Below are 54739 nucleotides of genomic sequence, written 5' to 3' on the forward strand. Positions count from 1 at the left end.
GGGCGTAAGAGCGCTGCGGGGCGGGGGGGTTTGCGCGGGGGGGTGTTGGGGGGGGTTGGGCGGGCTTCTCCTGTTTTCTCGGGGTATGGGGGGGGGGGGGGGGCGGCCCCGGCGTAGTGCCGGGGCCGCCCGGGCGGTCTTACGGGGTGCGGCGGGCTGGAGCGGGGCGCGAGGGGGAGCCGGCCGGTGCCGGATGATGCGCGGCGGGGCGGGCACCACGGGTGCGGACGTCGTGCACGGCCTGCCGGTAGGCGGCTTCGTCGAAGACTTCGGGCGTGCAGTTGACCTCGTACCCGGCCAGGAGCAGGGCAGGGATGGCGCGGGTCGCCAGACGCTTCTGCTCGTCGGCATCGAGGTATTCGGGCACGATGTGCCAGATGTACAGCGGCGCGCCCGTGGGGTATTCGTGGCGTTCCAGGCCGAGCTGCTCCAGCAGGCCGTGGAGTTTGGCGGGGGCGCCAGTGGGGGTGTCGGCGTGGATGGTGGTCGTCAGGGCCTTGATATAGATCTCGACGTCCGTGCCGTATTCGTCGGCCAGGTTGGCCATATGTGTCTCTCCGGGTTCAGCGGCGGCGGGAGGCCGGGGCTGGGCGTTGCTCGGCGGCGGTGTGGGGGCCGCCGGTTGCGGAGCGCGGGCGGCGTGGTTGCGGGCGCGGAGGATCACGTGCGCGGCCTGGCTCAGGGAGCTGGCGGTGTCCCCGAGCCGTGCGAGGGGTTCGGGTTCCTCGCCGGGGGCAGCCCGCTGGAGGTCACTGGCGGCGATCCAGCCCCGGACGACCACTTCCCTGGTGAGGGGCAGCAGCCCGTTGACCGGGGCGGCGATCTCGGTCAGCACCTCGGCCACCGCACTGCTGGTCCTGGCGGCCGAGGCCCGCTCGGCGAGCTGGGCGAGGTAGCGCAGGGCCGCGTCATGTTCGCTGTCCGGCGTGGCCAGCGCGTTCAGAGCGGGGTCGAGGTGGACGCTGTGACCGGCGGCGAGCAGGGCATGCGAGGCAGTGGTCGCCTTCAGCCGCTGCTGCTCGACGGGCAGGCCGTGCGGAAGTCGGTGGTAGTCCCCGCGGGGTCCGGGGACGGAGAGGAAGCCGCCGGTTCGCTGGAGGATGTCCGCCGCCTTCTCGGTGCCGCCGATGGCGACGACCAGGCCGGTACGCGGGTCCTTAGTGATGGTGACGTACTCCAGCACCCAGAACTCGGGCTCCGTCTGCTTCATCGAGCCCTGGCGGTCGGCGTACGGTCGCTTGCCGGGGAGGGCGGCATGGAGGCTGGGGCGGAGGTGGGCGCGGTCCGGCCTGCGGGGTGCTGGAGGGCGGTGCCGATGCCGAGGGCGTCGAGCTGAGGGCCGATCTCGCGCAGGGCGCGTGCCTGCGCCCCGGTGTCGCAGCCGCTGAGGCGGTAGATGCCGCTCTGCGGGTCCTGGACAAAGCCGTTGGCGACGAGGATCGCGCCGGCACGGTCGTCGACGGGGGCGGTGGCGACGCTGCCGTCCGGCTGCCAGGTCAGGACGACCCGGTCCGGCTGGGAGGGCTGGATGCCGCCCAGGGCGTTGTGCCGGACCTGGGCGAGCGCGCTGTCATAGCGGGCGAGCAAGTCGCCAGCGACCTGCTCGGCGCCCAGGAACGGGTCGTCCACCAGGGCGATGCCGTTGGGCTCGGGGACGGCGCGGTACGCCTCGTCGGGCAGGGCGCGCGGGGCGACGGCGGCGATGAGGAAGCCGTCGCGTTCGTCGTGCTGGTCCACAAGGACGAGCTGGGCGCCGTCGGGGCGGCTCAGGACGGCTGCCTGCCGGAGCGGGTGCTCGGCGAGGGAGGCGGCGACCAGGTCCAGGTCCCAGATGCGGTCGGTCAGTTCGGTGAGGTCGTCCTTGGCGTCCGGCGGAAGGTGAGTGCTGGTCCAGGTGTCGGGGAGTTCGCCGGCGAGGACGTCGGCGTACGAGGCGAGGCGCTCGGAGGTGTCGTAGTCGTGCATGGTGTCCTTGGGCGAGGTGGGGGTCAGCGGCGCAGTCCGGCGGCCACCGGTGGCGGCGGGGCCGGGAGCGTGCGAGGCGGGGGCGGGCAGGCGCACACGGCGGAGCGTTCGCGTTCGGTGGCGGGGACCTCTTGGGTGCAGGCGCTGCGGCCGGGGTGCGGTGCGTGCCGGTCGGCGAGGGTGTTGCGGGTGTCGGCGAGGTCGGTGCGGATGATGTGGAGGTGCTCGTCGGCGAGATAGCGCAGCCGCCGGGCGATGTAGGGGTCGGCCGCCTGGCCGAGCCCGTCGTGGAACTCGGCGGCGGCGGTGAGGACTTCCTCCAGCGCGGCGAGGATGCCGTCGTGGACGGCGGTCAGCTCGGTCAGGGCGTCGGCCGCCTCTTCCGTGGTGGTGGCTTCGCGTATGCGCTCGGCGATGTGGGCTACGGAGGAGCCCAGCGGCAGGTAACTGGCCGGACGGGAGTCGGTGTCGAAGCCCTCGTCGCAGTCGACGTGGTACCCGGCGGCCCGGAGGCGGGCGACGGCGTCGGTGGCGAGTGCGGACTCGTCGTCCTCGGTGAGGCCGGTGGGGGCGCGGTGGTAGGTCTCGTGGACGCGGACAACGCCGATGAAACCCGCGCGCTGCAGGACGCTGTGCGCCTCGGAGTCCCCGCCGCGGGCGAGGAGTTCGTCGGAGTGCGGATCACGGCGGATGTCCAGGAAGCGGTCGGCGAGGGGCAAAGAGACGTTTCTCCTACGGTGATCGGTGGGCGGTGTGCCGGGCGATGGGCGGTATGGCGGCGACCCGCAGCTGGACCAGCTGCGCGGCGGTGCTGTCCAGGTCCTGCTGGATGGCGTGGAGGCGGCGGGCGATCAGCTCCAGACGGTGCGCCGCGTCGATGCCGGCGGCGCCGGGCTGGCGGGCGATCCGGTGCGCGGTGTGCTCGACGAGTCCGCGGACCGTGGCCAGTGGGCCGGCCTGCTCGTCGGCGAGCTGCGTGAGGACGCTCGCGAGCTGGGCCGATGCCGTGGGCGCCGGCCGGACGGCGGGCCGCGTCGTGGGCCTGCGGAGGGGGATCAGGTGGAGGTCCTGCTCGATGCGGCGCGCCTCGTCCGAGAGCCGCCACAGGATGTCTGCGGGCGGGGCGTGCCACGCGCCGTCGAGGTGGATCAGGCTGGCGATCACATCGAGGCGTCCGGGCTGCGCCTGAACGGCAATCCACCGGCAGCCGTGCTCCTTGCCGGGAATCTCGATACCGGCGGCCCGCGCGAGCCGGTGGGCTGTTTCGGCCCACTCGGGGCCGGTCAGCTCCCGGTCGTCCGGGTGAAGCTGGATGTCGAGGTGGAGGATCGCCCGCCGGTCGTCGCCCGGGCTGGCTGCGAACGGGTGCTCCAGATAGGGGTCTTCGAGGTGCTCGGCCCACTGGACGGATGTCCAGGTCTTCTGCTCGTCGTCCAGGGTGAAGTAATCCAGGCCCGGCCAGTGGGCGACGACCGTGTACTTGGTCAGGCCCTCGTTCGGCGAGACCGGCCGCCCCAGCGCCTCGGCGAGCGGGTCGTGCGGCGTGTGGGTCCGCTCATGGAGGCGGGGAATCACCGGCCGCCCCGGATGTCGGCGATGTGCACCAACTGGTTGAGGGCGGTGGTGGTGTACCAGCCGCAGTCGATCAGCTCGTTGCGGCCGGCGTACCGGGGCAGGAGCGCGTCCTCCATGGCTCGCAGGTGGATCAGGCAGTCCGGGCAGCGGCGCGAGAGGTGCACGAGGTAGCGGGGGTGGCTGGTGACGTAGGACTGGGCTCCGCCGGTTGCGTCACGCAGCCGCCACCCGTCCTCGTCGGTCGGGGTGTGCCAGGACGGGGCGACGACGCGCATCGCGTCGCCCCACAGTTCCCCGCCGGCGACCCCCTTGAGGACGACGACGGTGTCGCCGGCCTGGAAGTGCTGGTGCGTGATGTCCCGGTCGGGGGTGAGCGGGTCAGGCGTCGGCGCGAAGGCCGAAGTGGGCGGGGGCTGGGACATGCGGTTCCTTCCACGCAATCGGTGGCGGGGTGGGAGGAACAATGGTCCGGAGGAACGCCGGTTTGGCTAACCGGCGTTTCCCGGCTATGTTCCCCCGCCGTCAGCGGAACGGGTTCTCCGTACCGCGGTCGTTCTCGCCTGCAGCGTCAAGGAGTTCGAGCAGGTCGGTGCCTTCGGCGTCGCGCTGGTCGATCCACCATCCGGCGCGGGTGACGGCGCGGGCCTTCTCCTCCAGCTCCGCCCAGTCCGCCCGGTCCCAGGTCCCCTCTACGACGAGCGCGGTGTGCGCGGCCGTCATCAGTTGGTGGCGGGAGCGCTCGCCCCAGTCCAGGGCCTTGGCCGGGCCTTCCAACTGCGGCATGTCGAACTGCTTCGCCCACGCGACGGCAGCCTCCTGCTCAGCGGTGCGCTTGGCCGCGAGCCACTCCTCCTTGGACTTGGTGTCGGCGTCGCGCGCCGCCTTCCAGCAGTCGGCAGTCCTTGGCTGCGAGCCAGCGGGCGAACCCTGCCCGCTTGTCGGCAGGACGGCCGGACAGGTCATGAACCACCTGGTGGGAGCACGCGTGCTCCACTGTCCAATGCGTATGTACAGCCATCGGTCAAACTCCTTAAACATGTTGATGGGAAGGGAAGTTGGAGCCGGGTGCTCGGACACGGACGTGCCTGCGGCGGGGGTCACAGGCGTCGTGCGGGGGACGCGGTGCGTGCCGGCGGGGCGGGGGGTGTGGTGTCCAGGGCGGGTCGCGACCGGATCCGCGGCGGCTTGGGGGTGCGGTGTGGGGGAAGGACGGCGACGGTGGCTCCGAGGTCCTCGGCCGCGTCGTGGACCTCGCGGGCCAGGAAGGCGACCTGCCGGCCGAGTGCTTCGAGGCGGGCACCGATCTGCCGGCCCTGCACGGTGTTCAGGGCGTGGGAGAACTCGGCGGCTGTGTCGAGGAGTTGTGCCAGTCGGACCACAGGACCGGCCGCGTAGCCCATCTGCGTGGCGCTGAGCAGGGCCTCGGAGACCTCGCTGGCGCCCCGCGCCTCGATGACGTCCCGCAGGAGATCTTGGAGGGGTTGTTCGGGTGCGGGTTCCGGTCGGTTGAACCGGGAGGCGGCGTCCGCGCGCAGGACGCCGGGCGGCACGGGCCTCGGCAGCGCCAGTGAGGCCGTGTACTCGTTGTCGAAGTGCCCGATCACCTCCCAGCCCGGCGCGTCCGGGTCGCTGGCGAGGGCGATCACGGTGTCGGTGTCGTCGTCGATGAGGTAGGCGAGGGTGATGAGGCGGCCGTCGGCCGCGTACCACGACTCGATCAGGTCCAACTCCCGCCGTTGCTGGGCGGCTTGTGCCATCTCGGTCCACATCTGCCGTTCCTCCGCGGTGAGCCCGGTGCCTGGCTGCTGGCGGAAGCGGGAGGCTTCGGCGAGATCGGCGGCGAGACTGCCGTGCTCTGCCCAGAAGACGAGATGGGGCCACACAGCGGCGTGCTGCTCCCGCTCGGCGGACGTCCCTTGAGTAGCGGGGCACTCCAGCGCGCCGGTGATCTCGGTGTGGGAGGTGACGAGGGCGTCGAGCAGGTCGCGCCAGGCGCTGGTGTGCCGGGCCTGGGGCAGCGTGTCGAGGGTGCTGCGGGCCGCGTCCAGCAACGGGTCGGCGTGCGGGACGAGCTGAGCGGCGTAGAGGGAGAGGGCCGTCTGATTGCGGCGGGCGCGGGCCGCTGCCTCGGCGCGGTGGTGGACGGTGCGGCCGTACCGGTCCCGGGTGGTGTCGAGCGCGGTCTGGATCTCGCGGTCGAGGACGGCCATGCGCAACCTAAAGCCGCGTGCCCGGGAGACGAGATCGGCCGTGTCCGGTGCGGGGGTGTCGGGGATGGGATGCTCCTGGCGGTCAGGGACGGCGGCGCGGTGGACGCTCGGGCGGAGCGGCAGCCGTCATGGCCGGCGGGCGTGCAAGGCCGGCGGGTGAGGCTGGTGTCGGGGCGCCTGCGCGCAGGTCAGGGTCGAGGTCGATGCGGTAGCGGGCGGCGGTGAGCATCTCGGCTGCCCAGGTGGCGCGGTCGTTCTCCCAGGCGCGGCCCATGTCGAACGGGAGACGGATCCATACGCGGCGCAGGGTGGGTTCGAAGAGGAAGCCGGCTTGGCGCAGCACGTCGGACGCGAACGCGTCGATTCGGCCGGTGACTTCGACCTCGCCACCCTGCTCGCGCACGATACGAATCGGCTGGGCGTTGGGTGTCATCGTGACCGTCCGTCACTGGGCAGGCGAACAGCGGGCGGGTGCGCGGGCGGGTTCGGCCGTACGGACGGCGCAGAGGCGGCGCGAGCCGGGCCGCTCTGAGGGGACGTACGGGCGGCTGCTTGGGCGAGACGGCTGCGCCGGTCGTCCATCCAATGCTCCCGGAGTGGCTGGGGCGGAGCCGGAGGATCGAGGGCGGCGTCGGCGTGTACGCGGTAGCCGAGACGGCGCAGGTCGTGGACGGCTTGGCGGGCGCGGCGCTGTCCGTCGCGTTCGGGCGCGGTGAGCCGGTACAGGCCCGAAGCACCGGGGATCGGATGGAACTGCTCGCGGGTGAGCAACCAGTCGGCCAGGTGGCCAGGGATCTGGGAGCCGACTTCGGCGACGTAGCCGTGCTCAGGGTGGGCAGCGAAGCGGAAAGGGGCGGACAGGAAAGGGGACCCTTCTTCTGGTCAGCGGTGCGTGGACGGGGAGGGAGGTGGCAGGGCGGGCCGGACGGCGGGGGCGGGCGCCACGGCGCCCGGGGACGGGGGATTGCCGGGGTGGGAGGCGTAGGCGATGCGCGCGAAGTCGTCGGCTTCGGCGAGCCAGACGCCGAGGGCTGGCAGCACGTGCCGCCCGAGCCGGGTGCGCAACTTCTCCGGCGGCTCCAGGGATGGGGGAGGCCGAAACCGCAGCTCCCGCAACCTGCGCCGCCACTCCTCCAAGGCCGGGGTGCAGGAGGCGAGGGCGTCGCTGAGGCGATGCACGACTTCGGCGGCGGCGGGATGGTGCGCGACCTGTGCGCTGCCGGTCTGCGGCGGCACCAGGCTCGCGGAGGTCGTCCCGATGCGGCGCCGCCAGGTGTTCAGGTGGTCGCGGACGAAGTCGTCGTCGGTGAGGCTCATCGCCGTTGCCCCCTGCGCGGTGCGGCGGGGGCGTGGGGCGGGTAGGCGCGCGGGCCGTCGGATGAGGGGATGGTGATGTGGAAGCCCTGGAGTCGTAGCCGGTGCACGCTGATGGTCAGCTGGCGCCGGGCCGCCTTGTCGGTGAGGGAGTCCGGGAGGTGGCATTCGCCGGTGGCCGGGTCGAGCAGGAATCCGCCTCGGGCGAGCAGTTCGATGACGGCGCCGAGGTAGCCGGTGCGGATCCGCGGACGGCGGCGCTCGTCGAGGGTGACGTGGACCTGGAGGTGTCCGGGACTGCTGCGCCGGATCGGGGTGGGCGAGGAGAGGCGGTAGTCGGTCAGCAGCCGCCGGTGCAGCAGGGCAGCGGCGCGGACGGGGTCGGCGGGGACGGCGATGCCGCGCGGGGCTTTGAGGCCCGTCACGTGCTGGTGGCTGGTGTTGGCGGGCAGCATCGGCAGCGCCAGGTACTCGCCGGGGCGGTGGGGGCGGGGCATGACGTACAGCTGCAGGCCCCAGTGGTGGGTGAGCACGCTGCGCTGGATGTTGTCCGTTTCGAACGCGGCGTACGGCAGGGGGCCGCTGTCCCAGATCCGGTCGCTGGCCGGGTCGGTGGCGATGGGCACCGTGGCCACGTCGGGCTGCCAGCCGGGCAGCCGGTCGGCGAGCGCTCGGGTGAACTCCGTTATGTGCAAGGGCGATTCCTCAACCGGTGAGGCGTCGGGGCGGTCGGTCACGGCGGGGCGCTCATGCATGGGCGTCGGTGCGCCGGCAGGTGGAGCCGATCAGTGTCGACTTGCCCGGCGTGGTCGGGACGGTGGCGGCGTCGGAGCAGGTGAACGTGTAGGTGAAGTAGGGGGAGTTGGTGGTGCCGAGCCAGGCACGGTCGTCTTTGCCGGGGATGATCTCCAGCCCCGGGGCGACCGCGTCGCGCTGGGTGTGCGTGTGGGAGAAGACGACGAGGGCCTGGCCGTCGGTAGTTTTCAGCGCGTAGCTGTCGGGGTACTCCGTGACGGCCAGGGAGAAGCGGGTGGTGCCGCGGGTGCCGAACTTGGTGCCGGTCTCGTCGTGGACCTTGATCTGGCGGGCGGACGCCTTGGAGGAGGCGAAGACCTTCTTGCCGCTGATGTCGCCGCCGGTGGCGAAGTTGTCGCCGACGGCGGTGCGCAGCACGTCGACGGGGGCGGCCACGTTCTTGGTAGAGCTGGCGTCCACGGCGGTGGCGTAGCCCTGGGCGTCCAGGGCGAAGTTCGGCAGCTTCTTGGGGTCGTTGAGGTCGACGGTGGCGACCATCTCCCACCGCTTCGTCTTCGCCTGCTCGGCCATGACCAGCACGCGGGTGAACTGCTTCTTCTTGCCGCTGCGGCTGACGGCGGCGAACCACTTCTGCTGGCCGGCGGTGACACCGGGGATGTAGACGTCGGTGGCGTCCAGGTCGTACGACCACGGCTTGTACGTCTTGCGGTCGGCCTTGGGCAGGCCCTCGTTCTCCTTGTAGTCCGCGACCGACTGCGCGTACAGCGGGCCGTCCTCGACGGTGTCGAGGATGCTGCGGCTGGAGTGCGCGTTGGCCTCGTTGTTGATCTTGGAGTAGCGGGCGATCTGGGCGAGGGCCTCGGTCTTCGTCAGCGCCGGGACAGCGGTCGGCGCGGGAGAGGCGGTGCGCGTGGCCTTGGCCGTGGCGTGGCCGGCGTCGGCGCTGCCGGAGGACGTGCAGGCGGTCGCGGTGAGCGTGACAGCGACGGCGGCGGTGAGCCATAGGGCGTTGCGGCGGGCGGACGTGTGCAGGGGAATGAGGTGCTCCGGAAAGGAAGAGGGGAGTGGGTGGGTCAGCGGGTGCGGGAGGCGTCAACGGAAGCCGCGGGCCGGGGCGGTGTGGTGGTCGCGGCCGGTGTCGACCGGGTGTCGGCGGCGGCACGCAGTTGCTTCGCGGCCCGGGCGAGATGCGTACGGACCTCGCCCATGGAGTCCACGAGCCCCTGGTGCGCGGTGGCGGTCGCCCGGGCGCGGGCGGGACTGGGGGGCTGGTGGGTGAGGTCGGCGAGGTGGCCGAGGTGGTGGACGGCCGAGCCGAGGGCGGCGAGCGCGGCACCGGCTGGCTCGGCGGCGGAGGCGAGCGCGAGGGATGTGCGGCGGCCAGTGGCCGTGACCTGGGTGGGATAGCGGGTGGCGGCCCGGTGGCGGAGGGCGTGTTCTCCGGCCAGGTAGCCCAGCAGGCGGGCCAGGTGACGGGTCTCGTCGTCGAGGATCTCGCTCAGCCCGGGATCCGGGCCGATCTGGTCGGGCAGCGGGAGATGGTCGGCCACGGTGTTGAGCCGGTCGGCGACGGTGTGCAGCAGCATCCGCTGGTCAATGTCGGACAGCGACAACTCCAGGATGGCAGAAGCGGCAGGGCTAGCGCCGTATGGGGGACGACGGGTTCGCGGGGGCTGGCGGCAGGCCGGGCCCGAGCGGGAGGGAGAGGGCCGGCGGGGTGGGTACGGCTGGTGCGGCGTGGCGGAAGTTGACGCCGATGCCCTGGGCGGTGAGCAGCCGGACGGCGGTCTGGATCAGCAGGGCACGCCGGACGTCGGTGTGGGAGGCGGGCAGCACGAACGCGTACTGATCAATGCTGTAGGAGAAGTGGCAGGTGAACAGCACCATGCGGGCGTCCTTGGGCACCGAGTCGTACGGGGCGCCCACCACGCCGTCGGGGTACCAGACCAGGGTGACGCTCTGGTCGACCTCCGGCGCGGCGAGCCGGTGCGGAGGCTCGGGCCGGGTGCAGGCGTCGTGGCGTACGGCGTCCAGGGCGTGGAGATAGCGGGGCAGCAAGCGGCGCGCGATGGCGGAGGCGGCGCGGGCCGGATCATCGGTGACGCTGATGCCCATCGGGTCTGCCACCACGCTGAAGTTGTGCTGCTTGACGCCTTGGGGCTTGAGCGCAGCCACCAGGAACCGGCGCGGGTTGCGCGGCCGGGCGGTGATGGAAAGCTGCGCGTCGTCGGGGCCGGTCAGCACCGCACCGCGTTCGAGGTCGTAGTCCAGCAGCGCCGAGCGGGCGGGGCCGCAGTCCCAGAGCCGGTCGGCGGCCGGGTACTGGTCCTCGAAGGTGGGATAGGTCTGGTCGTCGCTGCGCCAGGTGCCGGGCAGGTGCTGGGCGACGGCGGAGGCGAAGGCGGACAGGTCGGTACGCTGGGGCATTTTCTCCTGATGTGCTGTCAGCGGGTGCGGCCAGGGACCGTCCGGCGGACGGGGGCGCCGGCGTCGGACGGCCGGGCGTGCGGCGGGCGGTGGCATGGTGGCCCGACAGGGCTTCCTGCCAGCTTTGACGCCGGGGGACGGCGAGGGCCTGCATGCGTTCGACGGCGACGTGCAGGTCCTCGCCGATGGCGCGCACCGTGGACGCGGCTTCCTGGAAGTCGTCGGACAGGCCGAACCCGTCGTCGCGTTCGGACTCTTTGGCCTTCTCGGCTGCTGCCTCGAAGAACTCGGCGAGGCGTTCGAGGAGCCCGTCGGTCGGTTCCAGGACCTGGTCGGCGAGTTGGGCGGCTTCTTCGTACGATGCGGCGGCGTTGAGCCGGTCGGTCAGGTCGAGGACGTGGCGGCCGTGTAGGTAGTGGCCCGCCGGATCGGTGGGCGCGGTGCGCGCGGTCGGCGGCGGTATGTCGGCGGCGTCGTCGTGGGCGGTGGGGTGTGGCGTTGGCCGGACGTGCTGGACGGGGCGGACGTTCATGCCGAAGCCGTGATCGGCGAGCCGGCGTGCGACGGCCTGGATCCGTGAGAGTCCCTCATCAACTCGGGCAAGGACGGCGGGCAGGAGGAGGACGCTGCCGCGGGGGCGGTACTGGAAACCGTAGCCGTACAAGAGCGTGCGGACCTCGGCGGGCAAACCGTCGTACGGGGTGGCGAAGGTTCCGTCCCAGTGCCCGGTGAACATGACCGTTTCGGTGACCGCGCGGGGTGCGGTACGGCGTTGGGCAGGTGGCTGGCGTTGTCCCGCACGGCGGCCAGTGCCTGCTGGTACCGCGGCAGGAGGCGGCGTGCGACAGCGGCGCCGGCTCGGACCGGATCGTTGGGGACGGCGATGCCGTTCGGCTCACGCACGGGGGAGATTTGGTGAGGTTGGAAGCCCGTGGGCTCCAGCGGGGCCACCACGAACTGGTGGCGGTGCAGGGGCCGGTCGGTGACGTAGAGCTGCTGCCCGTGGGGGCCGTTCAGGACGGCGTCATGGCCGAGGACGTACTGGCTGACGATGTAGTCGACGTGGCCGGTGTCCCAGGGCCTTTCGACGGTGGGGAACTGGTTCCTGTAAGCGGCGTGGCGGTGGTACTCGCTCGTCCAGGTGCCGGGCAGGCGCTCGGCGAGTGCGTCGGCGAAGGCGGACAGGAAGGTTGTGTGGGGCGTGGGCATGGGTTCCTGAGGTGCTGCGGCGGGTGGTTGAGTCCGTGTCCGCGACGTGCGCACGGGCAGCGGCGGGGACGTGGCCGGAGTTGTCGAGCAGTCCGAGGAACTCGGAGGAGCTGCGCAGTTCGAGGGACTGCTGCTGCAACCGGTGCGGCGTCCACTGTTCAGCGGGTTCCGGCTCGTGGACCTCGTGATGTCGGGAGTGCGGGGGCTGCATCGCCTGTCGCCGTGGGTGGGTGTTTCTTCGATCTCATGGCAGCCTCGTGACCTGGCAGTACGCGTCGTCGGAGGTCTGCTTGCGGGGGCGGAGCCGTCGACGGTGTGTCGGGGACGGAGAAGGGTTGTGTGGCGCCGATGAGGGAGGGGTGGCCGTCGAGTTCGTCGAGCCAGTTGAGGAGCTTGGGCAGGTTCTTGTCGGGCCCGTACGCGAGGTAGGTGCCGTCGGCGCTGTCGCAGCCGAACCACTCGGCTATCCCCAGGCGGGTCCGGGAGTTGACGCGGCCCATGTGCACGCCTTTGCCGCGGGCTTTCGCCTCGCGGGCCAGCCGTTCGGCGACGGGGCCGAGTTTCCACGCGGTCGATCCGGCCAGGAACAGGACGTCGAAGTGGTCCCAGGGCAGCAGCCCGGGTGCATCGCAGCCGTCCTGGGCCGCGTAGGCCGCGGGGATGCCCAGTTCGCGGATGCGGGCCAGCCACGGCAGGGACTCGGTGAGGGTGCTGGCGGCGTCGAACGGCTGGTCCGGGGCGAGTGCCCACAGGCAGCGATCCGGCCCGTACCGTTCAACGGTCCGGTACAGCCAGGCGAACCACGCTTGGGCGCCGGGCCAGTAGCGGCCCTTGCCGTCGCTGCCGAACTTGGAGTTGTCACAGGCATACAGCGCGCCCTCGGGGATCCGGCTGCCTTGCGCGGGGGTGGTCATGCAGCCGATGCGTCCGGCGCTCATCGCGGCCCGTATCTCAGGCCCCGAGGGAGTGCCGAGGTAGCGCAGCGTGCACCTCCCCGGCGGCGACGCGGACCGTCATCCGGGCCCCCCGGCCAGGCGGGACGTCACGACGTCGGGCCCGCGGCTCGTGGACCTCACCATCCCGGGAAGGCGACACGTTCCAGGTCTTCGAGGCAGACGACTGCGCGGTGAGCGTGGGGCGGGCCTGGTTCACCGGGTGCGACCCGGAGGGCGGATCTTCGCCGTCGGCAGTCCCGGGCTTGGGCCCGAAGGGAGGGCAGTGCTGGTGGTCTGGCGCGCGGGGGCCAGGGCACGCATGCGGTCGACAGCGGTGTGCAGGTCCTCACCGAGACTGCGCACGGTGGCCGCGGCGTCCTCAAGGTCGTAGTGGAGGTCGAATCCGTCGTCCTGTTCGGCTTCCTTGGCTTTCTCCCCGGCTGCTTCGAAGAACTCGCCGAGCCGCTCCAGCAGGCCGCTGGTGGGGTTAAGGACCTGGTGCAGCAGGGCGGCGGCGTCCGCATGCGACTCGGTTGCGTTGAGCCGGCCGGTGAGAGCGAGGAGTGCGTCGCCGTAGGCGGAGGTGCGGTCCGCGGTCTCGGAGATGTCCGGGGTCTTGGGCGCGCGGAGCGTCGGCGTGGCTGCGGACATGAGCGCGCTTGCGGTGGACGAGAAGACAGCGGGCAGCAGCCCGAGTTGGATGAGCCGCTGGTCGATCGCCTCGATCAGGTGCGTGGCGTTGCCGCCGTGGCGAGCTTCGGGCCGCTCAGGAGCACCGGGGTCGGAGTAGGGGGCCGAGTCGTAGATCACTTCGAACAGGGCCTGTTCGTCGGGATGCTGGCGGGTCACGATCCACCCCTGCGGGTCCCCTGGCGGACGGTCGCAGGAGGGCTCCTGCGGCGGGCCGATGATCAGGTAACTGTCGTCGGGGAGTGATACGCGCACGATGTACGCGCTGAGGCCGAACTCGATGTCACACTCCAGCCCGCGCTGCCGCAGCGGCGTCGTGATGTGCGCGTGGCTGCGCCACAGCTCCTGCCACCAGGCGGTGTCCACGTTGCAGTGGTCGGGGAGCGGCGCGAACGCAGACGCGTCGACGGACGTGCGGCGGGCGTCGGCGTGGGAGGCGGCCGGGGTGCTCTTTTCCTCAGCGACCACGGCTTCTCCCGCGCGAGGGTGCGTGGCGCAGCGGCGGGGTCCGGCGCGTGGGACTGGGATTTGGCTCCGAAAGAGGGGTGAAGTCGAATTCGTACTCGTCGTAGGCGTTGATCAAGCCGTGTTCCAACTGGGCTTCGCGCTCGGCGACCTGCGCCATGAGGTCGTCGTGCTCGGCCTGGCACTGCTGGTACTCGGCCCAGTCGGCGTCGCTGAAGTGGGCGGGGCGGTTCAGGGGACTCCTTGAGAGGGTGAGGCGGGCGCGGATGCTTCGGTGCGGGCTAGCGGTGGCGTGCGCCCGGGCTGGGCGGCGCAGGCGCCGGGCTCTCCCGCCGGGAAGGCGTGGGGAAGAAGCGGTGGAAGTCGAGGTGGGCGTCGAGTTCCTTGACCGCGTCGCGGAGCGATTCCGACGTGCGCCGCAGATAGGCGCGCGCCGTGGCGTGGTCGATGACCATGCGGTTATCCCGGTGGTGCCGGTCGGTCGGGCTGGAGGACCGGGGCAGGGAAAGGGCCCTCTCCGCTGTCTCGGCGAAGTACGGGGCTGCGTGGCTCGACAGGGTGGCCGCCGCCGCGAGGTGGGCGAGTACGGCGCTGCCGGCGCGGTTCGTGCTGTGGGCGGTCCGGGCGAATTCGGCAGTCATGCGGACGACGTCGCGGGAGAGGACCTGCGCGTCGGCGGCATGCTGGAGCAGATCGGCGTAGGACGGCGTGGCCGGCACATGACCGGTCTCGTCCAGCAGCTGCCACTGCTCGAAGGCGTCGAGGAGTCTGGCCTTCATGTCGTCGAGCGCGCCGATAAGGTGGAGGGTGGCGTCGCGAGGTATCAGTTCGCGCTGGGCATCAAAATTCATGAGCCTCTTGCCTTTCAGTGCATGCGGGCGTCGGTGTCGAAGAGCACCAGTTCGTGCGCGTGCAGGAGGTGCTGCACGATGAAAGATCGTCCGGCGACTTTCCACAGGCCACGCCCTCGGTTGAGGTGGGCGATGGCGTCCATTTCGACGGACGTCAGGCCGAGCAGCGAGGCTGCGGCATGGAGTTGGTCGGTCTCCTGGCGGTAAATGATGCGGGTGGAGCAGTCCGCGAGGAGTCCTTCGGCCAGAGCCCGGCCCTGCGATCCGGCGTCGCCGGCGGTGAGCAAGTCGCTGAGCCGGTGGATCACCATGAGGTTCGCGATGCCGAGGCCGCGGCTCAGCTTCCACTGGGCCTGCATGCGCTGCAGCAGACCGACGTGCCTCATCAATCGCCACGCCTCGTCGTACACGATCCAGCGCCGGCCGCCGGACGGATCGGAGAGGGCGGACTCCATCCAGGCACTCGCGCAGGTCATCGCCAGAACGAGGGCGGTGTCGTCGCCGGAGCCGCCCAGCCGGGACAAGTCGATGGTGAGCATCGGCGCGTTCGGGTCGAAGGCGACGGTGGAGGGGGCGTCGAACATGCCAGCCAAGTCACCGTGGACGAGACGGCGCATCGCGTGGGCCAGGTCGCGGGCGGCGTCGCCGAGTTGGCCCGACATCATCCCGGCGGCCTCGTTGAGCGCACTCGGATTGTTGAGGGTGGCGGCGACGTCGCCGAGGAGCGGGGTGCGGCCGGTGTCGACGGCGCGGGTGACGACGGCGTCCAGGGCGACGTCCAGGGCGGTGTGCTCCATGGGCATCAGGTCCCGGCCCAGGACGGTCCGGGCCAGGGAACCGAGCAGGAGCAGGCGTCGTTTGCGGATCTCGCCGACCCAGTCGGCCTCGGAGACGCTCTCAGGGCGCGGGGCCGCGTCCAGAGGGTTCAGCCGGCCGGGCAGTCCGGGGCCGAGAGCGACGGACCGGCCGCCGAGGGCTTGTGCCACCGGCGTCCACTCGCCCTTCGGGTCACACGGGACGTAGACGCGGTATCCGAAGGCCACCGAACGCAGGGCGAAGCTCTTGGCGAGCGCGCTCTTGCCCTGGCCGATCACCCCGGCGAGCAAGAGGTTCGGGTTGGTGAATCCCTCGACCTTGCCGTACAGCGCGAACGGATCGAAGACAAAGGACGCTTCCGCGTGGACGTCGCGCCCGATGTAGATGCCCTCGGCGCCGAGGCCGCCTTCGGCCAGGAAGGGGTATGCGCCGGCGGCCACGGCCGTCGTCATGCGGTGGGCGGGCAGCTTCAGCCGGTTATGACGCGCGGAGGCGGGTCCGGGACGTCCGCTCGGTGGGTAGAGCGCGGCGGGCATCTCGTGCTCGGCGGATGTGCTCTCGGCCTGGTGGGCGCTGGCTTCCGCGTGGGCCCTGGCGGTGGCCTCGGCGAGCTGGCGTCGGGCGGCCTTGCGGCTGGCGCGGTCGGTGCCGTGGGGGGTGAAGAGCGGGCTGGCGGACGCGCGGCGTGCGCGACGGGCGGGCCGGTGGCTCATCGGTGGCCCTCGTTTCTGCGGGTGGTGCTCATCGCACACAGGCCGTGGTGTGCGGGCGGAGGTCGGTGGGGGTGGTCTTGCGGCGGATGATGTGTCCGGCGGCGAGGTGGCGCTGGCAGATCGTGAGCACGGGCGGTCCCTCGGGCAGCCGCTCTGGATGGCATGCGCTCGACTCGGCTTGTGCTGCTGTGTTGTTGGGCAGCAGGTGGAAGGCGGAGTGGACCTCGCTGGTGGCTTGCCAGAGGCGGGTGTGCGCGGTGGCGAGGTGGCGGCCGGCGGCGGGGTGGGGCGGACGGGTGGTTTCGGCGAGGCGGTCCAGGAGTTGGTGCAGGGCGGTGAGGTGGGCGTGGAGCACGTCAAGGTGCAGGCGGTCCGCCGGCCGGGGCGGGGTCGCGTCCGACGAGGCAAGGGCCCGGGTGTGGTGGCGGACTCCGGCGCTCGCGGCGCGGAGGTAGGGGTGCGCGTCGTTGGGAGGTGTGCGAGAGGTCAAAGGTGGTGGTCCTTCCTGCCGGGAGGCAGGGGCGGCGACGGGTGGTCCGCCGCGGGTGAGCGAAGAGCAGCGGGCCGGGGTGCTGGCCGGCGGGGCCGGCTCACGGGGCGGTCCGGGCGAGCGGGAGCGCGGTGAGGGTGAAGGCGTCCGGCTGCTGGTAGTTGAGCCTGCGGAGGTCGACGCCCGAGGTGACGGCGTGGGTCTCGATCTGCGCGCAGGCGGCGTCCAGGAGGGCGTCGGTCTCGGCGGTGACGGTGACCAGGCCGGTCAGGGCCACGTCCGCGTGCCCGGCGATGAGCTGGCGCTCACGCTGCTTGACGTCGGCGTACTCGACGGAGTCTTCCTCGCTGTCGACCTGCCCCCGGCGGGCCCGTTCGTTGGCGTCGGCGATGATCGCCGCCTTCTTCCTCTGGACGTCCCGCAGTGCGGACTCGAGCGCCTGCGGCACGTATATAAGGGAGAGGCTGCGCCGCACTCCGGCCGTGAACATGATCCCGTGCAGGAACCCGGCTCCCATTTCTGTGCGCGGCCAGTTCTCCACCCAATACGTCGCGTGCCGTGCGCTGTCGGTGGCGAGGCGGTCGTACTCCTCGAACTGGACGACGGGCCCGGCGGCTGCGGGGTCGGCCTCGGCGCGGCCGGTCTCGGACCACTGCTGGAGGGCCGCGAGGGCCCCCGGATCGTAGGCGGTGCGGATGACTGCGGCGATCTCCCGCGAGGTCAGCCACCCGGTGACCATCAGTCCGGCGTTGCGGGCGGCCTGGGCGATGGAGGCGGTGGTCTGCTGCATGACGGTGAACGCTCCGGGCAAGCCTCCGCCGGCCTGGCTGATCAGGCGCCGGGCGGCTTTGAGGTTGAGGGAGATGGCGAGGTAGGTCTCGTGCGGGGCTGCGGCGGGGCCGGCCGAGGAGACCAGTTCGGAGTAGATCTGTCCGGCGACGGGGGTCTGGGGCTGCCCGTTGTGGGTCCAGTGGCGGGTGAGGGTGTCGCCGCTGTCGGGGACGGTGCGCTCCAGCACCTGCACGGTGGCGATATGACCGGTGCGGGCGATGCCTGCGAGCGCGCGTCCCCAGCTGCTCACGTGGTGGTTCTGGGTGGCGGGGTCGAGGAGGGCGAAGGCGCGGCTGCTGACGCGGGCGATGGCGGTCAGGGTCTGCTGGTGCGGGTCGTGGACGGCCGCGGCGCCGTTGGCGGAGTCGCCGGGGGTGACCACCTTGAGGGAGGCGGTGGTGCCGGGCAGGTGGAGGACGCCGTCCTGCCGGGGCCGGGTGACGGGCCGGGCGAGCCAGAGGGTCTGGCCGGTGAGGCGGCGGTGTGCGTAGCGGGTGACGATCGGTGCCCAGTCGATGAGGGAGCGGCCGTGCCGGCGGATCGCGACGAGGGCACCGGAAGCTGCCCACAGCGGGGTCAGGGCGACGGCGCCGAGCAGTCCGGTGGAGACCACCGTCATCAGCAGCACCGCCAACGTGCAGGAAACGAGAATGAGTTGGGGCAGGGAGAGGCCGAGGAGGATGCCACGGTGGGACCGGTGCGGGAACTTCACCGTGACCGGGGCGACGGAGAGATCAGTCAAGGGGCGGGTCCTGGAGGCGCGGGTGGAACCCGGGGGCGGGAGGTGCAGTGCACGTCCCGCCCCCGGTAGGCGGGCAGGGGATCAGAGGCCGGTCGGAGGCGGCGGCGGTGAGGCCGACCCGCTCGACGTGGCGTTGTGTGAGCCGGAGGACGGGGGTGCGCCTTGCGGCGGCGGAGTCGTGGTCGGCGGAGCGGACTGCCATCCGCCGCCCTGGCCGGACGCGGCATGCGCGCCAGATCCGTCTGGCTCCGGGCTGCCGCCCACCTGGCTGCTGGTGTCGTCGGACACGCTCGTCGGCGCGGGCTGGACGGCCTTCTCCAGACCGGACTTGACGGCATCGGCACCGGGCGAGACGCCCGTTCCGCCGCTTTGTGAACCTTCGTTGCCCTCTGCGCCTCCGCCGGTCGGGTTGGCGGCGACGTCGCCGGGGAAGCCGCCCCCGCTGGCGTCGGGGCCTTGCGGCGCGGCGCCTGCTCCGGCGGCAGCGCCACCGGTTCCGGCGGTAGCTGCAGCTGCGGCGGCCTTGCGGGCGGCCTTTTCGGCATGCGCCTTGGCGATCTGCGCTCCGGCGCCGCCGGCGCGGTGGACGGACTCGCCGTCGGTGCCGTCGGCTGCCCAGTGGACGAACTTGAAGACGGCGTACGGGCAGAGCAACACCAAGACCATGATCACGATGCCGGACATGACGTCGGCCAGAGCGGCGATGCCGTCCTTGGCCTCGGTTTTGCCCATGGCGGCGATCCCGAGCACGAAGATCACGGTCATCAGCAGCTTGGAGACCACGAGGGTGGCGGTGGCTTCGATCCAGCCCTTGCGCCAGCGCCGGGCGACCTCCCAGCCGCCGCCGGCGCTGGCGAAGATCGCCAGGGTGACCATGACGAGGATGCCGACCTTGCGGACCATCATCACGCACCAGTAGAGGAAGGCGCCGATGGCTGCGCCGAGGCCGGCGACGACTGGCACGAGCCAGCCCAGGCCGGACAGGCCGCCGATCTGGTTGACCTTCACGATGCGGCGCACGGCCGACTCGATGTCCAGGTGCGCGGTCTTGAACAGGCCGTCGCTGACGGCGTCGACCACTTCGACGGCGACTGTGGTGAAGGCGATGGCACAGAAGGCGAACAGGACGCCGCTCATGGTGCCGGTGAACGCCTGTGTCAGTGCTTGTCCGTCGCGCCGGATGGCTGCCCGGACCAACTGCGCGCAGAACGTCGCGACCAGCAGGACCAGGCCCAGTGGCAGCAACATCTCGTAGTTGTCGACGAACCATCCGGCGTTCAGGTCCACCTTCGTGGTGGTGTTGACGGCCTCGGCGGCCAAATCGGCTGCGGCGGCTGCCAGTTCACCGGCGGACTTCGCCATCCAGTCACCGATGGCCTTGCCGGGGTCCGAGGCGAAATCCACCGCGTCGCCGACGGTGCACAGCTTGTCTGCCAAGGGAAAATCACAGAAACCCACGAGGAGTTACTCCTCCTTCTTTCTTGTCTCAGGCGCGGGTCACTGCGTGACGCTCGGTGCGATCGCGGCCAGGGTGCAGTCGTGGTTCGGGCGGCACTGCACAGCGAGGGTCACTGCCCTCTCCTCGGCTCCGCCGCCGCCCTTCTTCCAGCTGAGCGTCTGCTTGCCGTTGACGGTGACGACGTAGATGTACGCCTCGGTGATCGCGGACGGATTGTCGGCCAGGGCCGCCTTGAACGCGGAGGGGTAGTGGCCCTCGGTGACGCTGGCGGTGGCGTGCTGGTCCTGGTCGGCCATCCGCGACCACAGCACCGGATCGGGAACCTGGCCGGAGACCGAGGCCCAGTCGGCGTACTTGGTCTCGGTGGTCATCCAGGCGCGCATGTCGGCGAGCTGCTGGTCGCGGCTGGTGTCGCGGGTGTCGTAGGACCACAGCATCCGGGCCGCCGCCTTGGCGTAGGCGACCGGGTCGGCGATCTGCGGGGGCTTGGGCACTGACCCGGATCCGGAGGACGGCTTCGGAGCGGCCTCGGTGGAGGACGGGCTGTCAGCCGGGGCAGGCGGGGCAGCGTCCGGGGCCTGGTGGCTGTTCCCGCCGCCGATCAGCAGGGCGACGATCCCGGCGATGGTGAGCAGGACGGCGACTACGCAGGTGACGATCGCGATGCGCCGGTTGGCTGACCAGCCCGTTCCGTACGAGGACAGCGAAAAGGAGGGGGATCGTTTCCGCATCAATGGACCTGCGACCCCAGGCCGGAGAAGAAGGCCACGATTCCGTTCGCGGCACCCAGACCGAGGGCAGCGCCGGCGGCCACGACCGCGCCTTTCTTACCGTTGGCTTCGGCCTGGTGACCACCGGTGTGGTGCCCCCAGGCCCATACGCCGAGCGAGACGGCGAGGGCACCGACGACGGCGATGATCCCGAACATGTTGATGCTGTTGACGACGTTCTTCAGCACACTCAGCCCGGGCAATCCGCCGCCCTTGGGTGAGATTCCTGGGTCGTAGGCAAGCTGGATGACGCGGTCTGCGAGAGGGACGGACATAGGTGTGGCAGGGCTCCTTGCATACGCGGGCCAGGCGAGGGCCGACGGGGAGGGGGGAAAGCGGAGGGGGAGGTGCGCTCGGGGCGCGGAAGTGGCCGCGGCGGCGCCCCGCCCGGAGCGGCGTCGGGTGAAGGCGGGGAGAGGTCACTCCTCGGGCCGGGGCGCGGCTTCGAAGCCGCTCTTTCGGCTCGGGGCCGGGGAGGGCTGCCGGGGGCGTTCTACTTCGGGATCGACGGCTTCGGCGCCGGGTTCGACTCGTACGGGTTGGCGCAGTCGTAGATCATGTATCCGCGGATCTTCTTGCCGTCGGACTTCCGGGTCACCGTGCCGCGGGTGTACCAGGTCTTCTCTGCGCGCTTGTACGCGAACTGGTCATAGCCGACCTTGTCGTGCCGGTAGGCGATGCCCACGACGGTGGACTTCTTCGAAGGACCCTTGCGGACCTTGACCGCCTTGCACGAGATCGTCGTGTGGCCGGTGTCGTACGCCTGGGCTGTGGAGGCGCTGGCGAGGCCGCCGGCCGCAACTGCGAGGCCGATCGAGCTGGCCGCGAGGGCGCGCCGGACGCGGGCGTGGATTGTCACGTGGATGCTCCGGGGTGTTCGGGATAGGGAGTGGGCCGTCGGCTCGTCCTGCTGGGCGGCCGTCGGGCGAAGCGATTGAGGGAGATGGAGAGTTGGCCACCGAGCCCAGCTATCGGGCACCACCGGCGAGGTCCTGGTGACGGCGGCTCGCGGGCCTGCGGGCTGACCGGGGTCAGATGACGCGGCGAGCGGCGAGGATCGTCCAGTCCTTGATCGGGGTGATCCGGACCGGCTTGGTGGTGCGCGGCGCCTCGATCACGAGGCCCTCGCCCATGTACATGCCGACGTGCTCGGGCCGTGCGGCGGTGCCCCGGCTGAAAATCAGGTCACCGGGCTCAAGTTGGGAGGGCGAGACCGCCTTGCCCTCGTTGACCTGCGTGTACGTGGTGCGGGTGAGCGTGACGTCGGCATGCGCGTACGCCTGCTGCATCAGGCTGGAGCAGTCGCAGCGGCCCATGGGGTCAGGACCATGCGAGTTCGTGCAGGAGCCGCCCCACTGGTAGAGCGTGCCGAGCTGGTGCATCGCCCACTCGATGGCCTTGCGCGCCTTCGGATCGGCGTCCTTGGGGATCGCGTAGCCCTTCGGGACGCTCCCCTCGGGGATGCGGCCGAAGCCCGAACCGTCCTGGCCCGGCACGCAGCCGGTCGTGCCGGTCGACGGCTTCTTGCCCTGGTCCGCATCCTTGCCGTCCGCGTCGCCGCCGCCGGGGAAGGTCTTGGCGATGGCGTCCTGCAGCGCGGTGGCCAGGTTCTCCCACTGCGCGTACGCGTCGGGGTAGCCGGACTTCTGCACGGCTTGGGCGGCCTGGGTGACGGTCATCTGCTGCCAGCCGCTCACCTTGAGCAAGTGCTTGTAGAACTGCTCGCTTGCGTAGACCGGGTCGCGGATCTGCTGGGCGCTGCCCCAGCCCTGGGAGGGACGCTGCTGGAACAGGCCGAGGGAGTCGCGGTCGCCGTAGTTGAGGTTGCGCAGCCGGCTTTCCTGCATCGCCGTGGCGAGCGCGACGATCTGTCCCTTCTTGGGGACGGCGAGCGACAGGCCGGCGGCCACGATCGTCGCCGCGTTGGGGACTTGTTCGGCGGGCAGGTCCAGGCCCTCGACGTGGACGTTCTTGCCGGATGCGCCGTCGAGGATCTTGGTGACCTGTTCGGCGACCATTTCGGTGTCGAGGTCGGTCAGGCAGTTGCTGAAGGAGCCGCTGCTCTGCACGGCGTCGGCGGAGGTGGCCAGCATCATGCCGGTGCCGGCGATCAGGATCGGAGAGAGGAAGACGACGCCGATGCCGGCGGCGAGCCACTTCAACCGGAGCGGACCGCTCGCGGGTCAGCGTTTTCGGGCATGGGTGGGTAGCGAGACGTCATGAGCGAGTCCTTCGGGGTGCGGTGTCCGGGCTGCCGCGTGCGCGAGGCGTGCTGGAAGAGCGCGGCGGCCGGGGTGGGCGATCGGGACGGGCCGGTGCGGGCGAGTTGCCGCTCGCTCCGCGTGGCCGGGCCGTGAGCTAGGTGTGCCGGGGCAGAGGGTACCTCCGTGAGGCGTGGCGGGAAGTAGCCAGAGGCGGTGTGCGCCGGGCGGTTCAAAAACAGTAGGCGCGGATCGGCGGTTGACCAAAAAGTTGGCGTGAGGTGCCGGAATCCGGCACCTCAGCAACGCACTTCTTGGTCGTCGGCGGATTAGCCTCTACAGTTTTTGGACTCCCCCTCGCTCTCCTCGGTCTGCGGCCCTGGGCTTCTGCATGCCCACTTCCGGCCCGCGAGGATTCCTGCGCGAGGCGGTTAGTTCCCTCCGCGATTCCGCACCCGAATAGGGGTTCCTCTTTGCCTTTTTCCCTGCACCAGGGCGACGCCCTCAGTGTCCTCGTCGGCCTTCCGGATGACTGCGTCGACTCCGTCATTACCGATCCGCCGTACAACTCCGGCGGCAGGACCGCGAAGGAGCGCACCACCCGCTCCGCGAAGCAGAAGTACACCTCCGCCGACGCCCAGCAAACCCTGCCGGACTTCACCGGCGAGAACATGGACCAGCGCAGCTACGGGTTCTGGCTGACGCAGATCATGACCGAAACCCACCGCCTCACCCGCAGCGGCGGCACCGCGCTGCTGTTCACCGACTGGCGTCAGCTTCCCGTCACGACGGATGCGATCCAGGCGGCCGGCTGGCTGTGGCGTGGAGTGCTGGCCTGGCACAAGCCGCAGGCCAGGCCCCAGCGCGGGAGGTTCACGCAAAACTGCGAGTTCATCGTCTGGGCCAGCAAGGGGCCGATCGACGGCTCCCGGAACCCGGTCTATCTACCGGGCATGTACTCCGCGTCGCAGCCCTCGGGGGCGAAGCGCCAGCACATCACGCAGAAGCCCGTCGAGGTGATGCGCGAGCTGGTCAAGATCAGCCCCGACGGCGGCACGGTGCTCGACTTCTGTGCCGGCTCCGGCTCCACGGGCGTCGCCGCCCTGCTGGAAGGCCGGGACTTCATCGGCGTTGAGAAGACCGAGCACTACGCTTCGATCGCGGCCGACCGGCTCACCGAAACGATCCGCGAGACCCTCACGCAAGACGACGTGATTCTCACCGTCTGAACCGCGAGCGCGCTTCCCGCCAAGGCGACCGGCGCCCAAGTCGGCAACCCGGCGAAGCGGACTTGTAACTCGCTGGCCGCTCCGCATGTCGCCGCTTTCGCCCTTCTCTCAATCCGCGTCTCGTAGGAGGCCAACCTTTTCATGCCCGAATCCACAAAACCATCTGACGATGGGGAGCTGGAGCCGGTACGTATTCCCGATCCGCAGCTGGAGGGAATCGAGGCCAGCGTCCGACGGCTCATGGAGCAGTCGGCGCAACAGGCGCAGCAACTCGACCACCTCGCGTCCGCCCCTGAGCCGAGCGGATCGCCGTTCGCCGCGTTCGGCATGCCGGAGCTCGGCGGGCCGCCTGCCGCCGCTGCGCCGGAGCCCCGCCCGATCCTGGAACTCGACGGGGAGGAAAGGGAAGACGAACTCGACGCCTTGTCGGACTGGGTCGACGACTTCTTCCTCCCGGTCTACGGGTCGGAGATCACCACCGCGGCGCCCTGGTGCCTGCAGTGGCAGGAGCACGACGATGTAGTGGCCTGGCTCCACGCCCTGTGGCTTGCGTACCAGCAGCACAAGGACCCCGAAGCCGGACTCTCCGGCCTGTTCGTGTGGCACCGGGACTTCCTCACCCACGCCGTCGCGGCGATCCGCGCACCGGGCGGGCCGCTGTCGGCCTGCATGACCTCTCCCGACCGGCCCGCACACCGTCTTCTGCCCGGCCCGCCGCCGTCCGTGCGCACGGAGACGGCGGCCACGGCGGAAGCCGCCGGGCCCGCCGCGCCGGACGAGCCGACGTCATGACCGCGGGAGTGGGACAGCCCGCCTTCGGACTGAGCTTCGACCCCCGCGCGCTGACCGATCTCCTCCAGGCCCCCAGCGATATCCGCGACCTCACCCTCGCCTACCTGCAGGAAGTCGTGAACGCGCAGCGCTTCGGGCTACGCCTCGACGGAGACCTGGAGGGTTATCGAAAGCTGTTCGTGGACTCGCGCAAGGACTGGCGCGTCGTCTACGGCGTCCGCCCGGCGCCCGCGGAGTCCGCGCACCCGAAGGAGATCCACGTCGTCGCCATCCGGCCGCGTGCGGGCAACGACGTCTACGACGAGGTCGGCCGCCGCCTGGGGATGACCCGACGGCCGCTGAGCGCCCGCACCCACGCAGCACGCTCCCGCTCCCCGCAGCTGACCACCCGCACTCCCGTGCCCCGGCCCGGTCCGCCGCCCACCGCACTGCCGGGCCTGCCCCGTCCCGCACACAACCCCGCGCACCATCACACCCGCTGAACGCACGGAGCCCCGCCTATGCCCCCTAAACCCGCACCGACGCCAGCCCGGCGTGCGGTCTCCCCGCTCGACCATCACATCGAAGCCGTCACCGGCCACGACATCGACACCCTGTGGGCCTACCGTGACCGCGGCGTCCTCGACGAGCCGCACGCCCACCTGGTCGACCGGCACCGGGAGTTGGCCAAGTCCCAGACCGGCGTCACCTTCTACCTCCGCCTCCTCAACCGCCTTTCCAGCGGCGAGTTCGACGTCGATGACGCCCTGTTCACGCGCATCGGCCGCACCGTGGACCAGCTGGAGGAGGCCACCGACGCGCGGGACGCCGCTGCCCGGAAGGTGCTCGCCGCCCTGGAGCCCATCGATGCCGCCGCAGCGGCGGCCCTGGCGCCCGACGCGAAGCCGCTCTCGACGGACGACCAGGCGGCGCTGCTCGCCATCGCCGGCGGCGCCAAGCTCTACGAACACCTGCTGACCGGCCGGATGTCCGTCACAGCCGCCTCCGGCACCCGCATCCCTCACGCCAAGCTGCAGCGGCTGGAGGACGCCGGCCTGGTCGTCCGGGATACCGGCCACCCCGTGCACGCCGGCCAGCCGGTCTCACTCACCGACGCCGGACGCGCCGCGCTGTTCGCCGCCCGACGGAAGCCCACGACCCAGGCGCCGAAGGTCCCGGCTCGACCCGGCACATCGCCGTCCACCCCGGCGCCGCGCCGCTGAACTCCATCGAAAGGCCCTTGTTGGCTCCCACCGAACCGGCGCCGGCTCGGAAGTCCATCCCCCAAGTCGACTTCAAATTGGACGACTTCGATACCGACGAGGAGATGTACCTCGACTTCTACCGCCAGGTCGCCGTCCGCGAGGACATGCTCCTCCCCCTCGCCGAACACCACACCCCCAACGGCGCGCACAGCTACTACGTCCTCTTCGACCGCACCGCCACCTACGGGCACCCAGGCATGCCGCACTACGTCGCCGTTCACCTGAAGCGGGCCCAGGAGAAGGAGACGTTCGACTTCGAGCAGGCCCTGCTGCCGCTGCCCGCGATGGCGCAGTCCTGGCTCATCCACCGCGGGTGCCCGCACAACGCCCTCGGCCTCAACGCCGAGCTGGGCCCACCGCCGGCGGATGAGGCGACTCGTGCGCTGGAGCGACGCCTCGCGGGCGACGGCGACCACTACGCCATGGGCTACTCCTACACCTGCGACGACCCGGACGACATGGTCACCGTCGTGGCACTGCGCGCCCTGGACGAGCGAGCCCCCAGCCCGCTCCGCGTCGTGGTCGAGGAGGTCGACACCGACGCGTGGACGCACACCTTGCGCGAGGGCGGCTTCGACACGGTGGGCGAGGCCCTGCAGTGGTGCGACGACCGGCTTACCGGAGAGGCCGGTCCTCTCCCACCGGTCCGCCCGGCAACCGCAGCCAGCCGCCCGGCCGGTGTGCCGAAGGCCCCTGTTCCGCGCCCGCCCGGCCGCTCGCGCTGAGCGCCAAGGCCGACGCGGGCGGCGGAACATAGCCGACGATCGCCGGTTAGCCAAACCGGCGATTCTCCGGACTCTTATACAGCCGCCGGGACAACTCCCGCAGCCCCTTCCACGCAATCCCTATGCCCTCACGGAGGTTCTTCCGCATGCGCGCCACCCGAATCGCCATATCCGCGGCGATGCTCGGAGCAATCGCTCTGCCGATGCTGTCCACTACGCCCGCGAGTGCGGCCCCCGCCGCTTCCGCGTCGACGGCCACGAGCATTGTTACGCCCTGCCCGGACCTCCCGCCGCTGCCGTACAAGGTCCACGCGTCGGCAGTGACCATCCGGTCCAAGGCCACCACGAAGTCCGCCGCGCTCGGCGTGCTCTACAAGAGCCACAAGTTCACCGTCCACAAGAAGAGCGGCAACTGGCTCTACATCACGGACAAGCCGACCGGCGTCAAGGGCTGGGTCTCCGGCACGTACGTCTACCGCGATACCCGTATGTGCCTGGACTGACAGGTATTCAGCAGGTGCCCGCAAGCGGCTGAGCCGCCGGGTACGGCCGCCCCTCACATTCCCCCAGGCACCGGTCTTTCCAGAACAGGAGTTTCTCTTTTGTCCGACGGCATATCCGATGACGCCGAGGATGTCGTGGGCGTGCTCACCGAACGGATCGAAGCGCGCTTCGCCATGGACATGAACCAGTTGAAGGCCGCGGTCGCCGCCGCGCCGACCGCGAACCCTGACGCCACCGACGTCGTCAAGTGGCACGGCCTTCTCATCCAGGCCCAGTTGGTGCTCGACCGCGCGGAGGACGACCTCCTCGCCGCGCTGGAAACCCAGCCCAGCGAGGTCGACGACCCGACGATGGGCCTCGCCCACCGCGTGAACGCGGCCGTCACCGCACGCGACGGCCGGGCCATGGTCGTGCGGTGGCTCCTCGACCCGGACGCTCCGGGCAAGAAGGACCTCGCCGCCGAACGGCTCGCCCGCCTTCGCCCCCGAACCGGGCCTGCGGTGCAGAGCAGCGCTCCCCACCGCCCCGCGGGTACACCCGCGCCGGCGTCGGCGTGGCGGTCGGGAAGGCCCGTCCGTTGAGGCGGGTCAAGGCCAGCACCATGGACGGCGTCCTGCAGAAGGTCTTCGGGAACCCGATTCCGGAGCTGTACGAGGCGGCTGTCGGCCACGATGCCTCTCCCGCCCTCGCCCGTGCCCTGGAACTGCGCTCCTTCCTGGCTCTGACCGAGGAGCAGGTCGCCCGCGTCCGTGACCGTGTGCACGCGGACATGGATCCGGACCGCGACATGGGCGAGTTGTCGGCGGACAAGCTCCGCTTCGACGCGCAGTGGCTGGAGGCGGCGTTGGACGCCCGCGACGGCTACCGCGCAGCCCTCGGCGAGCTGCTGTGCACCATGCCTCCGCCCGACCAGCGGGCCCGCCCCGTCCGCACAGCACAACTCAGGGCCACCGCCACCCTGCCCCCGTCCACCGCCCCGGCACCCCAGCGTGCCGGGGCGGCCCGGGCCCGCCGACCGTGAAAGCCCCCGCTTGTCCCACCTCACGTCCACCGAGATAGCCGGACGGATCGAGGACCTGTACGGCGCACCGCTCGCCGACCTCGAAGCCCACGCCCAGGACCAGCCGCCCGGCATGCTCTCCGCCCTGCTCGGCATGCACGACGACCTCGCCCTCGCCGAGCGCAGCATCGACTTCCACCGCGACCACCTCGCCCGGCTCATCCATCCCGAGCGGCAGATCGGCCGGCACGAGGTCTCCCACCTCCTCGACGGTGCACGCCGGCTCGCCGAGGCCGTCGCAGTCCGCGACGTCCAGGCCAAGTCGGTCGCCGCCGTTTTGCAGAGCCTGGCCCACGTCCCGGCCCCAGCGCCGTCCCCGCCGACTCCCTCGCTGCCCGTTCCGGCTCCGCCTCTTCCGGCCCAGAGCACGGCGCACAGCCGCTGACCCGCAGGCGATCCCCCTTCATTCACCCAGGAGTTCCTCCCTTGGCCATCACCGCTCTGCCCCCTGACACCGACGCCGACATCGCCCGGGTCACCGAGGCCCTCGCCATGATCACCCCGCGCTGGAACGTCCGGATCCTGCTGGCACTCTCCGGCCCGCCCGTGCGTTACACCGAGCTGGCGGCCAAGGTGTCCTGGCTGCAGAGCGGCCAGCTCCACCCCAAGCTCAAGTCGCTGTGCGACGCCGGTCTTGTCGAGCGCACCGAACACACCGCGCGGCACGTGACCTACGGCCACACCGAGCGTGGCGTGGCCCTGCTGCCGGTCCTGCCGATGATCGTCACCTGGGCCGAGGAACATCTGGAGAAGGCGGACCGTCCGCTGCCCGCGATCGAGCAGATCGAGGACAGCCTCACCCTGCTCACCCGGCGGCACGCCGCCGCCATCCTGTGGGTGCTCAAGTCCCGCGAGGAGGTCAGCGGGCGGGCCCTGGCACGGATCGTGATGCCCAGCAGCGACTGGACCAACGTGTACCCGCCGCTGCGGCAGCTCGTGGCCGACGGCCTGGTCGACACCGTGGGCATCGGCCGGCCCTACCGGTTGTCCGCGGCGGGCGACGGCCTGGGCCCCGTTCTCGGTGCCCTGTCCGCGTGGTCCGCTGGGCAGCCCCTCAACCAGGCTGCCCAGCACCCGGTCTGGGGGCACCCGCAGGCGAAGCCCGCGCCGAGGCCGTGGGTCAGCAGCCCGTCCCGGCCGGCCCCCGCGGCGCTTCCACCCGCTCGGGCAGCCGGGTCCTCTCCGGCGTGGCACAACCGCGATCTCTTCTCCCACGCCACGGCCGCCCGCCCGAAGGCGGCCATCCCGGTGGGAGGTCCGCGCCGATGACTACCTTTTTCACCTCTGCCGAAGTACGCAACGCTGTCGAGCTGCTGGCCTCGCGCTCCTTGATCCGCCTGGTCACCGAGATCGACGACAACGGGGCGATACCGCCGCGACGGCTGTCCGGTACCCTCCCCGACCTCTCCTCGCACCAACTGCGTCGCACTACTGAGACGGCCCGTGCCCACGGTCTCGTCCGGGTCGTGCCCGGCGCCGGTTTGGAACTCACCGAGTCGGGTTCGGAGTTGGCCGACCTGTACGACGCGGCTGCGCGCTGGGCCCGACGCCACGCCTACCCGGCACCGGTCTGCGAGTTCAGCAGTCGCATCCGCCACGTCCTGGACCTCCTGGCGCCCTCGCTCGCCACCGAGCGCGCCGACAGCCTCCTGCGGCCGTCTGCCGCGCGGCTGCCCAGCGACGAGGCCGAGGCGGACCTTGCCCGTCCCCGCGCTCTGTTGATCCAGTGGCTGGCCGGTAATCCGCAGGTCACCGGGGTGTCCGAGTCCGAGCCGGTCGCGTGAGCGTAGCGGTCACACCCCGGCATGTACGCCACACCGCCGGGCTGATGCGCAGCATCTACCTGCCGCGCACGGCGGACGCTCTCGCGTTCGCGATGTCCACCTACGGCATCCCGCTGCTGGTCCTGGCCACCACGCGCTCCGCCGCGCTGACGGGCGCCGCGTTCACCCTGGAATGGATCCCGCGTCTGGCAGCCTTCGGATGGGCCGGATCGATCGTCGACCGGCGCGGGGCAGCCGTCGTCTTCCACCTCGCCTCCCTGGGGCGCGCGCTGGCTCTCGCCGCCGGCGCGGTCCTGCTCCACCTCCACCCGTCCGGCAGCGTGGCGAGCGCAACGGTGATGGTGCTTGCGGCTACGACCGGCGTGCTCACGGAGTTCAGTTACATCGCGGCCGAGACGGCGGGCGCTGCCGCCGGCCGCCGAGCAGGGGCGCGGGCCCACCGCGTCCAGGCCGTCCTGCTCGGCATCGACCAGACCTCGACCCTGGCCGGCCCGGCGCTCGCAGGGGTACTCCTGCTCGCCGGGCCGCCGCCGATGCTCGCGGTGATCACCGTGCTCTCGCTTCTTGCCGCGCTGCTCGCCCTGCGTACACCCCCCTCGCCCGTCGCCCCGGCCCGCGCGCCGAAGGGGCAGTCCGGCGCCGGACTCCTTACCGGGTGGCGCACCATCCGCTCGCTTCCCGCGCTCGGCTGGCTGGTGACCGGGCTGACCCTGTCCAACCTGGCCACCGGGCTCCTTCAAGCGGCTGGTCCGGTGATCGTTGTTACGCACTTCGGGCAGTCCACCACTGCCGTCGGCCTGGTCTGGTCCGCCGCCGCGGCGGCCACCCTCTTGGCCGTCACCATCTGCCGGTTCGCGCTCGACCGCCTGGGCCTGTGGCCGGTCGGCGCCGCCTGCGCGGCCCTCGCCTCGCTCGCCTGTCTCGCCGCCGCCCAGGCCCCCGACTACCTGTCCTACCTGGTCCTGGTCGCGGTCCTCATGGCGGCGGACGGCGGCATGACGGTCGTCCTGCGCACCCTGCGCTCCCGCCTGATCCCCCTGGAGAAGTTCGGCAGCACCCTGTCGGCGACCATCCTCATCCTCCTGCTGCCCTTCCCCGTCGCCGGCGTGCTCACCGCGCTCACCCCGCCCGATGCTCTGGGCCACGTCATCACCGCGTGCGCCGCCCTGCAGGCCCTCGGCCTGTTCTGCGCCTTCGCCCGCCTGCGCACCGATCCCGCCCTGCGCACCTGACCCTGCTGCGTCCCCAGCCTGTGGAGAACCTCATGCCCACCGCCGTCCTCGGGACGAACCGCGCGAGCGGTCGCACCATCACCGAGCAGTTCCACGCCTTCGACGCGCGCAACCCGCACGTCTACCGCGCTCTGGAATGCATGGCCGCCCGCCGCCTGGCCGACGGCGCCACACGGGTCAGCTTGAAGGACCTCTTCGAAGACCTGCGCTGCCAACTCCCTTACGGCGTCGGCGGGCTGAACAACAACTTCACCGCCCTCTACGCCCGCCGCCTGATCGACTTCCACCCCCACTGGGCCGGCGTGTTCGAGCTGCGCCGCCGCCGAGCCGCCTGAGACACCCCCTTTCTCTTCCCTCGTCCTGCCGCCTACCGACTCGGAGAACCCCTTCTTGTCCGCTCGCCCCCTCGTACTCGTCGTCTCCCCGGGCGATGAGGCGGATCGCGGCTACTGCCTTGAGCAAGTCGCCGCCGCATACGACATCGTCCTGCTGACCGGCGCCGAGCCATCGTGGGAGAAGCCGCACATCGTCGACCACGCCGTCGCCGATCTGAACGACACCACTGCACTCCTCTCCGCCGGCCGGGCTCTGGCGGAACGACACGACCTTGCCGGCGTCGTCACCTGGGACGAATGGAACCTCATCCCCACCGCCCGCCTCGCCCGCGCGCTCGGTCTGGCCGCGAACTCCGTCGAGGTGATGCGGGCCTGCCGCAACAAGGCCACCGCCCGCACGCTGTTCGCCCGCCACGGGGTGCCGTCGGCCGCGTCGATGAAGGCCCGGACCCTACGGGAGGCCGAACTGGCGACGAGGACCCTCGGCTTCCCCGCCGTCATCAAGCCCGCCGCTGCGGCCGGCAGCATCGGCGTGATCCGCATCGACCGGCCCGAAGAGCTGCCCGCAGCCTTCGAGTTCGCCTCTGTCGGCGCAAGCCGGAGCCGCGAGGACACGGGCGTCCTGGTTGAGGAGTATCTCGACGGCCCCGAGGTCTCCGTTGAATGTGTCACCCACCGTGGCTCCACCACCGCCGTCGCCGTGACCCGCAAACGCCTGGGCCCCGCACCCTACTTCGACGAGACCGGGCACACCGTCGACGCCGCCGATCCGCTCGTGGCAAAGGTCGCACCGACCGCCGCTGCTGCCATCAAGGCCCTGGGAATCACCGACGGCGTGCAGCACGTCGAGATACGCCTGGTCGGCGGCCGGCCCCGGCTGATCGAGGTCAACGCACGCCTGGGCGGCGACATGATCGGACACCTCGTCCACCTGGCCACCGGCGTCGACCTCGCCCGGGCCGCCGGCGACATCGCCTGCGGACGTACCCCCGACCTGACGCCCACCCGCCACGAGGCCGCGGCGATCCGCTTCATCTACCCCGCCTACTCCGGCACCCTCACCGCACGCCGTGTCACGAAGCCCACCGGGGGAGTGGAGCGCGTGCGCTTCCAGCGACAGACCGGCGAGCAGCTCGTACTGCCACAGGACGGCGGCGATCTGTACACCGCCCGTATCGGCTTTCTGATCACCACCGGGCTGACCGCCGCCGTCGCCGAAGCTCGCGCCCAGGAGGTGTACCGCAACCTCGACGTCCAGGTTGCCCCCCTCCCGCTGGCGGCTCTGACTACCGGGGAGCATGCCGCGTGAGGCAGATCGCGGCGCCCGAGCTGGTGCGCAGCCGTCGCCTGCTGATCGGGTACTTCGCCGGCCTGGGTGTGGTGATGGCCGTCTGGGGCGCGCGCATGCCCGCAGTTCAGAACGCCGCCGAGGTGAGTACCGCTGGGCTTGCCCTGGTCTTGCTGGCCGCCGCCTTCGGCATGGTCGGCGGACTCCAGGCGGGCGGACGCCTCGCCCGGCCGGCCCGTCTGCCCGTGCTGCTGACCGGCGGTGCCGTTGCCCTCGCCGCCTGTCTTGCCGTCCTCGGGTTCTGCCGCAGTCTGGAGAGCCTCCTGGCGGCGGCGTTCGTCTTCGGCGTCGCGCACGGCGTCCTTGACGTCGCGGCCAATGCCGCGGCGGTCCGCTGCCAGGACGCCCACGGCCACCCCATCATGGGTCGGCTGCACGCGAGTTACAGCCTCGGCGCACTCCTCGGTGCCGCGCTGGCCGCGGCCACCGCTCACACCTCACACGCCGTTCTGTTTGCCGCGGTGGCAGCTTGCGCCGCTGCGGCGGCAGGCGCGACCACGCGGCTCACCCGCACCGTCGCCAGCCCTGCACTCGAGCCCATCCACCACGGTGCTGCACTGGGCTCGAACGGGCAGAGGGGGTTGTCCCGGCGCCGATTGTGGCTGCTGGGGGCGCTTGCTGCTGCCACGCTGCTGGGTGAAGGAGCGGCTGCCGACTGGGCGGCTGTCCACCTGCATGATCTCGGCGCGACGGCCGCGACCAGTGCTGCGGCGTACGGCTTCTACAGCGCCGCCATGGCCGCAGGCCGTCTCGCCGGAGACCGGCTCACCGCCCGCTTCGGCGCTCTCGCCGTCGTCCGCACTGGTGCCGCGCTGGCCGCGCTCGGCTTCGCCACCGGACTGGCCGGCTCCACCATCGCCTTCGCCCTGCTCGGCTGGACGGCCCTCGGCCTAGGGCTGTCCGTCACGATCCCCAGCCTGATCACCGCCGCCGGCATCGGCGGTCCCCGCGCGGTCGCCACCGTCGCGGTCACCGGCTACGTCGGCCTGCTCGCTGGCCCCGCCCTGATCGGTGCCCTCGCCACCGTCACTGCTCTGCCGATTGCACTGCTGCTGCCCGCCCTCCTCGCTGGCGCAGTCGTCGCCCTCGCCCCCAAAGCCATGGAGAAACTCACCCCTTGACCCGCACATCCGCCTCCCCGAGCGGCGTGGACGCCGTGATCCTCGACTACAACGGGGTTCCGGGCCTGCAACCCAGCACCCCGATGTGGACCCGTCTCGCCGACCTCGCCGAGTGGCCCGACCGGCATCTCCCCTCTTTCCAAGACGCCTTCTGGGCTCCCCGCAACACCTACGACGCAGGGGAACTGAGCGATCTGGCCTACTGGGCCAAGGTGCTCGGACACCACCCCGGCCCGCGGTGGCTGCGCACCCTGCGCGATGCCGACACCGCCATGTGGACCCGCACCGACCCGCGCGTCCTCGACATCCTGTACCGCGCCCGGGCCGCAAGACGGTTGCCGATGGTGCTGCTCTCCAACGCCCCGCACTTTCTGAGCGACGTCCTGGACGCCACCGACTGGCGGCGCGAGCTGATGGACGACGCCCTGTACTCCGCCCGCATGGGCCGGTGCAAGCCCGACCCGGCCGCGTACGAACACGCCCTGGCCGCCACCGGCATCACCGACCCAGCACGTGTGCTGTTCGTCGACGACCGCGAAGACAACTGCCGGGCCGCCGCCGAACTGGGCCTGCGCACCCTGCACTACACCGGCCAACCCACAGAGCTGGAAGAGCAGTTGCTGCCCGCCCCGGCCAACAACCTCTGCGCCTGACACTCATGCCGCGCCACCCACCACCGCCCCGACCCCCTGGACCTTCGTGCCCGACACCAAAGAGATCGACGGCGACGTCTACATCTCCCCGCGCCATCTCGCCTCCACCACCGGGACCGGCGACCCCGCTCTCGCCCCGCTGCTCGACCTCGGCTGGGACCTCCGGTACGACGAGGACTCCAACGTGTACCTGAGCGCTCCCGACCGGCGCGTTCGCCTGGGCTACCTGCCCGAGGGCGAGGACGACGGGCTGTGGCGTATCAACGCCTACAAGGACTCGTTCGGCCCGCCGGCGTGGGGCGTCTGTTTCAACGACCGCGTCCCCACCGAGTTCGTCCAGGCGTTCACCACCGTCCTCGCCACGGCGTACGAGCAGGGTCCGGACACCTACCTCGCCCGGCCCGTCTCCGGTACCGACGAGCACGACCCCTTCCTCGCCGTCGTCCCGCTCCTGAAACAGGGCTGGGAGATCGACCGTCCGCGCTGGGGCGTCTTCGCGGTCCAGTCCCCGGACGGACACGCCGGCCTGGAGTTCACCATCGGCGACCTCGATCCGGAAGCCGAACTGACAACGCGGGACGCCCGCTGGCAGCTGTGGGCCGGGAACTCCATCGAACGACCTGTCTGGTACGCGACAGCCAGCACCGACACGCCCGTCGCCCTGCTCACCGCCGTCACTGAGTGCGTCGCCGATCCGGCGCCGCTGCCGCGGTGGCGCGAGGCGACCTTCAGCTACATCAAGGGCATGGCCCAGCTCACCCCGATCCTTCCGCCCGGACCGCCGGCCCCCACCCCGCTCGACGTGCAGCGGGCCGTAGCGTCCCGCCGCCCGGCCGCGCTCTCCGCGGCCAGCGTTCCGCGCTGGAGCACCACCAGCCGACCGGCCCTGCCCGGTCCACGCCGGTAGGACCAGCCCGACCTCTACCGGAGCCCCTCTTGTCCCTGCAGGCCCCTGAGTTCTTCGCAGAGCTGTGCCTCCCCTTCCACGACCACGCCGTCGTGGGCAACACGTACTTGGCCGTTCCCGTCCCCGGCGCACCGCTGCGGCTGCGGCTCGATTTCACCCGCACCATCCACGCGGACACCTACGGCGGGTTGCGTGCGGCGATCGTCCACCCGGAACGCGGCGAGATCGACGCAGTCGCGCTGAGCTTCGTGGATCACGGAACCTTCCACCGCCGCGACGAAGCCACCAACACCGGGCCGAACACCAAGCAGTACGGCACCTTTGACAAGTACCACCGCCCCGGTCGGCCCCCGTGGGACGGGGCCGTCACCACCGGGCTGCGCGACGCCATCGAGCAGTACACCGCCATCTGGTTCCTCGGCGCCTGGACCGCGTCCATGCCGAGCCGCGCCACGGGCCGGACCGCCCACACGTCTCCCGCCATGCCGGCCGCCCGCAGCGGCGCCCGCGCCCGCTGAGCCGCGCCCACACCACCAGCGCCGGCGTCCCGCACTCTCCAGCAGGAGCCCTGCCCGTGATGACCCACCCCTTTGAAAACCTCGACCCCGCCCACACCGTGCAGGTCCTTCCCCGCCACCTTGCCGGGCCCGGCGCCGTTGACCCTCGCAGCGCTTGGGCCTTCCCCTTCGACGAGGGCTGGCCGTTCGCCCAGACCGACGACGGCACGGCCGCCGCTTTCAGCCCGTGCCTGCGACTGCAGACCACCTACGACCCCCAGCCCGACCAGCCCGGCAAGGGCACGTGGACCATCAGCGCGCACCGGGCCCCGTTCACCCCGCCGGCCTGGCGGATCAGCTTCGACGCCACCACCCCTGTCGAGCTGCTGCACGACGTCCACACCGAACTGCTCGACCTCTACCTCGAAGACCGGCACAGCGACCAGGACCGGCTGTTCCAGGACGAGATGGCGCCGCACGAGGCGTACGTACCGCTGCTCACCCGCGGCTGGAGCCACGACGTCAAGACCGACGGCACACAGACCTTCCTCACCCCGGAAGGACTCGGCGGCGTACGCCACCGGTACGCCATCAGCGGCTCCAGCGGGCCGGCCTGGCGGGCCTGGGGCGGATACCCCATCGAGCCGCACTGGACGGCACGCTTCTCCTTTGGGACACCCACCGCGCTCGTCGCGGCCTTCACCGCCTCGCTGATCTCCACCGAGCCACTGCACCGCGCTGCGAAGGACGTCCCCGTCCGCACCCGCCGCGCCCTCTACGTCGCCACCACGACAGCCAAGCAGTCGCACGGCAACACAGCTGTTGCCCCGCCGCCTCCCGCCCCGGCCTCTGGCCGAACCCGATGACCTTCCCCCCTGACTCAAGGAGTTCTCCTCCTCGTGCACGCACGTTTCGTCCGATCCGTCGCCGTCGCCGTCGCCGTCGCCGTCGCGGTGACCGGCACCCTCACCTGGGCGCCGGCCGCGAGCGCCCAGCCCTCCGAACCGACCCCCTCGGCGTCCGCTGCCCCGGCCGAGACACCGGCCCCGGACGCGGGCAGCGTCGAGATCACCACCAAGGACACGGCCGGGGACGCGCTGCCCGGCGCCGCGTTCCTGCTGCTCGACTCCGCCGGCCAAGAAGCCGGACGCGGGAAGGCCGACGCACAGGGGAAGCTGACCTTCCCCGACCTCGCGCCGGGCGTCTACCGGCTCAAGGAGACGGCCTCCGGCAGCCCGATCCACGAGGTCGTCGCCGACCAGGACGTCATCGTCACCCCTGGTACCGACACCCCGCTGACCATCATCAACCCGTTCAAACCCGCCTCAGTCCTGCTGAAGGCCAAGGACGACAAGACCGGCAAGCTGCTGGCCGGATCCACGGTCAACATCGGTAGCGGCGCCAAGACCATCCTGACGCTGACCACCGGCTCCGACGGCACGGCCAGCGGCAAGCTGCCCCTCAACTCCCGCACCGGCAGCGACTTCTGGGTCAAACAGGTGAAGGCACCCCCTGGCTACGAGATCCACACGTCCGTGAAGGCATTCAAGGCCAAGCCGGGCGATCCCGTGCCCGTAACCGTCACCAATGCCAAGACCGTCACCACCCCGCCGCCCACGGAGAAGCCGACCGCCAAGCCAAGCAACCGGCCGACCCCGGACCAGCCCGGCAAGGATGAGGACAACCCGGCGCCGTCCGCCTCGGGTACCCCGACCTCCGACGAGACCGCGTCGAGCACCGCGGCCCCCGCCCCCGCCGGTTCCCTCGCGCACACCGGCGCCGACGCCACCCCGTGGCTGATCGGCGGCGCCGGAGTCCTGATCGCTGCCGGCGGAGGCGCCCTCTTCGCGGCCCGTCGCCGACGCGCGGACAACGCCACCGACGACGGCTCCACCACGAGCTGACCTCACCCGCTTCACTCCGCGAAGCCCCCGGAATCGGATCGTTCGATTCCGGGGGCTTTGTCGTGGGCGCTTACGTGGGGCCAGCTGATGGAGGCGCTCAAGGCCGCGCCATCGCCCCGGCCGGCCGTACCGCCGATAGCCGCCGTGGCCGTAAAGGCTCGTAGAGGCTTCGCTTCCCGCGGATCGTCACCTGAATCGCCCCGGCTGATGGGCCCGAGCCGGGCCCGCGAGTGCGTGCGCGCGGTGCACGATCATGTTGACCGAGCCGCGGTCTCGCTCGATGTGCCCCTCCAGCAGCACCGCAGGGGCGCCGAGGACCGTCTCGCGCGTACGTTCCCAGACCGGGGGAGAGAAGACCAGGTTGATCATGCCGGTCTCATCCTCCAGGGCGCCGAACGCCACCCCCTTCGCCGTCGGGGGCCGTTGGATGTACTTGGCCAGTCCGCCGACCTGCACCCGGGTCTGGTCGGCCAGGTCACGGGCCTCGCGCGCAGGCTGCGCCCCGTGCGAGGCCAGCAGAGCACGCAGGTGCTGCGCCGGGTGGGCGGTGGCGCTGGCGCCAGAGGCATAGAGGTCGGCGGCAGTGGCCTCGGCCGCGGTCATGACCGGCAACTCCGGCGCGGGCGCCAGGTCGTCCAACCCCGGAAGGACGTCCTGGATCTCGCCCGTGTAGGCGCCGGCCGACCACAGGGCGGTGCGCCGGTCCACGCCGAGGCCATCGAACGCTCCGGCGGTGGCCAGCTGCTCCATCAGCTTCGCCGACAGCCGCGTGCGGCGGGCGACGTCGGCCACCGAGGGGAACGCCACGGTGCCGCGCGCCGTCAGGATCCGCTCGGCGATCTCCTCGCTGACCCCCGTCACGGAGGTCAGTCCGCGCCGGATCGCCGGCCGCCGCTCCGGCTGATCGGCGTGAGGCTCGAGCGTGGCGTGCACACCGGAGCACTGCATGTCGACACCCCGGACCTCGATGCCGTGCTGCTTGGCATCCTGGATGAGGGTCTGGGAGTCGTAGAACCCCATCGGGAGATGCGCCATGATCCCCGCAAGCATGGCATGCGGAAAGTGGTACTTCACCCAGGCGCTGGCATAAATGATGCCCGCCATCGACTGGGCATGAGACTGCGGGAATCCATAATCCGAAAACGCTTCTATCATGCCCACAATGCGCTCGGCGGCGGCTTGATTGATGCCCTTGGTGGCCATTCCGGCAAGCAGTCGTCCGCGCAGCTGTGCCACCTTTTCGGGAGAGTGCTTGGCGGCCATCGCCTTTCGGAGACGGTCTGCCTCGCCCGGGGTGAAATCCGCACAGTCGATGGCCAGGGCCATGGCCTGCTCTTGCCACAAAGCGACCCCGAGGGTTCTGGAAAGCGCTGGTTCGGCGAGCGGATGCGGATAGGTGACGGGCTCCAGTCCGGCCCGCCGCCGCAAATACGGATGTTTTGATCCGGCCTGAATAGGGCCCGGCCTGATGATTGAGGCGGCCACCGCGAGGTCCTCGAAACACCGTGGCTGAAGCTGCGGCAGGGTCGAGACCTGCGCCCTTGACTCGGCCTGGAACACGCCTATGGTCTGACCTGCGGCAATCATGGCGTACACGTCCGGGTCGTCCTGTGGAATCGTGGCCATGTCCAGGCTGATTCCGTGGTGTTCGGCAATGAGGTCGCATGCGGTGTGCAAGGCGGCCAGCATGCCCAATCCCAGGATGTCAATTTTCAGAAGGTGGGCGGCGGCCACATCGTCTTTGTCGCCTTGCAGTACCGAGCGGCCTTCGCGGGTGGCCCATTCGACCGGCATGATTTCCCCGATGGGCTGGCGGGTCAGCACCATCCCCCCGACGTGGATACCCAAATGCCGTGGCAGGGTGTGCAGTTGTCCTGCGAGGGAGCGCACGTCGTCGGGGATGTCGGCCTCTGGCCCGGGTGGCTCGTGGTGAATATGGCGGGTCATCTCATTGATCCGTGCCATGGGATAACCGAGGGCGCGTGCTGAATCCCGTACACTCAGGCGGGGTTGGTAGGTGATGAGGTTCGCCACCTGTGCGCAGTGCGACCGGCCGTATTTGGCATACAGGTACTGGATCACCTCCTCCCGGCGGTCGTTCTCGAAATCGATGTCGATGTCCGGGTCGGTCTTTTCGGCGTGCAGAAATCTCTCAAAGAGCAGGCCGTGCTTGAGTGCGTCGACGGAGGTGATGCCCAGCGCGTAGCAGACCACCGAGGAGGCGGCGCTGCCGCGCCCCTGGCACCAGATCCCCTGCTCGGCCGCGTACCGCGTGATGTCCCAGCAGATCAAGAAGTAGCCCTGCATGCCCATGTCGTTGATCACGGACAGTTCGTAGTCGAGCTGTTTCCATGCCGCCCCGGCTGCCGGGTCGGTGCGCGGCCCGTAGCGGCGGGCGCAGCCTTCTTCCGCGAGGTGGCGCAGATAGCTGCCGGGGGTGTGCCCGGCGGGCACCTCGAAGTGAGGCAGCTGCGGGCGCAGTCTGCTCAGGTCGATGACGCTGCCGCGGGCGAGGTCGACGGCGGACGCGACGGCCTGCGGGTAGCGGGCCATGAGGATGCGCATCTCCTCGGCGTTGCGCAGATGCGCCGTCGGGGCCGGCGGCAGCTCCCCGATCGCGGTGTCGAGGTTCTCGCGGCGGTGCAGCGCGGTCAGCGCCGCCGCCAGCCGCGCAGAACGCGGGGCCGCGTACCGCACCGCGTTCGTGGCCACCACCGGCAGACGCCATCGCTGCGCCGCCGCGTGCACGGCGGCGTTGCGCGGGCCGTCTTCGGGCAGCCGGTGATCGACGAGTTCGGCGTACAGGTGGGTGCGGCCGAACAGGTCCACCAACCGGTCCGTCCGGGCATGGATGGCGGCGGTGTCGTACGCGGCCTCGCCGATGACGGGGCAGCCGGTGAGGATCGCCCACTGGCCCTCGTGCGCGGCAGCCGAGAGGGCGTGGAGGTCGTAGAGCGGGGCGCCCTTGGCACCGGCCAACTGCCCGGCGCTGATCGCCGCAGACAGCCGAGTAAAGCCCAGCAGGCTGCGGGCGATCACCACGATCGACCCGAGGCCCTGGTCCAAGGTGAGCTCGGCGCCGTAGATGGTGCCGATGCCGTACGCGCCCGCGGCCTCCGCCAGACGTCTCGCGCCGTACAGCCCGTTGGTGTCGGTGATCGCCAGGGCCTCGATACCGAGGCGGACGGCCTCGGCGACCAACTCCTCCACGTGGTTGGCGCCGAAGAGGAACGAGCCGGCGGAGTGCACATGCAACTCCGCCCAGCCGCCGCCCACAGGCGTCGGCGCGGCGCGCCTGCCGGGGAAGTACAGCACCTCCCCGCGAGGGTCAGCCATAGAGCGCCTCCACCGCCCACCGGCCGTCCTGGATGTGCAGCAGCCAGGCGCGGCCGTCCGCGCAGGCGATCTGCAGGCGCGCAAGGCGGCGGGCCTGCGCGGGGATCCACCAGTCCTCCAGCACCGGCCACGGTCCGGTCCACCCGGTCACCGCCACCGGCGCGGCGCCGTCGATGGACAGCGCGGCAGGGGCCTGGGTGAGCAGGGCGCGTCCGCTCACCCCGACCGTGCCACCATCTGCCCCGATCACCTGGGCAGGGCGCGCGGTGGGGTAGACGACGGCCGGGTGCGGGGCCGGCAGCCGCCCCGGCCACGTCCCCTCCACCAACGGGCGTGAGCGCGCATCGCCGTACGGGATGTCCACAATCCGCTCGCCCGGCCCGCGGCCTCCGGCGAGTTCCTGACGTACCACCGCGCGGTGTCCGAGCATCGCCTGCAGTTGCCCCGCGGCGTGCTCCAGTTCTTCCGGTGCGATCCGAGTCCCGAACAACAGCGACTGCCTGCCGGTCGCCGCCGACAGTCCTTCGGGGACCAGTCGCAGTGTGGTGATCCCCGCCGCAGAGGCGTCGAGCTGCCCGGTCTCGGCCCAGGCGGCGATCTGCCAGCGCACTCGCTCGGCGACCGCCAGCGCCGAGAGCCGACCCTCGTGCCGCCACAGCCGCGACAGGCGCAGCCCGGACGTGAGGCCCACTTCGACCTGCAGCCTGGCACACACCGCACCGGCCCGCGCGAGACGGGCGTGAAGCTGTTCGGCGAGGGCTTTGGCAATGAACGTGACCGGCTCGAGATTGTCCTCGGGCGGCTCGAACGCTTCGGCCACGCTGTAGTCACTGTCCGCCCCGGATGTGTTGAGCGGCCGGGCCTCCTGGCCGCGGGCGGTGCGTTGTGCCGCGGCGCCGTCGTGTCCGAACCGGGCCAGCACCCGTTCACTCGGCAGTGCCGCGAACGCCCCCAAGGTGGTGATGCCCAGGCGGGGCAGCAGCTGCGACAGCCGCGGGCAGCCCAGCACCCCCACCGGATACGGGGCCAGAAAGTGCGCGGTCTGCCCGGCCGGTACCAGGTGGCCGACCTGCCCGGCGCGTACCGCCAGGGCGGCGGCGAACACGGTGTCCGCCGCTCCGGTACGTGCTTCGATCCCGGCGTCGGTGAGCACGGTGGTGATGCGCTCCACCAGGGCCGGCTCGCCGCCGAAGTACCGGGCGGGGCCGCGCGAGGGCAGGGCGATCAGGCCGGGGCGCAGGACTTCCATGTGCGGTGCGATCCGTTTCTCCAGCAGGCGCAGCACCGGCTCGAACGCCCGCACCTCCGCTTCGGGGTCCCGGTCGAGCAGCCTGAGGTGGAGGCAGCGTCCGGATGCCTGGCGTACCCGCATCCCCCGCTTCACGCCCTGCCGGCGGGCCTCCTTCGAACAGGCCATCACCCGCTCCCGCGCGATGATCGCCACGGGCTCGTCGTGATCCGCGCCCGCGGCCACCACCGGCCAGTCCATCATCCAGGTCACTAGTGCACGCACTGCTGGCTCACCCCGCGGTGACGGGCCGCAGCGGCACCACATCCGCGTCCGCGGTGGCAGCGGGCTCGGCGATGAGCCGCACCGAGCCGTCCGGCCCGGGCAGCCACACCTCGGCATATCGCGGCTGCGCCGCCGCGCCCCGACCGGTCACCACCAGACGGGTACGGCGACCGGCGAGCAGACCAAAGCCGTCTCCGAGCCCATCCCAGCGGGCCTCGGCCACCCGCAACCGCAGCTGCGCCTCCGGCCAGTCCTGCCAGGTCAGCAACGTCGTGCCGGAGCGCCGCAAGCGGGCCGCAATACGACGGCTCGTACGCAAGGCCACCTGCCCCACCGGGCCGAGCAAGACCACCGGCGCCGCCTCGCACACCGTCGCCAGCACCTCGGGCCACCGCCGTCCCGGCTCGGGTACAGCCAGCCCGCACGCCAGGTCCAGACCGGCATCCGCCGCAGCCAGCCCGCCGAGCTGCGGCAGACCGACCGCTGCCCAGGCCCCGCCGTTGGCGGCGGCCTCCGCCGCCAACGCGATCAGCAGGGGCAGGTCGCCCCCAGCGCTCACCACCGCGCCGCGGGGCAGCTTCCCGCCTGGGAGCAGGCTGGAGAGCGTGCCGGACCTGGCTCCGGTCGCCTCCGGAGTCCCTCGCTCACCAGGCGAAACGACTTGCATGAACACATGTTCGATTCTCTGTCCGGGAAATGCAAGCGGGTGAGGGCCATGCCACTCCCGCGAGCCTTCACGGCCGACTGCGGTTGACTGCTCCGGCCAGCGCCGTGGCGGTTTCGAACGACCGCGATGGGCGCCGGCCCGGTCCGCCGCGCCCTGTCCGAAGTCGCCCGGCACATCTCGCTGTCGGGCGGCAGTTCCCGTGGAGCGGACGTAAGGGCAGGCGAACCGCGTGTGCCTCGCTACGCTGCCGCAGTGATCGAGTCCCCGTCGCTGCCCGGCGACCCCACCGAGCTGCACCTGCGCACCTCCTACGACGACGAACTCTGGGACACCCCGCAGGCCGACACGCTGGAGCGCTGGAACGTCGCCGTCCTGCACCGCCGGCGTACGCAGGACGGCGGGCAGGGCCCGGAGGAGGGCAGGGGCTGCGCCACCGCCGGATGCCCGTCGTGCACGACGGAGGATGTCGCCGTCGGGGAGATGACCTTCTACCGGGTGCATCTCGACCGCGGCCGGAATGCCTACTGGGCCATGGAAGAGGAGTCCGAGGAGCTGTACGAGACCGCCCAGGTCCTCCTCGACCCGCAGACGGGTTCCTTCACCAGCGAGGTCGGTGAACTGCTGGCGTACGTCGGCTCCGCGCTGCTGGTCATGGACAGGGTGACCCTGGATCCGCTGTGGCGCGGGCACGGCCTGGCGGCCGTACTCGGTTGCGAGGCGATCCATCGGCTCATGGCCGGATGCCGGGCCGTCGCATGCTCACCCGGCATTACCGACCTCAGCAGCCAACGTCTGAGGGACAGGTCCGAGTGGGACCGCGTGAGCGCCAAGATTACCCGGGGGTGGGAGAGCCTGGGGTTCCGGCTCTACCGCGACAACGTCTATCTCCTGTCGCCCGCCTCGCAGGACCTGGAGGAGCAGCGCGGCGCACTTCGCAGGCGCCTTGCGGAACTCGGTGCGTCCTGGCGGATCGGCGCATCATGACGGGCTCGCCGCCGCGAGCGACGGGCACAAGGGCGGCGCCTCCCCGCTGTCTAGATCAACGGCAGACCGTCGGCGGCTTGTCCAGCGTCAGGGCAACTGAGAACCGCCGGTCTGATTCTCAACACGCATGTAGAGCTGCGATTCGACGACGCCGTCACTGGTCAGCCGTACGTCGGGCTCCTGCACGGTGTAGTGCTGGCCAAGGCTGGTGACGATGGCACGGATCGTTTTCTCGTCCGCGGCTGTGATCATGAGGTGAGCCACTCCGTCCTCCCGAAGAGCGGCCCAGGGGGCAGCGGCGGTCATGTGAACTCCTCGCAAGGTCGACAACTCGGTCTGCTGAGGAAACACCGCCCACCACAGCGCAGTTCGGCGCTCCGAGAAAGATCACCCCAACGAGGCTCCTGCACTGCGTCCGCCGCGCCTGCGGCCGCCCGCATCACGAGCTTGCCGGGAAGATCGGGCGGACGGTGCGCTCCTGGCACCCGCACATCCGCACGGATCTGACCTTCAACGAGCTCGCCCGCAGGGTCAATCCCCTGGTGGCGGGCTGGATCAACTCCTACGGCCGATGCCGGCCCTGGGAGTTGCACCATGCGCATCAACGCCTACCTGGTGCGCTGGATCCGCGAGAAGTACAAACGGCTCGCGGCCAAGAGGATGGCGCTCGCGAAGATGCAGGAGATCGCTCAGCGATACCCCCGCATGTTCGCTCAATGGCGCCTCACCACAAGTGCCGTCTCGGCCTGACGATCAGAACGACAAGAGCCGTGTAACGGGAGACTGTTACGCACGGTGCTGTGAGGGCCGAGGGGTGAGACTCCCCTCGGCTACTCGGCATGAGGTTGGTTCCATCAGCTGATCCCCGGCGGGCGCCGCGTGCTGAGCTGCCACCTGCTCCAGCGCTTCGTAGAAGGCGCGGGCCCGCTGGCTGCGTGGGCTGCCGAATGCTTCCCGGGGCGCGGTGAGCAGCAGAATCCAGTGCGCCCCAGTCATCCGCATCCGGCTGGCCGCCCGTACCGCGCTCAGCAGATGCCGGCGCTCCCGCGCCTTCAGCGGCCCTTGCGCAGCCGACACCAGCTCGTGCGCGGGCCCCCGGAAGTGTTCTCCACCGTTTGGGACTCTCATGAGATGTCCCTCCCCAGCCAGTGATGGGTGCCGTTATCGACCCTGGTCCCTCGCAGTTCGCGGATTGAGAGTGCTGGCAGGTGGGTGCGAGTTCACTCGCTGGGGGGATCATGACCGTCCAGCCGCGCGGGTCGAAGGCTGGTCGCCCGACCGGTTCGTAACGTGGGCAGGTGACGGGTTCATGGTGGTTGGTCTTGGTTGGCTTGGTTCTGCAAGCAGCTGGTGCATCTTTGGCACTGATCGGCTTCACGAAAACGTGGCGCCGTCATCGAGACGTCGAGTTGTTCTGGGCGCCAGTGATTCGTGGGTCTGGTTGGCTGCGTGACCGACTGACGGCGGCAGCAAGTCGCATCAACCGCGTCATGCGCCGGGCCCTGGGGAAACCGACCCACCACTATGTGTATGCAGGCGAGGTCGCCACGGGAGTCGATGTGGAGAGCATCAAGGGCGCCCAGGGGCCGGTGGCCCCGGAGCTCCAAGCCCTTGTTGCTGGGCTGTCATCGTTGAGTGCTGTGGTCGATCAGCTGCGGGAGGACAATAGGGTGGAGCACGGGCGCGTATGGGCGGCGCTAAATGACCACTCGGCAAAGCTGGAGACGACGACTCGCGAGCTCGCCATTGGCGGCCTGCGACTTCAAATCTGGGGCATCCTGCTGATCACGGTTGGAGCTCTTCTTGCGGGTATTCCATCCCTTGTGGCCATCAGCGATTGAGAAGCTGTTTCAGATCCGGTGATCTGTGACGTTCCGTGACGGATGGGCTGGCGATTCCCTATCCCCGTGTCTGATCGGTGTGATGATCGTTGGTTTGGCGAAGAAGCCGGATGACCTACCCCGCGAGGCGCTGGAGCCGGCCGAACTCCGGCGCCTGGTCCTCGCCGCCGTCGACCTGTACATCGACCGCGACGCCCTCGCCCGGCAGATCGCCCGCGAGGAAGAACAACGCCGCGCCCTGGCCGCCTTTCTGGACGGCTGGGACGCAGCAGGCGGGGGAGCACCCTCGTAGTGCTGTACCGGCGCGGGGGCGCTCAGGCGGGTGCCGGTGCCGGGCGCAGCAATGCCAGCGGAAAGCGCCGGCCTTTCCCCACCGCGCGGACGTTAGGAACAGTTGGACTGTCTCAGAGGTTGTGCTGTCTCACCTGAGACGACGGTGTCGAGGCATGAACACCGACTGGACCACTGAGCGATCTGTCTCAGAAAGAGTTGAGCAACTTCATCCCTTCGTGGCGGAGCTGGGGTTACCGGGTTGACGAAGTGCAGCAACCTGTTTACCCACGAAGCGTTCAATCTTCGTCGGCCGCACGCTGCCACCCTCCCGTACAGCTCGGCTGCCTTCTGCTCGCACCCCGTACGCATCGCCGGGCCCCAGATGAAGTGGGCCCTGGAGCGGGCGGAGGAGATCGCGAACCTCTGGATGGGCGAGGTTGACGTGACGGGGATACCGCCGCGGCGGCTGGCGGAGCTGTCCCCGGTACGGCGTGGACGGCAAGGCGTCACTGCTGCGGCGCCATGCTGTTGGCGACTGCGGTCTACCTGACGACACGGGCGGTGGATGACGCGCTGGATCTGCTGGAGGTGCTGATCGCGACGAAGCTGCTGGCCCACGCGGAGCGGGAGACGGCGAAGGAGAAGCTGGAGACCCTGCCGCGAGCGACCCTGCCGCCCGGCGCCGCGGTTGACCGCGGTCACTTCCTAGAGTCCTTGATGGCCGCCCCGCACGAGCCGGGGCTCGTTTCCGCTGGCCAGCGGCTTGTAGAGGCTACCAACAAGCGTCAGATCCGATAGTTGGCGTTACGGCTATGCGTTGGAGCTGCTCACCCCGTCGGCGGGCCGGTGGCCAGGGTGTGTCCGTCCGGGCTGTGGTCGTCCGCCAGCGGTTGTTCAGCAGGTCCGTCGGTAGGGGATGTCGCGGATGTGGGTCTGCCATTCGTCCGGGGTCAGCCCTGCCCCGGCGCGGTCGCATGCCAGGGTGACTGCCTGGCCCGTGGTGATGTCGTATGTCTGCAGCGGTACGTGCTCGCCTGCCGCGTAGAGGGTTTTGCTGTCGGGGCTGAATGCCAGGGCCAGGAGGGCTGTGCCTGGGGTGGGGAGGGCGGAGCCGATCGGGCGGCTAGAGTCGGTGTCCCACAGCCGCAGTGTGCCGTCATCGCCGGCGGCGGCCAGGGTGCGTCCGTCCGGGGAGAATGCCAGCGCCGACACCCGCCTGGGCGGGCCGTCCGTGAAGGCCCACCTGGTCGGGCCGTCACGGACCGGAGACGCGGGAAGGATGCCGAGGGGCTCGTGGGCGTCGCCGTCCCACACGGTTACCTGACCGGATTCGTCGCCTGCTGCGAGGTACGTGCCGTCCGGGCTGAATGCCAGTGCCGTCGTCGTGCCGGAGGTGAGTGCACGGCGTGTGATCCGGCCGGACCGCAGGTCGAGGAACTGGCCGTGGTTGGTTGCCAGGATGCGTCCGCCGGGTTTCACCGCCAGGGTTTCACCGCCGATGCCGCGAATGTCGCGGGTCTTGTCCCCGCTGCGCAGGTTCCAGAATTCGAGCCGTTCGTCCTCTGGTATACGGGAGGTCACCAGCGACGTTTCTTCCGGGTGGAAGGTGATGCCGTTGACGGAATTTGCGGGAAGGCCGGGGTTGTCGGGGTCGGTTCCCGTCACCGTCAGGGACTTGGTGATGCGGCGGCCTGGAACATCCCACAGGGACAGCCTCTCCGGCGGGACGGACTGTGTCGGGTCGCTGACGCCATAGGCGAGGATGCGTCCATCGGGACGGAAGGCCATGTGCACGGGGCAGGGCAGGGGACTTTGCCGCCCTTCGGGGGGAGTCGGGCAGGCGGCCGGCGGCAGGCTGGCCATGCGGTTGCCGTTGCGGCCGTCGTGCAACTGGATCTGCGCCCGGCCGGTATCGGTGTCCTGGTGGGCGATGGCGAGTGTGCTGCCGTCCGGGCTGAAGGAGGCCGATGCGGCGGGCCGGCTCTGCCAGCGGGAGTCGACGACGCCGTCGAGGGAGAGGGAGCGCACCACGGTCTGGGACCGTCCCGCGAAATAGCGGATGCGGCGTGCTTTCATGTCCAGCCTGAGGTCACTGACCGTCTCGTCGGAGTGCGGATACCGGAAGACAGGTGCCGTGGGCGCATCGGTCCGCCACAACAGGACCTCGTCGGGGTCCGTGGCGGCCATGAACCTGCCGTCCGGGCTGAACTCGAGATCTTCCAGTCCCTCGTGCTGGAGCTTCGGCAGTTCCCGCCCCGAAGCGATTTCCCAGTTGCGGATTCCTGCTGGGCCGCGCAGGACCACGTGCCGGCTGTCGGGGGTGAACTGGAAATCTTCCTCGGAGCAGTTGGCGGCGGTCGTCTTGGGGGCCCACTCGGTCGGCAGCTTGCGGCGCCGGGGGATGTCCCAGATCTGCAGGCGGGCGCCGGGCAGGCACAGCGCCATCAGCCGGTCGTCCGCGCTCACCTGGGCATCGGGGAATGGGTAGCTGACTACCCGGCGCTGTTGGTGCAGTCGCCGGATGGCCAAGTCCGAGACATCGTATGGTTCCCCGGGGCCGACCTGGGGCAGGACGCTGTCCATGCGGCGCTCCAGTAGCACGCGCCGGGTCTGCATGTCCCGGATTTGGATTGCCGCCTGGGATCCCCGGGTGTTTGTGTTGTACAGGACAAGCATGCGGCCGCTCGGACTGATCTCGGCTCCGTCGTCGGCCGGCAGACGCTGCCCCTCGTCACGGCCGGCCCGCATGTCCCAGATCCTCACCCTGCCGTCGCCGTTCAGCAGAGTGAGTCGTCGCAGGTCGGGGCTCATCACACCGGCGTGGGCAAGGCTGCCGCCGAGCCCGGGTAACGAAGCGGTCCGCCGGTGGCTGCGCACGTCCCACGTCACGGTCCGCTTCGCGCCGGCGCTGACCAGGGTGCGGCCGTCGCCGCTGAGGTAGCGCACGACGGCCGGATCGGTATCGGGGTCGGTGAAGGCGTCCTGCTCCTTCTGCACCGCGGCGCTCATCAGCGCCGAGCGGCTCTCGGGGAGGTCGGCCAGAGTCCAGGAAGCGATGCTCAGCCGCATCGCGGTGACCGGGTCCGTCGCCCGCAGGCTCTCGGCCAGAGCCGCGATCCTGCGGGCCTCGGCCTGCAACCGCTCCCGCTTCTCGGACTCGCTCTGCTGCCACGCGATCGCGCCCGCGACAAGGGCCAGCACCACGACGGCGGACAGGGCTGCTCTCAGTCGGCGCAGGCGTCGGGTGGTGCGGGTTGCGGCGCGTTGTTCCTGGTCACGTGTGGTGAGGCCGGCGGTGAGGAAGTCGTGCTCCAGGGCGGTGAGGTCTTCGGCCCGCTCTGCACCGCTGAAGTGGCCTTCTGCAGTGGCGAGTCGGCTTCCCCGGTACAGGGCGCCCGGGTCGCGGCCCAATTCCTCCCAGGCACGCGCCGCCTCGGTCAGCCTCCGGTGCTCGCACAGGCGTTCGCGGTCCTCCTCGATCCACCGGTGCAGTCTGGGCCATGCGGTCAGCAGGGCCTCATGGGCAAGCTCGACCCTGGTGTCGTCCAGGGTGAGCAGGCGTGCCCGGGCGAGCGCCTCCACCACCGGGCCGGTCTCGGTTTCCTGCCCACCGAAGGCCACCAGTTCCGCACGCTCGGCAGGCCGGCGGGTGTCGGGGGCATCGTCGCCAGGGGCGACCAGCCGCAGCAATACCCGGCGGGCCGCGGCCGCCTGGCCTTGGGCGAACCGCCCATAGACCTCCTCGGCGGTCTTGGCGATCGCGCCCCCCAGGCCGCCAGCTGCTTGGTAGCCCGCCAAGGTCAGCATCTTGCCGCTGCGGCGGCGCCAGGTTTCCAGGAGCACGTGTGACAGCAGGGGCAGTCCCCCGGGTTCATCGGGAACTTCCTCGATGAGCCGGGCAGTCAGGGCGCGTTCCACGATCAGCCCTGAGGCAGCGGCTGGCTTCACGATCGCCTCCCGCAGTTCGGCCGGACTCATCGGCCCGACCAGCAGGGTGGCGCTGCGCAGCGCGTCGGCGAGCCCGCGGTGTTCGGCGCAGCGCCCGAGGAAGTCGGCGCGCACCGCGATGATCACGCGTAACCGGTTCCCCGGCTCACGCGCCGCCAGCAGTAGGCCGATGAACGCTGCCCGCTCCGCGGGGTCGGCGCACAGCGTGAAGATCTCCTCGAACTGGTCGACCAGGACCACCGTGTCGTCATCGGAGTCCTTCGGCGCGAACAATCCGCCATGAGTACGGGCGGGATGCCCTCCGGGCGTGAAGATCCGGATGGCCGCAGGGCGTAGGTCCTGCGAGAGCGCCTTCTGCAGGGCCGGGATCAGCCCGGCGCGCAGCAGCGAGGACTTCCCGCTGCCGGAGGCGCCGACGACGGCGGTCAGACGGTGCTGCTGCACCAGCTCCAGCAGGTCTGCGACCAGCTCGTCACGGCCGAAGAACCGCTCCTGATCGTGGAGTTCGAACCGGGTCAGACCCTGGTACGGCGGCTCAGCGTCGTCCCGGTCTGCTGTCGCGGCTGCCGCTTCCTCCGCCGCCTGTCTCCAGCGCTGTTCCCACTCCTCCGGGTCTCCTCCGCACGCCTGGACGTAGGCCATGGTGACCTGCAGCGAGGGCAGCAGCTCACCCGAAGCGGCTCTGGACAGCGTCGAAACCGTGTACGGCGTCCGCTGGGCCAGCACCCGGTAGGTAACCGAGCCGGCATCCTGGCGCAGCTTGCGCAACTCCAGCGCAAACCGCTGTACGGGCCCGGCGCCTGGATCCAACGGAGCTTCCGGACGGCCCACTCGATCCCCCTTGGCTCGTCGTGCTCCCTGTATCCCGTGTTCCTCGTTGTCGCCCGCCGTCGGCAGCGCGCGTACCGCAACCTACGCAGCCGCAAAAGAGCTAGACAAGGCTCCGCCGCGACAGGGCGATGGTCTTCGGCCACTGTCCCACCGCCCCACCTGGGAGGACGCGATTGTTGCGGACTGCGACCGGGGCTGCGCAACAACGCAGGCGGCGTGGAGAGTCGGTGGCGTACGACGGCCCGCGCCCCTGTACGAGCTGACCGCTCACGTCAGGCGCTAGTACGACGGGCAGCGTGGTGGATGTTCGCCCGCCAGACCGGCCCGTCCGTCCTGAGCACCCTGAGCGGGGCCCGCACTGTTGCGGGGCGAGCGGGAGAAGAAAGAACGCTATGGAGCGCGGAACGCCAAAGGCCCACCGGGGGCCAGGCCGCGCCCAGGAAGGAGTCAAATTCATGTCGTTACCCAGGAGAGTTGCCGTGGGTGCCGCTGCCGTGGCCTTCGGCGTGGGACTGGCCGTCGCCGTCGCGCCCGCCGCGGCCAACGAGGCCGCGGGAGTAGTGCACGGCAAGGGGCTCGGACGCGACGACTGGAACGACGAAGGCATTGTGTCGGCCTCGTCCCACTCCTACAGCAACCTCGCCGGCATGTGGCAAGCGATCCTGTGGGCGGACAAGTCACTGCGGTCCGATGGAAAGCCCTGGGAGATCTCGGACATCGACTGCCGCTTCGGACCCGAGACCACGTACTCGACCAAGCGATGGCAGAACCGGTACGACCACCTCGAGGCCGACGGTGCGGTGGGGAACAACACCTTCTTCACTGCGGGCTGGAAAATGAACTTCCAAGAGGACCGGGGGACAGCCGAGTACCAGGGGAAAACCGCTGCAGGTGAGTACACCGGCCGCAACATCGGATTCGTCCGCAACTCCGCCGGTGAGTGGGCTATGTACCTCAACGGCGACCTGAAGAAAATCTGGTACAACGCGGCCACCTTCAACCAGTGCTGAGCGCGACTTCCAGGCGAAATTCAGCCCGCTGGCCGACTGGATCCGCATGCTGCGCCTCATCCGATGCCGCACGTGGCGGCCGCGTGCGTGCAGTTCCACGAGCCTGTGCTCCGACCGGCCAGCACTGCCGGGGCCAGGCGATCCCTACACGGCCCTTGCCGAGCGAAGGCCGCTAGACCACCAAGGGGGAATGTCATGACCTTGACCAGATCGTGTCGCCGGTTACGCGGGGGGATCACCGCAAGTGCCGTTTTCGCTCTGCGGATCCACCCTCAGCCACCGAGTCTCGCATCAGACCGAGTCGCATCCTGCGGCCTCGCATGCAAAAAAAGGGGGAACTCATCCATGCCGATGCGTACCACGGCGGCTGCCGCCATCGCGGCGGTCGCCCTCAGCTTGCTCACCGTGTCCGCCGTCCCGGCAGCTGCGACGGTGCAGGTACTCCCAGCCGCTCCCGCTGAGCCGACACTGAGCCTGACCAAGTCCGAGAAACCAAGCGGGGAGTCGGCCCATCCGGGCGGCATGCAGACCACGGCGAACGAGATCTCCTACGCCGACGGCGCCGTCAAGGTGGTCATCCCGCGGCCCGGCGCGGCTGCCACCTGCCCCAGCGGCTGGTACTGCTTCTTCCAGTACGCGGACTTTGGCGGGCGGATGCTGCAGTTCCGCGACTGCGGCGGCAACCAGTCCCTCACGGACTACGGGTTCGGGAACCGGACCACCTCGTGGGTGAACAACACCCAGCACACGGTCGAGGTCTACGACAAGGATGCCGAACCGTTCGTCACATTGTGGCGCGAGGCCGCCAACTCCCGGTCCTCGTCCGTGGGTGATGCCACCGACAACCGGGCCGACTTCTTCTACACCTACTGCGGGAGGTGACCCATGCGCACCACTAGGATGATCGCGTTCGCCGTGGGTGTCTTATTGCTGGGCGGATCCCCTGCCGTGGCCGGGCAGGCCGAGCAGGTGCCCCGCAGCGACTGGATCAAGTCCACCGTCGCCTACCCCACACCCGGCACCAGCTCGACTCGGGAAACGATCGGGGAACTGCCGCGGTCGCCACAGGAGGTGGAGGCAGAAGCCCGGCGCACACAGGCCAGCTACGAGGTCAGCGCCGATGGCATGCTGCAGCGGAAGGCGGCGGTGAAGGCGGGGTACGACTACATCACCTCCTCCGAATGCCAGGCCAACGACGAGGCCGACGATCCGGGCGGCTGGGTCAAAAACCACTTCGCCTGGTGCAAGCGCGGCTACGACTACACGACATACGCCAAGACCTGCAACCCGCAGAACCCGAACGACTGCATCATCCGTGGCACGGTCCGGGTCCGGTGGGACGTTATCGGCTACGGGCGGCACGAGGACGCATCCAGCCCCAGCACAACCGACCGCCACATGAACTTCACCATCACGGTGCGAGACATCCAGCCAACGGGCGTGTTCACCCAGCCAGGGGCCAGCTTCAGCCTCTCCACGTGGTGCTACACCACCGACCCGCTGAAGAACTGCAAGACCGACGGCACCAACGGGGCCACCCGCACCATTCCGCAGTGGCGCGCCGACCCGAACGCCTACGTCGAGCTGATCTCCCCGGCCAAGGAGCCGGCCAAGCAGCACGGTGAGCAGCTGATCCATGCCGGCCCGGTCGTGAAGTTCGCGGGTCAGGTACCCGGCTTCCAGCCTGGGGCCAGCATCGACGCCGAGATGACCGACATCCGCTTCGACTCCGCCTGGTACCTCAGCACCTACGGCAATCGCGGGTCGATCTTCACCCGTGTCGCGCCGTTCCTCGTCTACTCGAAGGCCGCGAACTCCGGGTACAAGGAGGTCGCCGACCACATAGAGCAGGCCCTGAACCGGCCGGGAGATACCAAGCCGCCGTTCAGCGACAAGCAGATTCCCGGCAAGAGCTGGCAGAACCCGATCTACCGGCTCGCTTCTGAACTCAATGACGACAACAGCCGACGCGAGGGTCGCAACCGGTACTACTCCAAGAAGGCGTGCAACGTCTACTTCCCAGGCTGGGACACGCTCAAAGGGCCGGACGGCAAGCCGATCAACCAGTGTGACGAGTTCCCGTTCGCATCCACCTACAACGGGGCGGGCCAGTTCATCGACGACGGCCCCCAGTACAAGGACATGTTCTCCGCTAAACCGGTGCACCGTGACGACAACAACGCCGCGGGTAACGTCCTCAAGCTCTGGTACCACTGGGAAAGGATCACCGACCACAATCCCTTCTACGTGACAGTCAGGTAAGGCGGGACAGCAACGGGGGCGTGCTGGCCAGCGCTGGCAACAAGTACTGGGACTTCTCCGTCCGAGCCGTACCCCAGCCGGACAACAGCAGCGCCGGGAATCAGCTGAGGAACTACTACGTCGATGACCGCATCCTGGCCTGGGACGCCAACCTGCTGTCCGACCCCAAAAACAGCAATGATCGCTTCTACGTGAACATCGACTGACACCTCGCGTCGGTGTACCGGCGGCTGGCCTGCCCAGCCGCCGGTACACCGGCATCAAGCCCTCTACTCGCTCATGGAGGTCCGTTGCACGCCCCCCTCGATCTCAGCGAAAGG

Annotated in this window: 60 protein-coding genes and 3 pseudogenes; 34 read left to right on the plus strand and 29 right to left on the minus strand. The window is 70.5% G+C overall.

All coding sequences use genetic code 11. The annotated features are described in order from the left end of the window. Window positions 1–139: 139 nt before the first annotated feature. The 11 genes and pseudogenes from AB0I77_RS15125 to AB0I77_RS15175 form a co-directional block, all read right to left on the minus strand. Window positions 140–1210, minus strand: a complete 1071-nt coding sequence (locus AB0I77_RS15125; protein WP_363282995.1) for a hypothetical protein — start codon at window positions 1208–1210, stop codon at window positions 140–142. Next, entirely contained in the window at window positions 1207–1965 is a 759-nt protein-coding gene (locus AB0I77_RS15130) for a hypothetical protein (RefSeq protein ID WP_363283252.1), read from the minus strand. The genes AB0I77_RS15125 and AB0I77_RS15130 overlap by 4 nt, the downstream gene beginning before the upstream one ends. Before the next feature lie 23 nt (window positions 1966–1988). After that, complete coding sequence (locus tag AB0I77_RS15135) at window positions 1989–2684, minus strand: hypothetical protein (RefSeq protein ID WP_363282996.1); 696 nt, start codon at window positions 2682–2684, stop codon at window positions 1989–1991. 13 nt (window positions 2685–2697) lie between these two features. Continuing rightward, window positions 2698–3540, minus strand: a complete 843-nt coding sequence (locus AB0I77_RS15140) for a relaxase/mobilization nuclease (protein WP_363282997.1) — start codon at window positions 3538–3540, stop codon at window positions 2698–2700. Beyond that, complete coding sequence (locus AB0I77_RS15145) at window positions 3537–3962, minus strand: hypothetical protein (RefSeq protein WP_363282998.1); 426 nt, start codon at window positions 3960–3962, stop codon at window positions 3537–3539. The genes AB0I77_RS15140 and AB0I77_RS15145 overlap by 4 nt, the downstream gene beginning before the upstream one ends. Window positions 3963–4062: 100 nt before the next feature. Beyond that, a pseudogene (locus AB0I77_RS15150) lies at window positions 4063–4558 on the minus strand (hypothetical protein). Window positions 4559–4637: 79 nt separating this feature from the next. Beyond that, window positions 4638–5750, minus strand: coding sequence for a hypothetical protein (locus AB0I77_RS15155; RefSeq protein ID WP_363282999.1), 1113 nt, complete (start codon window positions 5748–5750; stop codon window positions 4638–4640). 82 nt (window positions 5751–5832) lie between these two features. Continuing rightward, window positions 5833–6183 carry a hypothetical protein gene (locus AB0I77_RS15160; RefSeq protein WP_363283000.1) on the minus strand — a complete coding sequence of 117 codons (351 nt, stop codon included), beginning with the start codon at window positions 6181–6183 and terminating at the stop codon, window positions 5833–5835. Window positions 6184–6632: 449 nt separating this feature from the next. Then, window positions 6633–7067 carry a hypothetical protein gene (locus AB0I77_RS15165; RefSeq protein WP_363283001.1) on the minus strand — a complete coding sequence of 145 codons (435 nt, stop codon included), beginning with the start codon at window positions 7065–7067 and terminating at the stop codon, window positions 6633–6635. Next, complete coding sequence (locus tag AB0I77_RS15170; protein WP_363283002.1) at window positions 7064–7759, minus strand: hypothetical protein; 696 nt, start codon at window positions 7757–7759, stop codon at window positions 7064–7066. The genes AB0I77_RS15165 and AB0I77_RS15170 overlap by 4 nt, the downstream gene beginning before the upstream one ends. 52 nt (window positions 7760–7811) lie before the next feature. After that, complete coding sequence (locus tag AB0I77_RS15175) at window positions 7812–8399, minus strand: hypothetical protein (protein ID WP_363283003.1); 588 nt, start codon at window positions 8397–8399, stop codon at window positions 7812–7814. A gap of 543 nt (window positions 8400–8942) precedes the next feature. On the opposite strand from AB0I77_RS15175, the gene AB0I77_RS15180 reads away from it, so the two are divergent. Next, window positions 8943–9227: a hypothetical protein gene (locus AB0I77_RS15180; RefSeq protein WP_363283253.1), complete on the plus strand. Its 285-nt coding sequence runs from the start codon at window positions 8943–8945 to the stop codon at window positions 9225–9227. 231 nt (window positions 9228–9458) lie between these two features. Here the strand turns inward: AB0I77_RS15180 and AB0I77_RS15185 are convergent, their stop codons facing one another. Further along, the gene (locus tag AB0I77_RS15185) at window positions 9459–10247 is read right to left on the minus strand and encodes a hypothetical protein (RefSeq protein WP_363283004.1); all 789 of its coding nucleotides are present in this window, start codon (window positions 10245–10247) and stop codon (window positions 9459–9461) included. A 94-nt stretch (window positions 10248–10341) separates the two neighbouring features. Here AB0I77_RS15185 and AB0I77_RS15190 point away from each other — a divergent pair, with 94 nt between their 5' ends. Next, a complete protein-coding gene (locus tag AB0I77_RS15190) occupies window positions 10342–10659 on the plus strand; it encodes a hypothetical protein (protein ID WP_363283005.1) in 318 nt (105 codons plus the stop codon). 116 nt (window positions 10660–10775) lie between these two features. Here the strand turns inward: AB0I77_RS15190 and AB0I77_RS15195 are convergent, their stop codons facing one another. The 3 genes from AB0I77_RS15195 to AB0I77_RS15205 all read right to left on the minus strand — a co-directional run bounded on the left by AB0I77_RS15195 (window position 10776) and on the right by AB0I77_RS15205 (window position 13549). After that, window positions 10776–11456: a hypothetical protein gene (locus AB0I77_RS15195; RefSeq protein ID WP_363283006.1), complete on the minus strand. Its 681-nt coding sequence runs from the start codon at window positions 11454–11456 to the stop codon at window positions 10776–10778. Window positions 11457–11614: 158 nt separating this feature from the next. Next, window positions 11615–12394, minus strand: a complete 780-nt coding sequence (locus AB0I77_RS15200; protein ID WP_363283007.1) for a hypothetical protein — start codon at window positions 12392–12394, stop codon at window positions 11615–11617. Window positions 12395–12604: 210 nt separating this feature from the next. Beyond that, window positions 12605–13549: a hypothetical protein gene (locus AB0I77_RS15205; protein WP_363283008.1), complete on the minus strand. Its 945-nt coding sequence runs from the start codon at window positions 13547–13549 to the stop codon at window positions 12605–12607. A 118-nt stretch (window positions 13550–13667) separates the two neighbouring features. On the opposite strand from AB0I77_RS15205, the gene AB0I77_RS15210 reads away from it, so the two are divergent. Next, window positions 13668–13793, plus strand: a complete 126-nt coding sequence (locus AB0I77_RS15210) for a hypothetical protein (RefSeq protein WP_319164628.1) — start codon at window positions 13668–13670, stop codon at window positions 13791–13793. A 34-nt stretch (window positions 13794–13827) separates the two neighbouring features. On the opposite strand, the gene AB0I77_RS15215 is transcribed toward AB0I77_RS15210, so the two are convergent. From AB0I77_RS15215 to AB0I77_RS15255, 9 genes are all read right to left on the minus strand, one after another. Continuing rightward, on the minus strand, window positions 13828–14397 hold the full coding sequence (locus AB0I77_RS15215) for a hypothetical protein (protein ID WP_363283009.1): 570 nt from the start codon (window positions 14395–14397) through the stop codon (window positions 13828–13830). A 14-nt stretch (window positions 14398–14411) separates the two neighbouring features. After that, on the minus strand, window positions 14412–15926 hold the full coding sequence (locus AB0I77_RS15220; RefSeq protein WP_363283010.1) for an ATP-binding protein: 1515 nt from the start codon (window positions 15924–15926) through the stop codon (window positions 14412–14414). A gap of 28 nt (window positions 15927–15954) precedes the next feature. Beyond that, a complete protein-coding gene (locus AB0I77_RS15225; RefSeq protein WP_363283011.1) occupies window positions 15955–16416 on the minus strand; it encodes a DUF6238 family protein in 462 nt (153 codons plus the stop codon). Between the two features lie 100 nt (window positions 16417–16516). Continuing rightward, entirely contained in the window at window positions 16517–17989 is a 1473-nt protein-coding gene (locus tag AB0I77_RS15230; RefSeq protein ID WP_363283012.1) for an SCO6880 family protein, read from the minus strand. An 81-nt stretch (window positions 17990–18070) separates the two neighbouring features. Then, a complete protein-coding gene (locus tag AB0I77_RS15235) occupies window positions 18071–19447 on the minus strand; it encodes an ATP-binding protein (protein ID WP_363283013.1) in 1377 nt (458 codons plus the stop codon). A gap of 39 nt (window positions 19448–19486) precedes the next feature. Further along, a complete protein-coding gene (locus AB0I77_RS15240; RefSeq protein WP_363283014.1) occupies window positions 19487–20179 on the minus strand; it encodes a hypothetical protein in 693 nt (230 codons plus the stop codon). Then, window positions 20179–20493, minus strand: a complete 315-nt coding sequence (locus AB0I77_RS15245; RefSeq protein ID WP_011031268.1) for a DUF6112 family protein — start codon at window positions 20491–20493, stop codon at window positions 20179–20181. Before AB0I77_RS15245 ends, AB0I77_RS15240 begins: the two co-directional genes overlap by 1 nt. Before the next feature lie 218 nt (window positions 20494–20711). Further along, window positions 20712–21077 carry a hypothetical protein gene (locus tag AB0I77_RS15250; RefSeq protein ID WP_363283015.1) on the minus strand — a complete coding sequence of 122 codons (366 nt, stop codon included), beginning with the start codon at window positions 21075–21077 and terminating at the stop codon, window positions 20712–20714. 172 nt (window positions 21078–21249) lie between these two features. After that, window positions 21250–22380 carry a C40 family peptidase gene (locus AB0I77_RS15255; protein ID WP_363283016.1) on the minus strand — a complete coding sequence of 377 codons (1131 nt, stop codon included), beginning with the start codon at window positions 22378–22380 and terminating at the stop codon, window positions 21250–21252. A gap of 57 nt (window positions 22381–22437) precedes the next feature. Between AB0I77_RS15255 and AB0I77_RS15260 the strand changes: the two genes are divergently transcribed. The 21 genes from AB0I77_RS15260 to AB0I77_RS15360 all read left to right on the plus strand — a co-directional run bounded on the left by AB0I77_RS15260 (window position 22438) and on the right by AB0I77_RS15360 (window position 37754). Then, entirely contained in the window at window positions 22438–22575 is a 138-nt protein-coding gene (locus tag AB0I77_RS15260; RefSeq protein ID WP_363283017.1) for a hypothetical protein, read from the plus strand. Between the two features lie 317 nt (window positions 22576–22892). Further along, window positions 22893–23648: a site-specific DNA-methyltransferase gene (locus AB0I77_RS15265; protein WP_363283018.1), complete on the plus strand. Its 756-nt coding sequence runs from the start codon at window positions 22893–22895 to the stop codon at window positions 23646–23648. A 240-nt stretch (window positions 23649–23888) separates the two neighbouring features. Next, window positions 23889–24440, plus strand: a complete 552-nt coding sequence (locus AB0I77_RS15270; RefSeq protein ID WP_363283254.1) for a DUF4913 domain-containing protein — start codon at window positions 23889–23891, stop codon at window positions 24438–24440. Next, a complete protein-coding gene (locus AB0I77_RS15275; protein ID WP_363283019.1) occupies window positions 24437–24922 on the plus strand; it encodes a hypothetical protein in 486 nt (161 codons plus the stop codon). The genes AB0I77_RS15270 and AB0I77_RS15275 overlap by 4 nt, the downstream gene beginning before the upstream one ends. 18 nt (window positions 24923–24940) lie before the next feature. After that, a complete protein-coding gene (locus AB0I77_RS15280) occupies window positions 24941–25642 on the plus strand; it encodes a hypothetical protein (RefSeq protein ID WP_363283020.1) in 702 nt (233 codons plus the stop codon). A 17-nt stretch (window positions 25643–25659) separates the two neighbouring features. Continuing rightward, on the plus strand, window positions 25660–26409 hold the full coding sequence (locus AB0I77_RS15285; RefSeq protein WP_363283021.1) for a hypothetical protein: 750 nt from the start codon (window positions 25660–25662) through the stop codon (window positions 26407–26409). Between the two features lie 179 nt (window positions 26410–26588). Then, window positions 26589–26912 (plus strand): SH3 domain-containing protein, encoded by a 324-nt coding sequence (locus tag AB0I77_RS15290; RefSeq protein ID WP_363283255.1) that lies wholly within the window; start codon window positions 26589–26591, stop codon window positions 26910–26912. 99 nt (window positions 26913–27011) lie between these two features. Continuing rightward, window positions 27012–27494, plus strand: a complete 483-nt coding sequence (locus AB0I77_RS15295; protein ID WP_363283022.1) for a hypothetical protein — start codon at window positions 27012–27014, stop codon at window positions 27492–27494. Next, complete coding sequence (locus AB0I77_RS15300; protein WP_363283023.1) at window positions 27491–27934, plus strand: hypothetical protein; 444 nt, start codon at window positions 27491–27493, stop codon at window positions 27932–27934. Before AB0I77_RS15295 ends, AB0I77_RS15300 begins: the two co-directional genes overlap by 4 nt. 10 nt (window positions 27935–27944) lie before the next feature. Further along, on the plus strand, window positions 27945–28358 hold the full coding sequence (locus AB0I77_RS15305; protein WP_363283024.1) for a hypothetical protein: 414 nt from the start codon (window positions 27945–27947) through the stop codon (window positions 28356–28358). A gap of 41 nt (window positions 28359–28399) precedes the next feature. Then, window positions 28400–29242: a winged helix-turn-helix transcriptional regulator gene (locus tag AB0I77_RS15310; protein WP_363283025.1), complete on the plus strand. Its 843-nt coding sequence runs from the start codon at window positions 28400–28402 to the stop codon at window positions 29240–29242. After that, on the plus strand, window positions 29239–29757 hold the full coding sequence (locus tag AB0I77_RS15315) for a regulator (RefSeq protein ID WP_363283026.1): 519 nt from the start codon (window positions 29239–29241) through the stop codon (window positions 29755–29757). Before AB0I77_RS15310 ends, AB0I77_RS15315 begins: the two co-directional genes overlap by 4 nt. Beyond that, window positions 29754–30989 carry an MFS transporter gene (locus AB0I77_RS15320; RefSeq protein ID WP_363283027.1) on the plus strand — a complete coding sequence of 412 codons (1236 nt, stop codon included), beginning with the start codon at window positions 29754–29756 and terminating at the stop codon, window positions 30987–30989. Before AB0I77_RS15315 ends, AB0I77_RS15320 begins: the two co-directional genes overlap by 4 nt. Window positions 30990–31021: 32 nt before the next feature. After that, window positions 31022–31324 carry a hypothetical protein gene (locus AB0I77_RS15325; RefSeq protein WP_363283028.1) on the plus strand — a complete coding sequence of 101 codons (303 nt, stop codon included), beginning with the start codon at window positions 31022–31024 and terminating at the stop codon, window positions 31322–31324. Window positions 31325–31379: 55 nt separating this feature from the next. Beyond that, on the plus strand, window positions 31380–32633 hold the full coding sequence (locus tag AB0I77_RS15330) for an ATP-grasp domain-containing protein (RefSeq protein WP_363283029.1): 1254 nt from the start codon (window positions 31380–31382) through the stop codon (window positions 32631–32633). Beyond that, window positions 32630–33793, plus strand: a complete 1164-nt coding sequence (locus AB0I77_RS15335) for an MFS transporter (RefSeq protein WP_363283030.1) — start codon at window positions 32630–32632, stop codon at window positions 33791–33793. Before AB0I77_RS15330 ends, AB0I77_RS15335 begins: the two co-directional genes overlap by 4 nt. Further along, a complete protein-coding gene (locus tag AB0I77_RS15340) occupies window positions 33790–34446 on the plus strand; it encodes an HAD family phosphatase (protein WP_363283032.1) in 657 nt (218 codons plus the stop codon). Before AB0I77_RS15335 ends, AB0I77_RS15340 begins: the two co-directional genes overlap by 4 nt. Before the next feature lie 46 nt (window positions 34447–34492). Beyond that, the gene (locus AB0I77_RS15345) at window positions 34493–35353 is read left to right on the plus strand and encodes a DUF317 domain-containing protein (RefSeq protein ID WP_363283033.1); all 861 of its coding nucleotides are present in this window, start codon (window positions 34493–34495) and stop codon (window positions 35351–35353) included. 29 nt (window positions 35354–35382) lie between these two features. Continuing rightward, window positions 35383–35871 carry a hypothetical protein gene (locus AB0I77_RS15350; RefSeq protein ID WP_363283034.1) on the plus strand — a complete coding sequence of 163 codons (489 nt, stop codon included), beginning with the start codon at window positions 35383–35385 and terminating at the stop codon, window positions 35869–35871. A 59-nt stretch (window positions 35872–35930) separates the two neighbouring features. Next, complete coding sequence (locus AB0I77_RS15355) at window positions 35931–36716, plus strand: DUF317 domain-containing protein (protein WP_363283035.1); 786 nt, start codon at window positions 35931–35933, stop codon at window positions 36714–36716. Window positions 36717–36749: 33 nt separating this feature from the next. Next, on the plus strand, window positions 36750–37754 hold the full coding sequence (locus tag AB0I77_RS15360; protein ID WP_363283036.1) for a SpaA isopeptide-forming pilin-related protein: 1005 nt from the start codon (window positions 36750–36752) through the stop codon (window positions 37752–37754). A gap of 186 nt (window positions 37755–37940) precedes the next feature. Here AB0I77_RS15360 and AB0I77_RS15365 read toward each other — a convergent pair whose 3' ends face one another. Genes AB0I77_RS15365 through AB0I77_RS15375 form a run of 3 tightly spaced genes read right to left on the minus strand, consistent with a single transcriptional unit; the run spans window position 37941 to window position 43270 of the window. After that, window positions 37941–41069: an error-prone DNA polymerase gene (locus AB0I77_RS15365; RefSeq protein ID WP_363283037.1), complete on the minus strand. Its 3129-nt coding sequence runs from the start codon at window positions 41067–41069 to the stop codon at window positions 37941–37943. Between the two features lie 13 nt (window positions 41070–41082). Continuing rightward, entirely contained in the window at window positions 41083–42603 is a 1521-nt protein-coding gene (locus tag AB0I77_RS15370; RefSeq protein WP_363283038.1) for a DNA polymerase Y family protein, read from the minus strand. A 7-nt stretch (window positions 42604–42610) separates the two neighbouring features. Next, complete coding sequence (locus AB0I77_RS15375) at window positions 42611–43270, minus strand: hypothetical protein (RefSeq protein ID WP_363283039.1); 660 nt, start codon at window positions 43268–43270, stop codon at window positions 42611–42613. 252 nt (window positions 43271–43522) lie between these two features. Between AB0I77_RS15375 and AB0I77_RS15380 the strand changes: the two genes are divergently transcribed. Beyond that, window positions 43523–44254 carry a hypothetical protein gene (locus AB0I77_RS15380; RefSeq protein WP_363283040.1) on the plus strand — a complete coding sequence of 244 codons (732 nt, stop codon included), beginning with the start codon at window positions 43523–43525 and terminating at the stop codon, window positions 44252–44254. Window positions 44255–44341: 87 nt separating this feature from the next. Here AB0I77_RS15380 and AB0I77_RS15385 read toward each other — a convergent pair whose 3' ends face one another. Further along, window positions 44342–44560, minus strand: a complete 219-nt coding sequence (locus AB0I77_RS15385; RefSeq protein ID WP_363283041.1) for a hypothetical protein — start codon at window positions 44558–44560, stop codon at window positions 44342–44344. A gap of 164 nt (window positions 44561–44724) precedes the next feature. On the opposite strand from AB0I77_RS15385, the pseudogene AB0I77_RS15390 reads away from it, so the two are divergent. From AB0I77_RS15390 to AB0I77_RS15410, 5 genes and pseudogenes are all read left to right on the plus strand, one after another. Further along, window positions 44725–44790: pseudogene (locus tag AB0I77_RS15390) on the plus strand (hypothetical protein); the annotation flags it as partial. Window positions 44791–44848: 58 nt separating this feature from the next. Continuing rightward, on the plus strand, window positions 44849–45004 hold the full coding sequence (locus AB0I77_RS15395) for a hypothetical protein (RefSeq protein ID WP_363283263.1): 156 nt from the start codon (window positions 44849–44851) through the stop codon (window positions 45002–45004). Between the two features lie 548 nt (window positions 45005–45552). Then, window positions 45553–46095, plus strand: a complete 543-nt coding sequence (locus AB0I77_RS15400; protein WP_363283042.1) for a hypothetical protein — start codon at window positions 45553–45555, stop codon at window positions 46093–46095. 82 nt (window positions 46096–46177) lie between these two features. After that, on the plus strand, window positions 46178–46387 hold the full coding sequence (locus AB0I77_RS15405) for a hypothetical protein (protein WP_363283044.1): 210 nt from the start codon (window positions 46178–46180) through the stop codon (window positions 46385–46387). 339 nt (window positions 46388–46726) lie between these two features. Beyond that, window positions 46727–47031, plus strand: a pseudogene (locus AB0I77_RS15410) (Tn3 family transposase); the annotation flags it as partial. Window positions 47032–47262: 231 nt separating this feature from the next. Here the strand turns inward: AB0I77_RS15410 and AB0I77_RS15415 are convergent. Beyond that, entirely contained in the window at window positions 47263–51147 is a 3885-nt protein-coding gene (locus tag AB0I77_RS15415) for a hypothetical protein (RefSeq protein ID WP_363283045.1), read from the minus strand. Between the two features lie 479 nt (window positions 51148–51626). Here AB0I77_RS15415 and AB0I77_RS15420 point away from each other — a divergent pair, with 479 nt between their 5' ends. From AB0I77_RS15420 to AB0I77_RS15435, 4 genes are all read left to right on the plus strand, one after another. Further along, entirely contained in the window at window positions 51627–52157 is a 531-nt protein-coding gene (locus tag AB0I77_RS15420; protein WP_363283046.1) for a hypothetical protein, read from the plus strand. A 345-nt stretch (window positions 52158–52502) separates the two neighbouring features. Continuing rightward, window positions 52503–53039, plus strand: a complete 537-nt coding sequence (locus AB0I77_RS15425; protein ID WP_363283047.1) for a peptidase inhibitor family I36 protein — start codon at window positions 52503–52505, stop codon at window positions 53037–53039. A gap of 3 nt (window positions 53040–53042) precedes the next feature. Beyond that, a complete protein-coding gene (locus AB0I77_RS15430) occupies window positions 53043–54419 on the plus strand; it encodes a hypothetical protein (RefSeq protein WP_363283048.1) in 1377 nt (458 codons plus the stop codon). Between the two features lie 20 nt (window positions 54420–54439). Beyond that, window positions 54440–54625: a hypothetical protein gene (locus tag AB0I77_RS15435; protein WP_363283049.1), complete on the plus strand. Its 186-nt coding sequence runs from the start codon at window positions 54440–54442 to the stop codon at window positions 54623–54625. Window positions 54626–54739 lie beyond the last annotated feature (114 nt).

This window comes from Streptomyces sp. NPDC050619 (assembly GCF_040654815.1).
Taxonomy (GTDB): Bacteria; Actinomycetota; Actinomycetes; order Streptomycetales; family Streptomycetaceae; genus Streptomyces.

What these genes read in the sequence shown, in the direction of transcription:
- AB0I77_RS15125 (WP_363282995.1), bottom strand. Translation starts at nt 1,210, where the DNA reads ATGAAGCAGACGGAGCCCGAGTTCTGGGTGCTGGAGTACGTCACCATC.
- AB0I77_RS15130 (WP_363283252.1), bottom strand. Translation starts at nt 1,965, where the DNA reads ATGCACGACTACGACACCTCCGAGCGCCTCGCCTCGTACGCCGACGTC.
- AB0I77_RS15145 (WP_363282998.1), bottom strand. Translation starts at nt 3,962, where the DNA reads ATGTCCCAGCCCCCGCCCACTTCGGCCTTCGCGCCGACGCCTGACCCG.
- AB0I77_RS15155 (WP_363282999.1), bottom strand. Translation starts at nt 5,750, where the DNA reads ATGGCCGTCCTCGACCGCGAGATCCAGACCGCGCTCGACACCACCCGG.
- AB0I77_RS15160 (WP_363283000.1), bottom strand. Translation starts at nt 6,183, where the DNA reads ATGACACCCAACGCCCAGCCGATTCGTATCGTGCGCGAGCAGGGTGGC.
- AB0I77_RS15165 (WP_363283001.1), bottom strand. Translation starts at nt 7,067, where the DNA reads ATGAGCCTCACCGACGACGACTTCGTCCGCGACCACCTGAACACCTGG.
- AB0I77_RS15185 (WP_363283004.1), bottom strand. Translation starts at nt 10,247, where the DNA reads ATGCCCCAGCGTACCGACCTGTCCGCCTTCGCCTCCGCCGTCGCCCAG.
- AB0I77_RS15190 (WP_363283005.1), top strand. Translation starts at nt 10,342, where the DNA reads ATGGTGGCCCGACAGGGCTTCCTGCCAGCTTTGACGCCGGGGGACGGC.
- AB0I77_RS15195 (WP_363283006.1), bottom strand. Translation starts at nt 11,456, where the DNA reads ATGCCCACGCCCCACACAACCTTCCTGTCCGCCTTCGCCGACGCACTC.
- AB0I77_RS15200 (WP_363283007.1), bottom strand. Translation starts at nt 12,394, where the DNA reads ATGAGCGCCGGACGCATCGGCTGCATGACCACCCCCGCGCAAGGCAGC.
- AB0I77_RS15215 (WP_363283009.1), bottom strand. Translation starts at nt 14,397, where the DNA reads ATGAATTTTGATGCCCAGCGCGAACTGATACCTCGCGACGCCACCCTC.
- AB0I77_RS15220 (WP_363283010.1), bottom strand. Translation starts at nt 15,926, where the DNA reads ATGAGCCACCGGCCCGCCCGTCGCGCACGCCGCGCGTCCGCCAGCCCG.
- AB0I77_RS15240 (WP_363283014.1), bottom strand. Translation starts at nt 20,179, where the DNA reads ATGCGGAAACGATCCCCCTCCTTTTCGCTGTCCTCGTACGGAACGGGC.
- AB0I77_RS15245 (WP_011031268.1), bottom strand. Translation starts at nt 20,493, where the DNA reads ATGTCCGTCCCTCTCGCAGACCGCGTCATCCAGCTTGCCTACGACCCA.
- AB0I77_RS15260 (WP_363283017.1), top strand. Translation starts at nt 22,438, where the DNA reads ATGAGCGAGTCCTTCGGGGTGCGGTGTCCGGGCTGCCGCGTGCGCGAG.
- AB0I77_RS15270 (WP_363283254.1), top strand. Translation starts at nt 23,889, where the DNA reads ATGGAGCAGTCGGCGCAACAGGCGCAGCAACTCGACCACCTCGCGTCC.
- AB0I77_RS15275 (WP_363283019.1), top strand. Translation starts at nt 24,437, where the DNA reads ATGACCGCGGGAGTGGGACAGCCCGCCTTCGGACTGAGCTTCGACCCC.
- AB0I77_RS15280 (WP_363283020.1), top strand. Translation starts at nt 24,941, where the DNA reads ATGCCCCCTAAACCCGCACCGACGCCAGCCCGGCGTGCGGTCTCCCCG.
- AB0I77_RS15290 (WP_363283255.1), top strand. Translation starts at nt 26,589, where the DNA reads ATGCTCGGAGCAATCGCTCTGCCGATGCTGTCCACTACGCCCGCGAGT.
- AB0I77_RS15315 (WP_363283026.1), top strand. Translation starts at nt 29,239, where the DNA reads ATGACTACCTTTTTCACCTCTGCCGAAGTACGCAACGCTGTCGAGCTG.
- AB0I77_RS15325 (WP_363283028.1), top strand. Translation starts at nt 31,022, where the DNA reads ATGCCCACCGCCGTCCTCGGGACGAACCGCGCGAGCGGTCGCACCATC.
- AB0I77_RS15355 (WP_363283035.1), top strand. Translation starts at nt 35,931, where the DNA reads ATGACCCACCCCTTTGAAAACCTCGACCCCGCCCACACCGTGCAGGTC.
- AB0I77_RS15375 (WP_363283039.1), bottom strand. Translation starts at nt 43,270, where the DNA reads ATGCAAGTCGTTTCGCCTGGTGAGCGAGGGACTCCGGAGGCGACCGGA.
- AB0I77_RS15385 (WP_363283041.1), bottom strand. Translation starts at nt 44,560, where the DNA reads ATGACCGCCGCTGCCCCCTGGGCCGCTCTTCGGGAGGACGGAGTGGCT.
- AB0I77_RS15395 (WP_363283263.1), top strand. Translation starts at nt 44,849, where the DNA reads ATGCGCATCAACGCCTACCTGGTGCGCTGGATCCGCGAGAAGTACAAA.
- AB0I77_RS15405 (WP_363283044.1), top strand. Translation starts at nt 46,178, where the DNA reads ATGATCGTTGGTTTGGCGAAGAAGCCGGATGACCTACCCCGCGAGGCG.
- AB0I77_RS15425 (WP_363283047.1), top strand. Translation starts at nt 52,503, where the DNA reads ATGCCGATGCGTACCACGGCGGCTGCCGCCATCGCGGCGGTCGCCCTC.
- AB0I77_RS15430 (WP_363283048.1), top strand. Translation starts at nt 53,043, where the DNA reads ATGCGCACCACTAGGATGATCGCGTTCGCCGTGGGTGTCTTATTGCTG.